Origin of the sequence: Paraniabella aurantiaca, assembly GCF_050309965.1 — a bacterium.
In the GTDB taxonomy this organism is placed as follows: domain Bacteria; phylum Bacteroidota; class Bacteroidia; order Chitinophagales; family Chitinophagaceae; genus Niabella.
The window spans coordinates 2,076,176-2,133,846 of sequence record NZ_JBLOSY010000002.1 but is presented as its reverse complement, the minus strand read 5'-3'; the positions used below and the strand labels follow the sequence as shown (position 1 = coordinate 2,133,846).

Below are 57,671 nucleotides of genomic sequence, written 5' to 3'. Positions count from 1 at the left end.
GACTCCCTTTAAATAATGCGAAAAACTATTGCTTTGCCTGTTCCAGAAATTCAGTCCGCCACCCTCCGTGCCGATCCATATATTACCCTGCCTGTCTTCAGCGAAACTGCTTACAATAGGATGATTCAATGATTCCGGGCCTGGTTTGAAATATCTTACCGTTTTATCATATAGTGAGCTATACACCAATTTACCACCATAGGTTCCCAGCCAAACACCCTGATCAGGATCGGCATAAATCGTCCATATTGAATTATTAGGTAAGGAATACGCATCACTCAGGTTCATGGTTAACGTGGTGTGACTGTCATGAGCAGGATCATACAAAAAAAGTCCGGTTTGCGTAGCCACCCACATAATACCCAATGGATCCAGATATAACTTTTTGGCAATAACTAACCTGTTTCCATTGGCCAATATCGGCACATTACGTTGTATATGACCGGTGCCATCTACGGCGAAGATCCCGCCTCTACCTGTTAAAAAATAAAACAGATCGCCATACACCGCGACATCATTTGCAAGGTTGTCACTACCTACCCATGCAAAGTCTCTGAATGCCTTTGCATGGGTATCAAACCTCATCAAATTCCCTGCCTGTGACAAAAACACCAATCCTTTTGAAATCAAAACATGCTCAAAGTAGCCGCCTTTGGGTAGCAAAAAGCTTTGCAATTTTTTGGTGCGGGGGTGGTACATCAACAGGCTATCATCGCGGAGCATGACCAGGTTGCCATCATCGTTTAAACGAATAGATCTTATCCTGCCCGGCACATTCATTTCGAAAGAGAAACGGCTGTAATTGAATTGCAGCAAACCATGATTCGTGGTTAAGAACAAGCGTCCCTCTTTATCCTGCAGCAGCATTCCAAACCGCCATTTTGTGCCCGGTTCGGATGCTGACGCCAGTTCATTTAATTGATAAAAGCTACTACCATCATAAACAAAAACGGCATCGGGTCCTGTATACCATATACGACCCAGGCTATCTTTTGCAATACTTTGTATGCCGCCATAATAGGATGTTTCAGGCATTACATGAAAGCGGTAGCGCGTGGTATCAATAGCATTGGCCTTTTGAAAAAAGACCAATACCAAAATACTCCATAAATATACAATCCGAAGTCTGCCCATGAATCCAATTTGTTTCATCGTTATATCTGCTACTCAAAGCAGGGTCTCCAATATAATACAATTTGGTTACATGCGATTATGGATGCTCATTAAATAAAGTAACTGCCTCATACTTTATCGATAGCGGAGATTTTGTTTCCCTTTTTAATTTATTTGTATGTTTATTCTTTTTATCAATCTCTGAAGATATTCAACTATTATTCTTGTTTCATCACTCCAGTGCAAATGTCTCCCAGCCGGCAATAGTGGCGCGATTGCATTTCATTACTGATTGCCCGTCCTCAGAAGAAATATATTTACCATTATTTCCTCTAAAGGATACTTTTCCATTTGCATTCACAATCCAATCAAATTTTTCCCAATCGCTGATAGTTGTCCGGCTACAAGTGATGCCGGAAGTGGCGCCATTTTCTGAGGAGACATATTTATTCATGCTTCTCAGCGCGATTTTTCCACCGCCGGCGTCAACAATGGTAAAGGTTTCCCAGGTAGAAGCGGCCGGGCGATTGCATCGCATAGGAGCTTCGCCATTTTCGCCTGACACAAACAGGTTGTTGGAACCTTTTAATTTAATGGATTGACCTATTGGAGGTGCTGCCTGTACCTGTAAGCTGCCCAGCTTCAGCCATCCGTTGGCGAAGTTGCCGGTTACTGCAAGCGCAATACCCGGCTTGTCAGCATTGGTTTTATCAATGATCGCTATTCCCCATGTATAAGTTCCGGGTGGTAAGTTGATAGCTGTTGTTGTGAAATTGTAGGTGGTGGGATTATCTTTCAGCCATTGAGACGGATCGCTGTTATTATCTGTAAAAAGCTTTTTTACCGTACCTGCTGTATCCAGGATGGCAAAAGCAACTTTATATTTATAATTCCATTGAGGAATATTGTTAGGACAGTATCCCCAGCCCATATTTTTCCAGCGATGGCTCAATACAGCAACAGCCCCATTAGCAACCACATCCGGCAAAGATATTTCATCGGGGTAGAGCCGATACCCGCCCTCTGAGTTAAAACGTTGTACCAGTGGAAAGCTGGTGCCGAACCAGGAGGTTGTTTCCCCTACCCTGAAATCCATCATATTTACATGTGCCTGAGCTGATGCATTAAATTCGCTCAGCCGTACATCTTCAGGATGCCCTTGCCGGTATTGACCGCTGGGGTCGTTCCAATAGCTGTGTGAGCCTACGATCCATCCTCCTTCCATGATGATCGGGCGTTTGTGTTTCCAGGCGGTTGCAAAATTTCTTTCCCAGCTCTGGTAATAACCATTCATGCCAAAAGCGTCGTGTCGCAGGCTGTAGCCCTGGTTAATAGCCTTCACCAGCAATCTTTCACTATTGGCATTTACGGCGCCCCAACTGGTGGGATGGCCTATAAGCCGGTGATAATTTATTACCAATGGCACTTTTGTAAAAGTCCGGTTGTACAGCGCCATTATCCAGTCCAGCACTTCTTCCTTAGCTGTTTCTGTCTGCTCGGCCGTTAAAATACCAGGTTCGGCATATACAACGTTATGCGCCTCGCCCCACTTGCCCAACCCATATGCATCGATAAAAGAAGTACGGGCCGGGTCGTTAAAGTCCTTTGCCAGCTCTTCAATAAAAGTGGTATAATATTGCCTGAATACAGAGTCCTGCGGAAAAGGTGTTTTTTGCGTAGGCGCTGCAGGGTTCGATAACCAGTAGGCAGCTCCTGCATCAAAAACAAACTGCGGAGTGTTGGCTCCCTGGTCCCGTCCGTCTACAACAATACGGAATGCGATGGGCAACCCCCTGGTTTTAACACCATTGATCAGTTTACCGATCTGTGAGTTCAGGTCTCTCCAGGCATATACACCGGGGCTGGGGTTCAGCGATCTCCAGCTTGTGCGGATATAGCAGGCGGATGCATAATCAATTGCTTTTACATTCTGCCCTAATTCGGGTACGTAAAACTGCGTATCCCAATAAGTGTCGGTAGCAGTTCGCTGCCCGTACATTACCCAGCCGTTTAACGGGTTACGCAATACCGTTGTACTGTCGTAGGCTGGCCGGACCAGGATATTATTGTCAGCACCGGCAACAGCTCTTTTTTGCGTACTGGCACCATTAGTGCCCGGGAGATCTTCTCCCTGAATTTTAGTGCAGGAAAGCGAATGCAGCCCTAACAATGCCAGTAAAGCGATCTTTCCGCTGCTGGCGATACTTAGTTGTTTCATTGTGACAAGCATTAATTATTAATAAAAACTCTGAAGTTTCGATGGCAATACTCCAGAAAGGCATATATCAGCTCACTCACGAGTTCGGCACGCTTCAACAACTCAACAAGCATTTTTCAAATTCAAGCTCAATTTCAATTGTTATAAAAATGAACATCGGGCATTGAAAATTGCTTATTCCATATTCCTGTTTCTGCCTCCCGGGTCACTATATTAACCGGCACCCACTTATACATAACATAACATAACAGTAAAGTTATCTTTGTCCACTTGCCCGGAACACTTTTTAATATCCCGGGTTCTGTACCATTAACGGCATTTTTTGAATCTCGGATAATGGAATGGGCAACAGGTACATTGCTTTTCTGAAATTAAGAGGCCTGGGAGCCGAGGCAACTCTATAAGTAAATGTATTTTCGCCGGTGCGGTTAATGATCATTACCTTATTGAAGCCTTGCAATACCTGTTCTGCAATCATCCATCTGCGTAAATCATTGAAACGATGATCTTCAAACGCCAGCTCGATTCTCCTTTCATTCTGGATAAGGCTGCGCATTTCATCTATGGTCATACCGGCTTTCATGCCATACAAACCATCAGCTCCGGGCAAAATACCAGCCCGCTCCCTTATTTGTTGTAAGGGTGCATAGGCCTTAGCGGTAGCACCGGTTTCATTCAGGGCTTCTGCATAGTTCAATAAAATCTCGGCATATCGTATCAATGCCCATCCTCTGTCTGTTGTTCCCGCCGTATTACTCGCCAGGTTTTCATCCAGCATTTTTCTTGAAAAATACCCGGTAAAATAACCGCCTGCAACATAGCCGTCTGAAGTTGTATTAGGGATGGTGGATCCTGCTGACTGGTAAGTCCATATAGGTGTTTTGGGCCCTGTATTGCTGGTATAAGATAATCCATTATAAATAATCGAATAATCGAAACGGGGATCCCGGTTCTTATACGGATTAGCAGGATCATACAGAGGGCTTTCGGAAGTAGGCTTTCCGTCTCTCATAGGGAATGCTTCAACCAGGTTATGGGTAGGCTTCATCACCAGGCTGCCCGAACGGGAACCAGGAAGATAATAAGATTCCATTTCCCTTTGCGGTCCCCTGTTAAAGGCCAGAATATATTCACTGTTCACCCTTTTCAGGAACACGCTGTAAAAGCCGTTACCGGGTCTTGTAGCATTATCAATATTCAATTGATATTTTCCCGAATTGATCACCGCTTCTGCCGCATTGGCTGCCAGCTGCCACCTGCTTTTATCATAGCTGGTATATCCCACCAAACTGGCTTTATCACCCGCATTAGAGCTATTTCCGCCGTTAAACAAAGGACTTGCCGCATATAATAACACCCTCGATTTAAGTGCCATGCAGGCCCCGGCTGTAATGCGCCCGTAATCGATATCAGCGTATACTACGTTTGCCAATGCCTGCGAGCAATGATCCAGCTCGCTGGTAATATAATTGATACACTCGTCAAAACTATTGCGGGGTATATTGATAACATCATTGATGTCATAAACATTATCATCGATTATGGGCACACCACCAAATACAGCTACCATCTGGTAATAATACCATGCCCGCAAAAACCTTGCTTCTGCAGCCATTCTTTGTTTAGTAGACTCGTGGAACGGTGCTTCCGGTAATCGCTGTAGCAGCAGATTTACGCGGCGGATGTTCATATAAGGCGTATTCCAGAAATCCTTATCTGCCGCAAATCCGGTCAGTACGTTGTTAGGCCCAATGGATCCCAACGTATATGCGTTACCCCAAACAGAAGTATTATTATTCCCTTCAGCATTGTCTGAAGCCAGCTCGGTATTACCCGCGCCTCCTGCTGCAGAAAAACGGTAGATCGCAAATGTATAGCCGACATCTACATAGATGCGGTTCAGAAAACCAAGTGTTCTTATACTGTCTGTGAATATAGCTTTGTCATCCAGCAAATTGGTCTTATCATCCAGAAATTTTGATTTCTGACATGATGCCAAAAGGCCGGCTCCTATGATGAGTGCAATTAATCTTTTCATTATTTTCCTATTTAGAAAGTGATGTTCAAACCAAAATTGAAAGTGCGGGAAGGAGGATAAGGTAAATCTGTTACGGATTCCACCACTTCAGGATCCAGGTCATAAAGCCTGTCCAGCTTGGTCCAGGTTAACAGGTTATATCCGTTGGCATATACACGCATCTCCTTGATCCGGATACGTTTCAATGCCTCTGCGCTTATGGTATAACTGATCTCTGCGCTTTTCAACCGGATATAATCACCTGGAATGGCCCAGAAATCCGAGTAATAGTTGGCAGGACTTGAAGTAAGATCTTCGATATATAGCTGCGGGTATTTAGCAGAATTACCTAATTCCGGGGTCCAGTGCTGCTGGTGGATCGGCAATAATTTACTCACATTATGATGGATCACTGCTCCGGTTGCACTCGCTACAAAATCGCTGGCTCCCTGGAATAATACGCTTAACTGAAGGTTCTTATAACCGAAACCCAAATTTAAACCGTACACTTTGTTAGGCAGATTAGTTAATCCGAAATAGGACTGATCAGATGCGTCAATAATGCCATCGCCATTCAGATCTTTATATTTGATATCACCGGGACGACCGCCAACAGCAGGTTTGGGCACATCAGGATTAGCCAGATCTGCTGCGGTATAAAATTCACCTGTCCAGGAGTATTTTAACCGGGATCCTATGGGCTGACCTGTTTCCTGCTGGTAAGGATATAATGGGATCGGCTCGTCTTTAAACAGTATTTTGTTTTTTGCCGAAGAGTAAGTAGCTCTGAAGGAATAACGCCAGTCGTTGCCTATGCGGTTATTGTAACCCAGCTCAAACTCAAGTCCCTTATTATTGGTTTTTCCCAGGTTTACATTGGGAAGGCCCTGTCCGAAAACCGCTGATACCGTACCTCTCGTTGTAAGGATATCAAAACGGTTATTATTAAAGTAGGCAACGGTAGCCGTCAGCTTGCGGTTAAACATCGCCAGATCAAACCCAATATCCATTTTCTTCTCTTTCTCCCATGTCACTTCATTGTTAGCCAGGGTTCCTTCTGCCGCCGTAACATGTCCATTATTGTTAGCAATGCCAAACATACCGCTGCCACTTCCTAAAGTATAGTTTTGCAGGTAAGCATAAACGCCGCCGGTATTGTCAACACCCGTTAAGCCATAAGAGCCTCTTAATTTAAACAGGTTTAAGAAAGACAGATTTTCCTTTATGACCTTTTCCTCAGCTATATTCCAGCCTACTGAAGCTGCCGGGAAAAAACCATAGCGGCGATCTTTGGCAAAACGATCTGTTCCGTTATAAGCGCCGCTTACTTCTACCAGGTATTTGTTTTTATAATCATATCCTACCCGGGCAGTATATCCTTTAAAATTTTCAGGAATAAAATTGTATATACCTCCGTTAGAAGAGTTAGGTCCTACTTTACTATTCTGATTATATAAAAACAATCCTGTCACATTATGGTCTCGCCCAAACGTGCGGGCATAATTTAATATTGCCTGGACTGTAAGCGCACTGTTTGTAGAACCCACATCATAGCGAAGCGTAGGTGTGGTGATCCTGTAAGTATTATCGGACCTGCCGAAAGAATAAGTACCTGTTTTAGGATCATAGATATAGGATGGAAAGCCGCTTCCGCTGGAAGGACGATTCAAATATCTGGCATAGCTATAATGATTGCGATAAGCCAACGTTCCTTTAATTGAAAGGCCCGGCGTAATAAAATTCAGGCGCTGGGTTACATTCGTCCCCAGGTTAATATTGTTACTGAAAGGGCGATAGTACCCATTATACATTAAACGGCCTACTATATTATTATTGTTCCTGCCTGCAAAATTGCGTTGCCATAAACTATAACCCAGGCTCCCGTCGGGGTTATATACCGGGTAATTGTAGGGTGCCGTTTCATTATTGCGGCTCAGATCACTAAAAAGATTGGAATTGGCGCTGGCATTGTTATCATTGGTTTCATCCAGGTAGCCAAATATATTGAACTGAACATCCAAATCGGATGTTACCTTGAGGTCAATATTAGAGCGATAATTATATCTTTTATAATAATAAGAGCTATTGAGGTCTACGCCAAAATCCTTTAACTGCCCTCCCTGATTAACATAGCCTAAAGACACAAAGTATTTAGCCCTTGCTGTACCCCCGGTAACGTTCAGGTTATTCCGGAGCATCGGCGCGAAGTCTTTCAATAGTATATCATACCAATCGTTATCCGGGTGACCATAGGGGTCGCTGCCATTTCGATAAAGCTCCAGGTCTTCTGCAGAAAATCGGGGCACAAAATTGTCATTAGGCTTTAAAGCATTGCTGTTCATTTGAGCTTCCGTATACAGCTTGGCAGACTCATAAGCATTCAGGTAAGGTGGCAGCCGGGTTGGCTGGCTGAGACCATACTCACTTTGAAAGCTAATCGTAGGACGGCCGGCTCTTCCCCTTAAAGTAGTTACCAGTACAACGCCATTGGCGCCTTTGATACCATATATGGAAGTTGTTGCAGCATCTTTAAGTATAGAAATAGACTCGATTTCGTTAGCGTTCAAAGCAAAGAATTGCTGGTAAGTAAACTCAATATCGTCTACAATGATCAACGGCTGGTTGTTTCCTGTATAAGAACTGATACCGCGAACATAGAAAGCCGCAGCATCTGCGCCGGGCCTCCCGCTACGTTGCTGGCTGCTAAAACCTGTTACACGGCCGGCAAGATTATTCTGTAAGCTTGGGGAGGGACTTTGCCTGATCTCATCGCCCGAGACAGAACTCACCGAACCCGTCAAAGTCTTTTTACTGGTTTTACCGAATCCAACCACCACCACATTATCCATAATTTTGTTATCCTCAGAAAGTGTTATGTCCAATGTATTCTGATCTTGCACATCTATATCCTGCGGAATATAACCAGCGTAGCTCACCACGATAACGGATGTAGCGATCTCTATGCTAAACTGCCCCTTTTCATCGGTTTGTGTTGCATTAGTGGGAACGCCTTTTTCAGTAATAGTTACCCCGGGCAATAAACCGTCCCTGTTTCTCACCTCTCCTTTCAGGAGTCGCTTTTGCCCTTGCCCCGTCACGCTACCCGATAGCAACAACAGGCTAATAATAAAGTATGCTAATTTTTTCATATTAATTTGTTAGTTGGCAGGTTTAGAAATAGCCTTCATTTTGAATCAACTTGCTGTTTTTCTGTATCTCAGAAAAAGGAATCGGCATGTAGTAATTTTTAAGCTCAAATTTGAATGGAGTCACCTCCTTTTGATTGATAACGATACTTCCGGTACTATTATCCAGGATAAGCCCCGTTAGCTGAGCAGGCAAATTGGAGGCATCCTTCCATCTGCGGATATCCCAAAAACGATGCTCTTCAAAACTCAGTTCGATGCGACGTTCGTTTTTAATAATCTTCCGGAGATCAGCCTGGCTTACACCCGCAGGTATACCATAACGAGAATTAGTTCCCGCAGTGATGCCAGCCCTGGCCCGAATCAGGAAAATCTGTTTAGCCGCATCTTCTGTTCTCCCCCTTTCATTCAAAGCCTCCGCATAATTCAGCAGCACTTCGGCATAACGGAAATAAGGAAAATTGTGGCTTTGATTGGAATAAGTCGTTCCGGTTGTAAAATCTCCCAGGAACTTTCTCAGGTAATAAGAGGTTTTTGTTTGTACCTGGTAGGGACGGTTGGGCTTATCTTTTCCTCCTTCAAATGTTTCTACAGACCGGCCTAACCATTGCACTCCGTTATAAAAAATAATAGCATTCAAACGGGGATCACGGTTTTGATATTGGCTTAGTGTGGTAATGCTTCCTTCAAAAGGAGAACCATTTAAATTAGGAAAAGCATTTAAAAAATCCTGTGTAGGGCTGGTTCTGCCATTACTTGCTGCCGGTGCTACATAGCCGACAGGGGCGCTTGCGGCTTCCAGTCCTGTGGAGTTGGCCGATTGTTTGGAAAAAATAATGTCTGTATTAATTTTTGTGGTAAAAACATTCCGGTAGGTAGCCGTGCCGGTGCCGGCCGGGAGTTTATTATAGCCTATAGCAATAAGCTCTTCTGCGGCTGCTATTACTTTATCCCAGCGCGAAGGATCATTGTCAGTATACCCAGTCAATACTTTTTTCTGTGGATCGCTTGCCACGCCGCCGCCGTTAAAAAGCGGACTGGCAGCATATAGATATAACCTGCATTGTAACGCCAACGCGGCTTCCAGGTTGGCCCGACCAAAATCTGTTACAGTAATTTTTGAACCGGAAGCCAAATCAATTTTAATTGCATCCAGTTCCCCGGCTATATAATTGACACAGTCGGCATAGCTGGATCGTGCTATATTGATATCTGAATCCAGCTCCAGCACCTCATCGCCTATCAGAGGAATTCCGCCGTAGCGTTTCAATAATTCGAAATAAGAAAATGCCCTGAGGAAACGCGCTTCCGCTTTGTATCTTTTGATCAATGAATCCGAAACCGGAACTACAGCAATATTCTTAAGGAAGACATTGCACCTGCGTACAATTGAATAACTGTTAAACCAGTTATTGTCGGGGTAGTTTACGGCAGTAAGCTGACCATTAGTAAAGAAGCTCACATTGGATCTTTCGGAAGACGGCACCGCATCATCAGTAGCCGCATCCAGGAAGTCTCCGTCAATCCGGTTAAATCCGTTAGGCAAGAGAGAATAGATACCAAATAAGTAAGCCTTGGCCTGTACGGCTTCCTTATCCGTAGGGTCAAACACATCCGATATCAAAACACGATCTTTGGGTTCAGTCTCCCATTTTTTGCAGGAGGGCAAACCGATGATCAATAAGGCTGATAAATAAAGTATTATCTTTTTCATCCTTGTACTATTTATATTTTTTATGGCTGAATCCTTTTTTCCGTAAAGGGTTTGAAGGATCGCTGCATATCTGTTAGATTTTTTTAGGCATTGTTTCAAATCATGCTACAGCTTGATATGCACACCAAAGCTGATTACTTTCTGAATGGGATATAATCCACGGTAGTTTTCCGGATCTGCACCGTTAAAGGTTTTAGAAGATAAGCTGAACAGGTTATACCCATTTACAAATACACGGGTAGACTTCAGTCTGATCCTGTTTAGTATTGAAGCGGGTAATGAATAGCCTAACTCAATACTGCGTACACGCAAAAAATTACCATTTCTTAACCAGAAGCTATTAGTTGCCGCATTATTAAACTCCCCGTTATAAGGACCACCGTTGGTAGTTAACCTCGGATAACCGGCATTAGGATTAGCAGGTGTCCAACGGTCTAAATGCATTTCAAAGGCCTGGCCCACACCTTCCAGGAACTCACGATAACTGTTACCCGATGGATATACCTGCCTGTTCAATTCCGCTACCAACAGTGTGGAAAAATCAAACTGGCTCCATTTAAACCCTAAGCTGCTACCTAAAAGAATAAGGGGCTTTTCAGAGCCTATAATGGTCATATCATACTGGTTGATGACGCCATCATTATTAAGATCTTTAAATTTGATGTCGCCCAGCTGAGGTGTATAACCTTCTGTAGTTGCGCGATTATCCAGTTCTTCCTGTGTCTGGTACAGTCCTTCAGCAATATAGCCGTAAGTCAGTCCTACCGGGTGCCCTGTCCTTTGCATCCATTCATACATTTGCGCAGGTTCACCGTTGTAAATAAGCTTACTTTGCTGGATAGCTGCGTTCACAGATACCGAATAACCGAACTTCCCATTTGTTTCTCTCCAACCCAATACGGCTTCCACCCCACTATTGTTCTGTTTGCCTATATTTTCATTAGGATAAGCAATGCCCAATGTTCCACTGTTGGTTCCTCTTATAATGCTCAAATCTCTATACTTATTGAAGTAATAGTCTACGTCAAAAGATAACCTGTCATTCAAAAAGCGGGAATCCAACCCGATATTCAGCATATTGGCCTTTTCGTAAGTAATATTAGGATTGGCCAGGAAAGATTCAGCAATAGTAGTAGTTGAAGTGGCAGTAGACCCAAAATATGTAGTAGGCGCATTATTGTAGGACTGGATATAAGTGAAATAACTTCCATTATCCAGGCCCGACATGCCGTAAGAACTATGAATTTTCAGTTCGCTTAACCAGCTCTTGTCTTTCAGAAATGTTTCATTGTGCAAATTCCAACCCAGTCCCATAGAAGGAAACATCCCATATTTAAAGCCGCCATCTGAAGGATAACGATTCGCCCCATTATAAGCTGCAGCAAGCTCTGCAATAAAACGTTTATCATATACATAGGATGCATGTGCCGAAATACCCTGAACGGTTAATTTTAAATTAGAGCCGGCAATCAGGTTATCGCGGTTGGCGAGCAGAAGTATATCCAGATCATGACGATCTCTGTTTTTAGAATAGCCTAAAGAAAACTCCTGGAAATTAGAACGATTCTGATAAGCAACTGCATTATTGTTTACCTGCTCACTATTAGTGCCGTACTGGCCATACACCGGCGTATTAGCATCGTTATTCATAATCTGGAATACCGCAAATCCTTTGCTACGGGTATAATTCTCACGCATGTCGCTGAAAAAAGAAACGCGTGCTTTGGCCCATAATCCCGGCAATAGATCATCCAGTTCCCTGCGCAGGTAAAAATCAGTCAGGACAGTTCTCGTATGCCCAATAAAGTAACCGGAATACAAAGATTGTCCTAAAATATTATTCTGGAAGCGGGATGACCCACCGAAACTTCCATTAGGATTCCGGATAGGATAAGCACTATTAGGTGTGTTTAGAATAGACTGGAAAACATTGTTGGTGCCGTCACTTCCAGGTGCATTAAGATCCATGATCCTGCCCATAATGTACACACCCGCATCTACCCGGTCGGTTATTTTCACATCTACATTAGAACGCACGAAATATCCTTTGGCCCCGGCATTCGTACTATAGTTATTACCATCGTCTGTTTTTAATAACCCATCCTGGTTAAAGTGTTCGAGATTGACAAAATATTTAAAAAATTCGTTCCCGCCACGGGCGTTCACATTATAACGTGCCATAGGCGCCGATTTCTTCATCACCTGGTCCGTCCAGTTAACATTGGGATACAAATAAGGGTCAGAACCATCTTTATACGCCTGTATAGCGGCATCACTGAAACCATTGTTCTCAACAGACAGACCATCATTTTTCAGGGCTTCATTATACAACTGTGCATATTGATATGCGTCCAGGGGTTTCCCTATCAGGTTCCGGGTAGCTTGTTGGGTACCCCATTGCCCCGAGAAGGTGATCTCCGATTTCATAGCTGCCCCTTTTTTGGTAACGACAGACAGGGCGCCTCCGGCACCTCTAACCCCCAGCATTGCCAATGCAACTGCATCTTTCAACACGGTAACCGACTCAATTTCCTCTATCCCAATTTCCGTTAGCGACCTAGGTATACCATCTATTAATACCAATGGTGTTCTGCCCCGCAACAGCATCGACATGCCTTCGTTTAATGGCTGGCCATTGGTCTGGTTGATTTTTAAACCGGGTAGCTGGCCGGCGAGCCCCATGGGAAATGATGCTACAGGGGTATAATGAATAGCAGTTCCGTTTACTACAGATGCAGATGCCGTAGAACGGGATTTTTTGATATTGTAATAAATAAGCGGATAGATGGTTTGTACAGAATCATTCTCACTCATAGTATCAACGGCAGTTGTGTCTGACTGTGCCAGCAAGCTGATAGGAAGACAGCAAATCATCACAACAACGGCTTTTAATGCCAGCGTTTGTCTAAATGATGTCATAGTTTAAAAAAATTAACATTGCGTTATTGTTATATAATTTTCGTTGCAGATGAGGGGACTACTTTCATCAAAATAAATTATCCCGGTAGCGAAGCAGCATGCGTTTACGTTTCATATTGGCTTTAAAGTGATTGAATTGAACCGTTAGATCTGTTAACAAATTTATCTGTTGATACAGCGGCTGAGAAGCAAACTGTTCTGTTTTTTTTATTGGGATCGTTCCCATTTTTGGGACCGTTCCCAATACCGAAGGATGTATGTACAGCTGACATAAGCTTTACAATAAGCATTAACATGGTTTGATTGATTTTTGTTAGTTATTGGATATGCAACGATGCGTAGATCATTACAGGGATATCCTTTATGAACCGGGGGCACCGTATTCAACTTTGCTATAAGTGAAGGAAATGAGCTTACAATGACATTATCAAAGCCTACGAATAGCTGATGGATTTAAAAGAGTGTTTTCCTTACATTGTCCACTACTACTGAATCGCTGTTAGCAACATCAATAGCATCGCCTTTCCCAAGGTATAATATATCCCGGAAGCTGGCATCTCTGATGCCTTTTGCTTTCACCGGTTGGTACGTAACTATATTGTTTACAAATAAGCCTCTTATGTTGGCTGCATATTCCGCTACCAGGCCCTGGGCGGATAAGGCGTTGATGGTCATATTCTCTACAAATACGTTTTGTATCCTAAGCTTACCTACGGGCATGATACGAATGGCCCGATGCGAGATGGAATAAAAATCCTGCCAGTTCTGGAGGTAAATATTGGCAATATTATCTGTAGCACCTTTATAGACAGAACCACTTACCACATTTACATTTTCCACTCCAGCCGGCACACCGGTATCCGTTAAACCTATATTAATAAAATCATCTCCGCTATTACCCCGGCAACGCTCGATGATAATATTTCTGCAGCCAAATCGTACACCCAGTCCATCCTGGTTTAACACCTGTTTTTCAACACCCGCAATAGTAACCGCTTGCCGCACCTGGAAACTAATATCCTTTACCAGCCCATTGGTGCAGCGCTCCAGCACTATTCCATGGGCATGATAATCCTTTAATTGAATACCACTGATCTCAAATACATCTACCTGCGCCAGTATAATCGCATGGTTACGCCAGCCGCCTTTTTGATTCTCACCAGGCTTACCTGCATCAGTTCCATAAGATTGAGAAAATCCTTTCGGATCCATTGAGAGCGTTTTATTATGATCACCTGTAGCCCGCGGATTGGCAGCACCTTCCAATAACACATTTCCCTTACCAACAATGCGGATATTACTTAATGGTTTCACATCCGAAATCCCTAAACCTGCGTTTGCAGAGCGGATGAAATTATCCCGGCACTGGTCAGAAAGCTTAATAGTGCAGTTATCCAGCTCCAGTTCTGTATTGCCCGGTAATAAGATAGCTTTATCGATCAACCATACTGCGGATTTCTTTATCGCATCATATCCTGGTATTACTACTTTAGCCTTGTACTTCTGAGCTTCATCTATTGCCCGTTGGATTCTTTCAACCTGTGAGCCTTTTTTAAACATATTAGGCGTGAAGTATTCAACGGTTCCTCCGGATGCGGTTAACGCAGCTTTTGAAGGCAGTGTATTTATAGTTAATGCACAAATAACCATTACCGGTAACCATTGAAAACGTTCCATCTTCAACAATCTGTTTATCTTATTTAATACCGCTCCCATACATTTCCTATTCAAAGTGCTCAAAAACTTCTTTATTACTTTATGGTAACATTCGAAACAATCGTCCAGCCTTCCGCTGTAACATTGCCTTTGGTTGCCAGCAATATACCCGGCTGATTCTGATTAGATGTATCTACTATCGCAACGGCCCAAAGATAAGCACCGATGGCTACCTGGCTTAGGTCCGGCTTAAACAGATATGAAGTCGGAGCTCCTTTGATCCATTTCGATGGATCAGCCGCAGCATCAACAAATACTGAAACAGGTTTCTTTGAAGCCGGATCCAGTAAAGCAAAAGCTACTTTATACTTATAATTCCATTGATTTATATTGTTAGGGCAATAGCCCCAGCCCATATTATTCCATTTATGTTCGATGGTTGTTTTTGCTGATTTCAGCACATTTGCCGGGATGGAAATCTGATCAGGGTATAAACGATATCCACCTTCGCTGATAAACGATTTTACCAGGTCGAATGTCTCATTAAACCAGATATCAGTCTCACCAATCCTGAAATCCATCATATTAACGCCGGCCTGTTTAGAATCATCGTATTCGCCACGTCTAACGTCTCCCTTTGTAACATACTTCCGGGCATCGGTTTGAAAAGGATGCTGTGCAGTAACCCATCCGCCTTCCATAATATTGGGTAATTTATGTTTCCATTTTTCAGCAATCGCTTTTTCCCACGATTGGTAATAACCCGACATACCAAATGCATCATGTCTTAAGATGTATCCCTTCGAGAATGCATAATTCAAAAGGTTTTCGCTCATAGGGTCTGCAGCGCCCCAGTCTTTAGGCATAGCGATAAGCCGGTGATAGTTGATGGCCAGCGGAATTTTTGTAAACTCACTTGAATATAAGTCTACGGCCCATTTAAATACCTGCTCGCGATTATTAACATCAAGGTAATTCATAGAGTGCGCTTCACCCCATTTGCCCAGGCCAAAGCCATCAATAAATTCTACTAATTCAGGATCATTAAATTTTTGGGCAAAAGCTTTTATGAACTGCGTATATTTTTGTTGAAAGATAGGGTCATCAGGGTAAGGAGACCAAACCGTTTTGCTACCGGTTTGCGTATAATAGCCCTGGGCACCGGCTTCTCTTACGTATGCGGGTGTAAAATCTTCCGCCTTGTCACGGCTATCAATCACCACACGTAATGCTATTTTCATCTTACGCTGGCGTGCATTGCTGATCAGTGTTTTTAGTTTTTCATTGGCGTCCCATCCGTAAACATTTTCAGATGGATTCAACGATGTCCAGCTCGTCCTCACATACATCGTTCCGGCAAAATTCTCTATTTTAAAAGTACCTGTTTGACCCGGAACTGTAATGCGATCAAGTTTGGTCCAGAAATCAGCAGGCGTATTGAGGGATCCATACAATACCCATCCGTTTAAGGGATTACGAAGCATTGTTTCGGTATCAGTTGGTATACGAACTACTGTGTTGGCATTAACTGGATCCTCCTGCCCGTTTCCGTTTGAAGCAGCTACATTTTTAGAACAGTTGACAAAAGCAACCATCGCTACCAGGGCCAAGGCCATTGACTCTATTATTGTGTTTAATTTCATTTGTGAATACATTGAATGTTATAAGAGGTTTATTTGCTCACTTCTATTTTGATCTTTTTATCCTTTACTATTATGTAATAGTCGCCCTCCTCAATAAATTTCTCTCCCTTTGCGTTTACATAACCAAGGTCTTTTTTAATATCGATATCGAACCGGAAACTCCTGGTCTCTCCTTTTTTAACCAGTTGTTTATCAAAAAATTTCAGCTCTTTTACCGGGCGGGAAATAGTAGATACCGGATCATTAATAAACCAATGAACCGTTTCCAGTCCGTCCCTGTCGCCTGTATTGGTCACCGGTATTTCAACCGTAACTTTTCCTTCGGGCTTCACTTTTAAAGCCGAAGCTTTCAAATCGCCATACCGGAAACTCGTATAGCTTAAACCGTAACCAAAATCATATAAAGGAGTAGACGGAATATCCTGGTATTTACCCTGGTGAGGGCGGGCACTTTGCCGATGGTTATAATAAATGGGTATCTGACCGGTTGCATAGGGAAAAGTCATGGATAATTTGCCGGATGGATTCACTCTTCCGGATATAACGCCAGCTGCCGGCTGGCCACCCGGAACACCCGGATGCCAGATGGTCAAAATAGCATCGGATAAGGGTTCCAGTCGATTCAATTCCAGCGGGCGGCCGCTTGATAACAACAGGATGACCGGCTTACCCAACTTTTTGATCTCGGCTACCAGGTCTTCCTGGATCTTAGGTAAAGCAATGCTTGACCGGGACGCGTTCTCACCACTCCAGGTGGCTTTCTCACCCAGGCATATAATAACCGCATCAGCTTTGGCAGCGATCGATCTTGCTTCTTCAAAACCCGATTGATCAGCCCCATCAAAGTCGCAGCCCTTAGCCTGCAGTATTTCTGCTTTGTCGGCAAATTCTTTTTGTAACGCGTCCAATATGGTTGTAACATCTTCTGCATTACCCTGTGCCCTCCAGGAACCCAGCAAATGCCATTTATCTTTAGACAAGGGACCTAATACCGCAATTTTGGATACGTTGGACAACGGTAGTATCTTATTATTGTTCTTTAGCAATACCACAGACTCTTCAGCCAGTTTTTCTGCTACAGCTAAACTTTGTGGCAAAAGGAAACGATCTTTATCCTTAGTCTCCGGTGTATAAGGCTGATCAAAAAGCCCCAGGCGAAATTTTACTCTTAGCACCCGTTTTACCGCATCATCCAGTAATTGCCTGCTGATCTTTCCTTCTTTTACCAGGGCTCCCAGGTGATTGTCGTAGCTACGGTTCATCATATCCATTTCAACACCCGCGGTAAATGCCTTGAAGGTCGCCTCTTTTTTATCTTTTGCTACACCTTGTGGCCGCAATTGTTCGATAGCACCCCAATCTGATACTACAAACCCATCATGTTTCCATCTTCCCTTTAGTATATCTCTAAGTATATAACGATTGGCTGTACCCGGCGTACCGCTGATATCATTAAACGAACTCATTAAAGTGGCAGCGCCCGCTCTTACCCCCGCTTCATAAGGAGGCATATAGGTATCCCAAAGTGTTTGCTCCGAGATTTCAGTATATACATAATCGCGACCGGCTTCTGATGCGCCGTATCCCACATAATGTTTTAAACAGGCAGCCACCTTATCGGGCGCAGCTAAATTGTCACCCTGGTACCCCTTTACAGAAGCCACCGCAAAGACAGCATTGGTATAAGGGTCTTCCCCATAGCCCTCAGCCACACGGCCCCATCTCCCGTCACGGGCCACATCGATCATGGGTGAGAAGGTCCAGTCCACACCCGACATACGGGCCTCCTGTGCTGCCACAGCACAGGCTTGCTGCACCAGCTGCGGGTTCCAGGAGCAAGCCTGCGCCAGCGAAATAGGATATATCGTTTTGTACCCATGTATTACATCATACCCAAACAATATGGGTATGCCCAGGCGCGATTGCTCCATCGCTTTTTTCTGTACCCGGTTACGCAATTCAGGATTGCTGCCGAAATAAATAAGCGAACCGATTTGAGCAGGTATATCGTTAACAGGATCTGCCATATTATTGGCATTATCATTTCTTCCTAATGTATATTGATTAAGCTGCATTACCTTCTCTTCCAGGGTCATCCAGGACACCAGGTCCGCAACCCGCTCTTCTACTGGTTTCGCGGCATTCTTATAAACCGGAGTAGTCTTGCCCTGCTGGGCATTAGCTATCGCACCGGCCAGTATCAACAACAAGGTTCCGGATATCTTTTTAAGATGCATCATGTTATCTATCTATCTTTAATTTTATTTGAACACAGGTTTTTCGGTGAGTTTTATCGCCCCTTGACTATTGTTTTTCATTTCAAAAACTACCACTTCGTTTTTTCCCTTTTGAAGCAGGTCTGCAACTACCTGTATAGATTGCAACTTTTCCTTTTCCCAGTAAGCGCCGATATACTGGCCATTGATCCATACTTCGCCCATGCCCCACCCCGACATGTCCAGGTATTGGTCTTTAGGATTGGCAACATCGAATATCCCCTTATAAAAACCCGGAAGCTTTGCGGCTTTAGCACTTGAAAATTTTAACTGCTGTACATTAGCTTCCCTGATATTGAGTGGTGTTATGTTCCAGCCTTCTATTGCCACTCCATCAAGCTTAATATCACCAAACAATCCTTTGGAGTTATCCAGTATTTCAGGACCATAGGTAATTCTACCGATATTTTCAGCATAGATCCGTAAAGTGTGTTCGCCCGCAGCTATGTTCAACGGTAGTTTTTTATCATTGTCCGTAACCGTTCCCTGTAAAGTACTGTCGATATATATGGCTGCATAATCCCTAACATTCTCTAACTCCAAAACCTCTTTATTGAAATTCACTTTTATTGTTGCTTCATAAAGCACATAACCTGACTCTTTGCTCAACTCGTTAAACGGCAAAAGTTTTTCCGATTCAACAGGTGTTTCATATACCTGCTCCAATGTTGTATATTCCGTTATCTCTATTTCCTGTGCCTGTATCAACGTGGCACTTACAATAGCAGCCATGATAGCCAATCCTATTCTTTTCACCATGTATAGAATTATTTTAGCAGGAATGAACGGATAAAGGATTCTTCTACAGTTACCTGCGGTTCAAATTGTGTACTTTTTACATATTCATCCACACTGGCTAATAACTGGCGGGTAGCAGGTCGTTTACTCATATCTTTCTGTGTATCCACAGCCAGTACCAGTAGCTTGCCATTACCTATTTTTGCTTCAAAGCCAATACCCAGTTTCTCATTATTGTCATACGCATCTATAATCTGTATGAAAGGCCTCAGTTCCCTTGGCGCGTCTTTCATCTCTATAACTTTGGCATTATTTAATATATCCCACCATTGCCAATCGGTATGATACGAAGTAACAAACCGGTTGAAAACAGGATGATCCTCTTTGATCAGTGCGCCAATGGTCATGGGGGCCCACGCAAACATGATAGGATTCCAGAAATGATTATGAAAAGTGGATGCACGGCCTTTAACATTGGAGGGAAGCGGACATAATACTACCTTCTTACCCTGCAATAAAAACTGGTTTGCTTTATCATCATAAGTAGTGGTGTATAATATATCATCCGTTGATTGCATGATGGTTTCGTTCTTCGGAAACACCCATATATTCCAGCTGTTTTGAACCTGCTCATTTACCGATACATGAACCGTTAATTGCTGTGCCGCAGCAAACTCTTTCATATCGAAGGAAAAAGACCCGATAGGAAACACACCATCATTACCGATGTCCTGAGTCTTCAAGTTACCCTTCTTAACTATTTTACCATGGGCATTGGTTACCCACCATTTGATCCGGGCATTTTTTAAAGGGGCATTGCTAAAATTGTATACCTCCGCATTACCTGTGAAGATTTCATTATTGAAATAGGAACTCTGTGTATACCGTAACAATGCCACAGTGGGTGCGCAGGACTCCCTGAATTTCCCGGCAGTAACGAGTCCCTTAGAATCCCAGAAAGGATCCAAAAGTCCTACAGGTGCATAGCCCTGTCCGGGGAAATCGTTTAAAGACAATAGCTGGAAGCCCGCAGACTTAGCCGATCGCAGCAAAGCCTCCGTTACAGCTTTATATTCCAATACCGTCAAGGCCCCCGATGCACGGAAGAAATCTTGAGCCTGATCAAGCATCCCGTTTTTATCCAGAAGTTCCCTGAATACTTCAAAATTGCGTGCCTCCACAGGACTTTTATCGTATTTCTTTATTTCTCTAAAATCGGGATAAATGCAACGCTGTCCTGATTCATGGGAGATTACCGGTACATCTACATCCGACTCTTTGCTCCTGTCCCAGTTCGTATTAGGCAGTCCTTCATACACTTTTACCGCGCCTTTATTGGTTTGCTGGGAAACATAATACTGATCGGACTTCACCCTGGTACGGGCTGTAGAACCGCTAAATAAATGGCGGCTATCTAATGCTTTGGCATCGGCTGTCAGCTCTTCAATAAAGTCAAAATTACCCGTAATTTCGTTTCCATTGCAATACAATACAAAGGATGGATGATTGCCATATTCTTTCAGGATAGCGCGCATTTCCCGGCGAAAGAAATGATAACGGGCTTCATCTGGTTCGGCATCCTTACCCCACATCGGCATTTCCACCTCAAAATAAATCCCGTATTTATCAGCCATTCTGAAAGCTGCTTCAGGAGGACACCAGGAGTGAAAGCGCAGGTGATTCATGCCATACTCTTTCAGGATCTTTATAATACGTTCCCACTCCGCATCATCTACAGGAGCATGGCCCGTTTTGGGAAAAACAGCATTTTCTACGGTACCCCTTAAATGGATGGGGCGATTATTGAGCATCACATGATTTTTTCCCTGCGTTACTTCACGCATGCCAAACGTAGCAGCCTTCTCATGTTGATAGCTGGCCTTGTCTGACTTTGTGTTCAACGTACATTGAATCGTATATAAGTTAGGATTGAATTCATCCCATAACTTAACCTCCTTGCCTAATACAATTGTTTCCTCCACTAATGCGAGGGTATCTTTAATTTTAAAATCAAGTTTTTTATTGAGCTGATAATTAACGCCATTGATTGTAAAGCTGGCGATACCCTCAACAGGCTTGTTCGTTCTATTGCGGATCTGCATTTTCACTTTTACCGACTTTTCCGCGATATCAGGATAGACCTGCAGGTCATCGATATAAACGGGGTCAATAGCTACTAACTTGATCGTCCCCAAAATGCCGTTCCAGTTGATCTGCGTAAACTCAGTATGTGCATGATCCCACTTATGCGTATTATATTGGTAACGATTATCAATGCTTACCGTAATGCGATGCGTTTGACCAGGCGTTACAAACTCCGTCAACTCATGGTTATGCGGTACGCTGATATAATCGATCCTGCTTACTTCCTTTGTATCCACAAAGATGGAGCTGAGCCAGTGCGTACGCTCAAAGTACATGAAAATGCGTTTCCCCTTCCATTCTTTAGGAATAGCAATATCCCGCTGGTACCAGGCAGGTCCCATGTATTCATATTTCCGTGTTAGCCGGTCTATATAGCGATAAGGTACTTTGTAACCTATCTGGTAGTCGTCGGTTATACCGGGTAAAACAATCTTTTCCTGTAATGCATGCTTGTACCGTGGAGAGAGCGATCCCCTCCGGAAATCCATTACATCGGTTTGAAAACCCCAGGTCCCTGAAAGATCCATTTCCTGTGTCTGGGATCTGGAAGGCATCAATGATAATAACAATCCCGTTATCATTAACGCCTTCAAACATAGCTTTGCCTTCTTCATACTGTACGCTTAAACTGATTCCTTTTATTTTTTTTGATTTTAATGAAGCTGTAGTTATTTTTTGTTCTTTAAACGGGTTAGTGCTTCCAGGTAATAATAATCTGCATAAGTCAATGGCACATCCACTTCCGATTGCATAGGATAAGCTCCTGTACTATGCTTTAAAATAAAATCACCATTTTCACCAACAGCCGCAGTATACTCCGGTGATGCCAAAGTCCGGATCTGCGTTTCCACCACCATCCTATACTTTTTTGACTCTGCCCCGCCTACATAATCACTCAACTCCGTTAAAGCGGCCGCTATCAAAGCCGCTGCAGAAGCATCTCTTGGCGTATTGGGAATTTGAGGAGCATCAAAATCCCAGTAAGGAATATAGTCCTTCGGCATTCTAGGGTGATCAATGATAAATGTTGCTATTTTCTTCGCCTGTTCCAGGTAGCGTTGTTCCTTCGTTTCACGGTACAGGTAGGTATAGCCATATAAACCCCAGGCCTGGCCCCGGCTCCATGCTGATTCATTAGCAGCACCCTGGTGCGTTTGTTTCAAATGCGGTTGGCCGCTGAGTGTATCATAAGACACCAGATGGTAAGAGCTGGAGTTGGGGCGGAAATGATGTTGAATTGTTTTATCGGCGTGTGAGATAGAGATCCGTTTAAAAACCGGGTCACCCGAATACCGGCTTGCCCATAGCAACAATTCCAGGTTCATAATATTGTCAATAATAACCGGATATTGCCATAGCTTTTTATTATGATCCCAGGAACGGATCAAACCTACTTCCGGTTTGTAGCGGGTGGCTAAAGACTTTGCACCGGTCAATAATACTTCATTATACGAAGGGTCTCCGGTCAGCCTCAACCCATTACCAAAGCTGCAATACAACATAAAACCCACATCATGATTGTCGGTAGTATATTTTTCTCTTTCCACCCTGGCCGTGTAGAGCTTTGCATATTTTAAAAGTTCGGCGTTTCTGTTATTTTCATACAGGTACCACAAAACACCGGGGAAGAAACCGCTGCACCACCAGCGCGAATCAGAGGACACATCTTTATCCTTTTCAAATGTACGAGGCAGCCTTCCCTCCTGTTCTTCATACTTTTTTGCCATCAGCAGGGACTGCTTTTCGGCAGCGATCAACGCTTTATTCACGATAACTTTAAAGGGTATTTGTTTTTGGGCATTTGTATGATTACCCAGGACTATAGAAGCCATCAACATTATCGCTACTGCAACTTTACCATTCATCATTTCTAAAAGCATTATTGTTATTTAAAGAATTGATCTGCAAACTTTACAAACTGCTGCCAATCGTACAGGTTGATATCGTGGTCGCCGGTTCTTACATGATAGCCGATAGCACCTGCTCTTATCGGCTGATCAACCGGCGGCATTTCGCTGGTATTTAAACCATCCAACCCAAATAATTTGTAAACCGGTTCTGCATGTACGCCCGATAAAAACTCTCCCTTAGGGTCCGCCCATTTATCATCTACCGCACTGGCGATGTACACAGGACGCGGAGCCATTAAAGCGATCAGCTGGTGCTGATCTACAGGCAGCAACTCTTCTTTGTCATTATATTTTTTGAAATTGTGGCAAAACCAATGCGGGAAAAGATTATTCACAATACTAACCGTTTCTCCATAAGTACGTTTGGTAAGTGCCGCACCACCACAACCCGAGTCATTAGAAATAGCCATAGCAAAACGAGGATCAATAGCGGCCGTCCACAAAGCCGTTTTTCCGTGACGCGAATGGCCTACTACTGCTATCTTTTCACTATCAATATCCGCATCCGTTTTAAAATAATCCATTGCACAGCTTAAGCCCCAGGCCCATGCAGCCAGCGTACCCCATTCATCAGCTGCTGGTCTTGTTTGACCCTCTTTATAAAATAAAGGCTGCACGCCATTTTTATAGCCATCGTTATAGTCGGGATCAATATCGCCGCGATATACAGTAGCTACCGCATAGCCGTTGGCAATTAACATTTCAATAGGCCAGCGCGAAGATTCAGCCCCTCTTTTAAACACACCCGTGCGGCCTTCCACACCGTCAGGCCCGGGTTTCATACGAATAACAGACTGGGAAATACCCGGGTCTTCGCTCACCGAATGATTCCCTTTAAAATTCAAACCAAAGAACATAGGCACCGCGCCCCTGCGTTTATTAGGTATATACATTAATACGGTCATGAACTTTGTTTCGTCTTTGGTAAAATAAACAGCCACCTCTTTACGTGTAGCCATATTGCCCACCGCATACCGGTCTTCGTTCAACACTTTAAAATGAAGGTCTTCCGGATGAGCCGGCGCTTTACCGTATACATGGGTTTCAAACAACTGCAGGATCTCGGGCCGGCGTTTTTCATTCCACATCTTCGTGCTGGTAACGGCTTGTCCATTCTCCATTTTTAATGGGTCGGGCAAAGTATAGGGCGGCATTTTAGATTCGTCGTAATTAGGTTTTTGTGCATGAAGCATACCATATCCCAAAAGGAAAAGGGCGCCGGCAATAATTCTTTTCATATATGCAGTATTCTTTTATTTATTTAATGCTATCGTAATAGGCCTTCATCAGGTACCAGGCTTTTTTGCGAATGCCCTGGTCAGAAACCAATCCCTTGCGGTTCCAGCCATCCTGGTTGGTGGGATGAAAACGAAAGGGTGACCGGAAGTCGAATAATATCCATGGTGCTGTGCCACGCAGGTTCGGTATGTTTTTAAACATAGCCTGGTTATCACGATATAGCGTAGCCTGGTAATCTTCGCTCCAGGAGCTTACTATATCGGCATTGCCCGTTTGCCCCAGCAGCGCTTCCCCACCAAATTCAGAAATAATCAGGGGTTGTCCCTTGGCCACATTCCAGATGGCTTTATCAGGACTCACCGGCCATTGATGATACCAACCCATATATTTATTAACGGCAACCACATCCAGTTCTTTTATAAAAGGGTCGTCCATAACGAACTGTTGCTTCGCTTTATCAAACCGAACCAGATCGAATGCAGCGGTGATCAGCCTGGAAGTATCCATGCTTTTACAAGTCTGAACCAGGTATTTTAAAAAATCGTTACGCGATGCGGAAGGCTGGGTTTCATTGGCTACACCCCAGAAGGCAAGCGCACAGCGGTTTTTATCGCGGGTCACCATTTCCCTGATCATGTTACCGGCTTTCAAACGTGTTTCTTTATTTTCAAAATCAATGCCTTGCCAAACCGGTATTTCTTCCCAAAGCAGGAAACCCATTTTTTCAGCCAGGCGAACCGTATGTTCGTTTTGCGGATAATGTGCCAGGCGAATCATATTACATCCCAGCGCTTTTGCCTCCGATAATAACATCGCAGCATCTGCTTCAGAAAAAGCACGTCCCTGCCGCTGCGGTATTTCTTCATGAAAACTGGTTGCCTTGAGGAATATCGGTTGATCATTCAGGTAGATATCTTCGCCTTTAACATACAGGTTACGAAAGCCTATGGATTCTTCTACCTGGTCAGTTTCAGAACTGATGATCACTTTATATAATTTAGGTGCTGCAGGAGACCAGCGTTCCAGGTTCTTCACTTTAAACGAAACCGCTGCCATTCCATTTTGATCAGTAGTCAGGCGTTGTTTGATGTTCAGTTCGGGTATGGTCAGCTCTATGTTTTTACTGGCTGCTGTTTCTGAGAGTTGTACGCGGGCATCTACCTGGTCCGTCTTATATTTATTTAACTGTACAAAATAATCTTCAATAAAAACAGCCGGTGTTTTAACCAGGAAAACATCCCGGGTAATACCACCATAATTCCACCAATCAAAAGCCATTGCAGGCATTGCATCTTTAGTACGCGTATTATTAGCTTCCACTACCAGGAAGTTGCCAGCTGCCTTAACGGCATTTGTTACTTCTACGTCAAATGGCGTAAACCCTCCCTCATGCCGGCCAATCTCCTGCCCGTTTAAATAAATGCGGCAACGATAGCTCACCGCGCCAAAGTACAGGAACAGGCGTTCGCCCGGCATTTTAGCTGCATCAAAACGCCTGGCATACCATACGGTACCTTCATAATACTTTAGCTCCGGTAATTGGCTATTCCAGTCAGACGGTACATTAAGCCTCAACCCATTCTCAAAGGCATATTCATAAAAATCTGTTCTCCCTTCTGGTTTTTTGTTAAGGTAGATCTTGTTTTTACGCCCCTGATCGTATAAATCTACAATAGCGTCCCACTTCCCATTCAGCGATTGTATATTGCGTCCATACACATTTGCTATCAGTTGCTGTGCATTACTGCTGCCTATAGCAATGCAAATGACAACAACCGTTGTTATAAAAGTTCTGCTGATCATGCTCACTTATTTTTTTCCCTGTAAATTTTTAAAGCAAATCCGCCACCCTGCGCCATTTTCAGAATCATTTTCCGGCTAGACGGAATGCTGATCATTTCCTTTTTATAATCAGATGCAATACGGTTGGCATTAACGCCATCCCTGAAAACTTCAGCGGTAAAATCGCCGGCGCCCAAAAAAGACAAATCAATTTCCATGTTGCGCGCTTCCCAGTTCGTCAATCCTCCCACATACCACTGATCTCCTTTTTGCCGCGCAATGGCAATGTATTTCCCAATAGCTCCATCTAAGCTAATAGTTCGATCCCATACGGTAGGGATATGTGCAATAAAGGCAGTACACTCAGCTTCCTTTTCATAGTTATCAGGACTGTCGCACAACATATTTAAAGGAGATTCGAACACTACATATTCAGCGAGCTGGCGGCAACGGGTGCCCTGGCTCATGGGTTCGTCGTTAATACCCCTATGTGTTCTTTTGGTCGCATTGCGCATCGCACCCTGGGTATAATCTACGGGACCCGCCACCATCCGTATAAAAGGCATCGTAACATCATAAGTTACCATATCCATTTCAGGGCCGGTCCACTTCATTTGTTCCAGTCCGTTCACCGCTTCGTAATTGATCACATTAGGATAGGTGCGATTTAAACCGGTTGGCTTATACGTGCCATGAAAGTCTACAAGCAGTTTATATTGGGCTGCTGTTAGGGCCGCACGGTAATGAAAGTCTACCATGGGCTGATCATCGCGGTCCATAAAATCGATCTTAAAACCTTTTACCCCCATCTCAGAATAATGCTTACATACTTTTTCCATATCACGGTCAAAAGCATAATAACCCGCCCATAAAATGATCCCCACATTTTTTTGCTTTCCATAGGCAACCAGTTTCTCCAGGTCGATCTCGGGCACTACCTGCATCAGGTCTGCTTTCAGATTAACTGCCCAACCCTCATCCAGTATTACATACTCAATCCCGTTTTTAGCAGCAAAATCAATATAGGCCATATAGGTAGGTGTATTAACACCTGCTTCAAAGTCAACGCCCGAAATGCCCCAGTGATTCCACCACTCCCAGGCCACTTTGCCTGGTTTAATCCACGCCCCATCATTAATGCGTGAAGGAGCAGCCAGCTTATAGACCATATCATTATCCAGCAACTCCTTATCACTGGTTGATACGATCAATATCCTCCATGGAAAATTTGTTGCGCCTTTACATTGCGCGATATAAGGCGCCCTTGATGTAACCAGTTGCTGTAACTGGTTATGACCACCCTGTTCTGTTGTTAATGGATAAGAAGCAAAGTCGGACTGCAAAGAAGTAGTTCCATCGCGGTTAATCAGGTACATACCCGGGTAGCTCTCCAGGTCAGATTCTGCAATACAAACTTTTTTACCATTATCCAAAGCCAACAACAGTGGCGTAAATGCCAGCCTGCTCTGGCTCATTTTGCTTAAAGACGTGTAGGTATAAGTATTTTCAAAGGAATTAAAGTACTGCTCTTCTATATCTTTGGCTTTACTCTTAACATAAGGTACCCATACATCATAATCTTTGGCGAAGTTGAAAACCACCGGTTCATTTTTCACCTTAAAGCCAGCTTGCCGGGTTGATACAAAACGATATGCAGCCCCCTCGTTATAAGCCCTGAACACCAGGTTAAAGCCTTCTTTAAATTCCAATACCAATTCTTTACAATGATCGGTAATGGTACTTTTTTTATATAGGACCGTGCGGATCTCCTGGTTTAAAGTTGTAGTATGAGCTCTCTTGAAGGTTGAGCCCACCCCGAACGCTGATCCATCCCCCAGTTCCATAGCCACCGGTGAAGGGCTGAGCACTAAGTCTTTTTCATGAATCACCGAATACGTAATCTGCTTTCCCACCTGGATGTTTACAGACAGCTTGCCATCGGGTGATTGCAGCTTAAAATTTCGTTGAGCAACAAGCGGGGCGATGCTACTCAACAGGCAAAACGTTAGTAAAAAAAATCGCATGAATTTATCTTCTATTTTGAATGGCCGGATCCGGCTAATTGGTATTTATATAAAACGTAATCATTCTCCTTTTGTAGCTGCAGTTTCAATGTGCCGCCGGGACCGGTAACCTGGTTTATGTTCAGGCCACTCCCTAATATTTTTGTACAAATCAACCTCGTATTTTCCGGTAACCAGGTTTTTATTGTTGCGTGTTGTTGCGGATTTTTCTCCCGGAAAACAAGCAGGTAGCCATAACCCTTATGTATAGATTGAAAGCCCGTCCATGATCGGCCTGACGGTTCATCTCCAATGGGCAGAATGGTTCCTTTATGAAAATCGTGCTGAATATTTTTATAAGCTTTGATCACTTTAGCCAGATCCAACGCCTCCGTGGGCAAACCGGTCCCTTCAAACCAGGCCAGCGGTTGAGCAGCCATAGTGATAGCGAAGAGGTATTCAAAAGAATAATGAGCAGGTGCAAAAATATCTTTTCCGTATTTACCGGTATTACGCCATTTATTCAGGAATTCGATTTGTAATTTTTCTGCAGGCACATATTTAGACAATAACCAGAGATTACGCAAGGTCCAGTAGGGATAATAGTTCTGCCAGTCTGTGTAACGGTTTTCCAGGAAGATATTGCCATACTCGTTGAAAGAATGATAGCCACTCCTGCGCCCGGCAGTTGCGTCCAGGTTAAATACCACATTATTATTGCTTACCTCCAGCACGCGGTCAAACAATCTACGAAGGTTGATCTCTGCCTGTTTGGTAGGTATTGCTAATCCGTCTATTTTAAAAGTACGTATACCATAGCTTTGATACAATTTAATTAGGGCCTGCGCATCTTTTTCCCAGTCGGCATAATTATTTTGTACACTGGGGTTAAACCATAGACAGATCTCTACACCCAGCTTTTTTCCTTTTTCAACTACCGGTCCCAGGCCATTAGGATACTTCACCGGGTCTGGCGTCCAGTAATCAGGATTATTCCAGATATTTTCAAAAGAGCCTTTCGCTACTGCTGAGTTCGGGCTTTTTCCCTGTTGCCAGCCATCATCTATCTGGAAATGTGTAATGCCCAGCTGTGCCGCTCTCTCAACCTCCCATAAACTGAATTGTTCATTCACCCGGGAGTCCTGGCTCCTGTCGCCCCAGGTATTCATCATTACCATCTCATCACGGCCCGGAAGCAGCTTCCGCATATTTTTTTGATAACTACGCAGGGCAGTAAGCCGATTGAGTTCTCCTCCATTATATACGCCGGTCACAACACTGTATGCTTTACGCCATTCGTCTTCTTTAATGTCTTTAGGTGTTAAGCCTGGTCCGGTAACCATAAAGTGACCGAACTCCGTAGTAAAATCATTGCCGGGGTAAGCCAGTTGTGTTGTTGAAGAAGGCGCTTCCTTCAGTAAAAAAAATCCTGCATCCGCCTCCATATCCTGCGCGAACAAAAGATTACCCCTATATGAATTTTTCCGGTAAGGGATGATATTCGTTTCAAAAACCAGGTTATTGTTCCAATCTGTGATATCGTAAAATTCTACAACTCTTGTTTGCCAGTGAAAGCCGCCTGGCTTCAACTGATCCAATATACCCGATACCGGCCTGGATTGCATATCTGCGGCAAACTCTATATTTTTCTGATCTCCCTGGCTGGTGGCCGATCTATCTGAAGTTTGATTCATCTTTCCCCTGAGATAAGTATCGCAGGCTATAACCGGGCAGTCTTTATAAATGCGAAAAACTCTCTTTACTTCCAAAGTTCCAACTGCGAAGCCGACAGTAGCTTCCAGGTATCCCGTCCGGATAGAGTTTTCGGCCACTTCTGTGTAAGTAAATGAGCTATTGCGGGCCGGAACCTGGCTACCCGACACTGAAAAATCCGGTGATTTGGATTGATTCAACCAGGTATGTTTATTGCTTTTGTTGGTAAGACTATAGGTGATCAGGTTCCCTTTATTCCATGTGAACTTTCTTTCAACCAATCCATTACCTATTACCAGGGTATCCTTCTCTAAACGGCTATAGTAATCATTTTGAGATGAAGCTGCAAATGGCACCAGCACCAGTCCAATTATTTTCAGGAAAAGCCTCATTAAATCGCCTTTAATTTTTTATCATCAGAAAAATCCCGGTTATGTATATTGTTCATCTGGAATACTCCCGGATAAGAAGAAACATAGGATACCATTGGTTCTGGTTTAATGGTAGATTGCCTCACTACCAGTTCCCCATCAAGAATACGCGTGATCGGTTTCCAGGCAGCCGGCTCTTTATCCATTAAACTGAACAACAGCGACATCGCAGTTTTGCCTATTTCCCGGTTGGGTACTGCAATGGTAGTGAGTGAGGGGTCGGCAAAGCCTGATCCGTAATGATCGCCAAAACCCACTACCGCAATATCTTCCGGTACTCTTTTGTTCAATTTTTTAAGCACCTGTATCGCTTCAATAGCGATGGTGTCATTAGCCGCGAAAATGGCATCAACAGGCTGCTTTTGCTCCACCAGGTGTTTCACCTGCATTTTTACATTAGTCAGGTTGAGATCAGTATCAACTACCAGGTCTTCATCATACCCAAGACCATGCTTATTGAGCGCAGCGCGGTATCCATTCAACCTTTTCTGCGTGATCTGCATTTGGGCCGGTCCCGTCAGGTGCGCAATGCGTTTCCTGCCTGAAGCAATCAGGTGTGCCACTGCGTTAAATGAAGATTCATAATCGCTTACCACTACTTTGGGAACCATCATTTCTCCACATACCCGGTCGAAAAACACAATAGGAATACCCCTGCGATAAAAAGTCATCCAGTGATCATAGTTGATAGTTTCTTTAGTAATGGATACCAATACACCATCCACGCAATTGGCCAGCATCACCTTTGAGTTGGAAACCTCCGTTGCGTAAGTTTCATTACTGGAAGCCATCAGTAGGGAAAAGCCCTGCCTGGCAGCTTCTTCCTGTGCACCAGCCATCACCATTGGATAAAAAGATGAGATCAGCTCCGGCACTACAATCCCGATTGTTTTGGTTTTGTTCGTTCGTAATCCAATCGATAACATGTTAGGCTGATACGCCAGCTGGTCGGCCAATGCCAATACCTTCTGCCGTGTATCAGGATTAACATTAGGATTGTTGGTTAACGCACGGGAAACCGTTGACTTAGATATATTTAATTTTTTAGCAATATCTACAATCGTTATCGAATTACCTTTCATATACAATCGTTTTACGTTTATCAGCAATGGTTATGCTCCGCCAATTTGTCAAGAATCGTTCATCTATTTGTCGACGCCCATCTAAAATGGATCGTTTTCTGAACTTTTGTTTATTCACCACTTAGTGAATTATACCCGGACATACAGGCGGTGTATCGTTGACAACGAATGTAGCATGGACATGAACCGGGAACGGGTGGGTTTCATTCGAAAATGGTATAGTTTTGTACAGTACGCAGATTTTGGGTAGTTTTTGTACAAAAAAGGTAGTTCTTGCCCTCTTGCCCGGCCTTGGCTTTTATTTGAACCGGGGAGACCTGATTTTTTTCTTCTTCAGAAAAATGATCCCTGCAGGAGTTGCAACGAAACAATCAGCTCCTGAATGCTCGTATTGTTACCGGGAAGAAGAATCCCTTACCCGACAAAAAGTCAGAAACAGATAGCATATGCTTTGATTAATGGTAGCCAGTAGTGCTATCAGGATGGGGTTAGACCTCGGCTATTGTTAGGCGTTCCCGGCCTTCTTTTTTATAAGAAATGCTTTTAATCATGGTTTAGGAAATCGCCTGCGCCCGCTGAGTGTGGTTATCACAATGGTTAATGCACCTACTGCGAAGAAGAACCATGACTTTGTTCCCAGCATCCACATAGAAGATAACTGCAGAAGCCCTGATAAAAAATAGATCAGCAGATGAATTTTGAAGGGAATGATGCGCACGGGCTGGAATATTGTTCATAAATACCAGGCTGAAATAATACCCCCGATACCACCGACAAAAGGTAATTTTTATCAATCCTTACCCACACCAGGAGTAGAGGAAGGTATTCGAGAACGTATGAAAATAGAAAAGAAAAAAAGAAAGTCCTGCCACCTAGGTTAATCAACAGCCTTCATGCATGTATATGTATAATAAAAATGACGGGCGAAAAACCCGTCATTTCAAACAACTAAAAAAATCATGATTAAATAATTCCTTCGGCATCTAAAAAGCAAAAAATCAATAACTTAAATTACTAGACCCAATATACATATTTTCTTGTTTTCAGCAAAAAAAAAATTATTTTATTTCCGGTTGCACGCATATAAAATCCACTTTAAAGGACCAAACCTCATCAAACTTGTTTGAACAATCAATAATTGCCTTTATCGTAAAGATTCAACTGGTTGGGTACGCCGGCTAAAAACATCCGCATCTACATAGACATCATACAAAGAATCGCCCGTCAGCAACTGTTCTAATTTATATAAATGGCTTGCATTTTCCAGGTCAAATATAAAGGAATACTTCCCTTTTAAAGTATTGCTATGCGCACGTGCCGTTATTAGCGCATCATAATAATTAAGGGTTAATACGGTTTTGCCAGATTCATTGGTCTGGGCGATTGGATTTTGATTAGGGGCCAGGATAACAAATCTTCTTTTCTGATCTTTTAGCTGATGCAATAGCCTTACATCAGCCTTTTCCACTTCACTTCTCATCATTTGAATTTTACTGATATAACATATGCAAATGCCGCGCCAAAGCAAATTAAAAAGCACCCTTATTTTATTACGACCTGGAAGCCATGAAACAGGCTAGTCGGGGTATTTGACGGTCTGTTATGAGAAACCGGTAATTGGTTTGATACGGGCATCTTTTCATTTACTGCTGGGTTCCATATTTCCCGGTATGTTCTGAACCGGTATAGATATGGACGCCTTGAACTGATCTAAAAGAAATACCAGACATAATCGTTGCTTCCATGCCGATCTGGACGAGATTGTAAAAAAACTCAACGAAAAAACACAGGTAAATCCATCAACCAGACACCACCTACTGATCACTCATCACTACACCGTGTTTGATGTTGTTTTCCTTTTTTACAATCAACCACCAGCAAATAAATGCCACTATTGAAACAAAGGTCCAGAACAGGTCAATCAACAAAATATCTGTATATCCCCTGGAATAAGTTATCCATATCCAGTTGCCGGTTATAATACCATTTACAATCGGGATAGCCAAACCGATAATTGCCCCTAAAAGCATACAATCCCGATTGGTCTTATAATTATTCTTACGGATGCTTAGCAAAACTGCCACAGCCAGCCAGCTCCAAAAATAAAACGGGTAAATAAAGGCCATACCTCCACCGGGGTGGATTTTAACAGCGATAAAGGAGGCGGCAGTAACCGGGAACATGCCGAGGCTTACAGCTAGGTAAATATGCGTCAACCATTCATTAAACCGCTTTTTCTTTTCCGGGATATTCTTTTTATTACGGGCGGTGAGCCAGATCAATACGCCGGATATGATGACTACGCATCCGCATATGCCTAACAAAAAGTATAGAATCTTGACGAAGTATCCTCCATAATTGCCAAAATGCAGGTTATAGATCAGGTTTTGCACTACATCGGTATAGCCGGATGGACGACCCGGGTCTTTACTTTCCAACGCTTGCTTAGAAGTTGCACTGTATACGACCTCTCCACTACTTACAAACTTTTCATCGGCAGGTAATGCATTCTTTACGATAACTTCCATTGAGGCATCGCCATAGTTAACTAACTCCAGGCTCGACAGCCGCGTATGATCCCACCTGGCCGCTGTTTGTTGTAAAAAGTAATTGACATCCGCTTTTGCCTGTAAAGGTGTATGTACAAAATCTGGGTTTCGTTGGTTATAACCAAGTACCGTATTTAATGAATCTTCATTCCCTGCAAACCGTATCTGAGCGGTTGGCTGCGTAAACAAAGGATAGCTAACCAGGAAAAAACTACCGGTTACTGCAAAAATTAACAGGAATGGAAAGCTGATCACGCCCAGAGCCGTATGCAAGTCCGTCCACACTGTTTTCAGTTTTTCCCATGGGCGGAACACGTAAAAATTGGAAACAATCTTATTCCAATGCAATAACAGCCCGGTGATCAATGCAAACAGGAATATAAAGGCTACCAACCCTGCAATATAGTACCCCAGTGGGAAACCTACATCGGCAATGCTGTTGAGCTGCGCCAGGAAATGAAGCCGGTATAAAAATTCTCCCAGGTCGTATGATTGTTTATAATCGGCTTTTGTATGCTTCTGAATATCATAATAAAAAAATCCGCCTTTGATTTTGTTAGTCGTATCCTTTGACTCAGATATAGAAACACCCAAACGCGGGGTGTGAGGATAAACGTAGAAAGAAAGATTACGACCATAGAGCCCATATTCTTTATGTAATGAATCAGTAATAGTATTAAAATCCAGTTCATATCTCGAGGAAACCGGATTGGAAACATTTTTCTGCCAGTTGGATATTTCGCTTTTAAAAAATGCGAATGATCCTGCAAAGAAAATTACGAACAGGATCGCGCTGATAATAATTCCGCTGATGGTATGGGTATGAAAGTAAATATTATAATTGCGATTGTTCATTCACTGGAAACTTTAAGCTACTTATAAAAAAACAGGCAGGGCAAACAGAAGAGTCAGCAGGATATACCAAAGCCAGACCTTCCACCCGTTCTTTGAAAGGAAGGAAAGGATCATCAGGGCACACCATAAAAGATAAGTGGAAAAGAAAGCAGTGACGGCTATAGTTTTTGCATCAAATAGCTGCATTAATAATTGGTGAAAGCTCAGCGTAACCAGGTAGCCGCCTATAAATGCAGCTGTAATTTTCAGCACCCGCTGACCTGGTGCGCTCATGTATTTTTTATTTGCCGGCATTATTTCAATACAATTAATTCGATCAATAAACTCAGGACAGTAATAAGCAGTATGTGTTTTAGTTTGACATATCCAAGAGGAGCCAATGCTATAATATAACAGGCGCCTGCCATTAATAACAATATAAAAGTAAACAGGCCCAGCATCCAGCCATCAGCTATTATGAGTCCTAACAGGCTTAGCAACATCAACAAGAGTCCCGTGTACCTGGCTCTCCTCTTATTAGACTGAAGCCACTCCTGATAACCTCCTACATTAGAAAGTCTGGCTTTAGCAGAGGTATTATACTGCTGAAAGAACCCTAAAAAACAACAAATGGCCAGTAAAGTGTACATAGCTTTATTGATAAATTATCATCATCGCGTACAAAAGTAGCAGCGACTGCACCGCCGGTGTTTACTAAATGCGGAATTTCTTCACGCTTTTGCTGTTGCACCCTGAAAACGAGCCTGCCTGGCGACTGCCCCCAGTTCGTAGACGCTATAGCTAACAAGTTTAAAACCTTGCTTTTATTTACAAAATGCCATCTTCCGTTTCAATAATTGAGGTATTGCTTTTAGTTATTGTCATTTATCTAAACATTCATCTGCTGATCGTTGGAAATGATGTTTTTAGTATCTTTATAGAACACTGCCCCAACTGTCATATATGAGAAAGCAACTGAACTACGATGAGGTGCTACATACCATGCGTTTATCGAATAGCGATGAACTTGTACAACAGGGTACGCTTCTTTTAACGCTTGTTCATGAAGTAATGGAAGAAAAATCTTTAAATAAGCAGGATTTCATTTTTACTCAATATGACGAAGGCCATATTTTGATTACTCAGGTTAATTCGGCAGATAAACCCGTGGATTGATCGTTCACCTTAGCTTTAGCCATTCTATTACCATAAGAAATCATTCTTTCAACAGACTTCACTTCAGCCTGCCTTGGTGTTTGGCATACTTCTTTATTATACACTCCTGCCTTTTAAGCTATCAATATACATAGTCTTGCTTAGAAGGTTAATTGTATTATTAGCCCTAAATCTACCTGGCATGACAACATTATCAGCAGCGGCGCGTAAAAGAAAACCCATTACCCTGAAAGGTATATGGAAGGTGCTTAAAGAAACCTTCAGGGGCTTTTCCGAACACAAGATCACCAAACTAAGCGGATCTCTTGCCTATTATACCGTATTTTCAATGGGACCTCTGCTGGTGATGATCATTTCACTTTGTGGGCTTTTTCTGAAAAAGGAAGCGGTAGAAGGCGAAGTATTTGACGTTTTGAAAGGATTTGTAGGTCAGGATACAGCCATCCAGCTGCAGGAGATCATCAAAAATGCCTCACTGGCGGGTAAAAGCAGGATCGCAGCTATTATAGGTGGTGTTACACTTTTGATAGGGGCAACTACCGTATTCGGAGAGATACAGGATTCGATTAATTCTATCTGGGGGTTGAAGGCAAAACCCAAAAAAGGCTGGTTGAAAATGCTGCAAAACCGGATCCTTTCTTTCTCTGTTATTGTCAGCCTGGGTTTTCTGCTGCTGGTATCGCTCACGTTATCGGGAATAATCGAAGGCATTAGCAGTGCCCTGCAGGCAAGATACCCGGATGTTACAGTGGTGGTATTTTATGTTATCAACCTCGTTCTCACCCTGGTAATCAGTGCCGTTATATTCGCCGTTATATTTAAAGTATTGCCGGATGCAAAGATCCGCTGGCGCGATGTACTGGCAGGGGCAATAGTTACAGCCATTTTATTTATTCTGGGTAAATTTGGTATTTCTATTTATATATCTCAAACCCAGGTAGGCAGCACTTATGGCGCAGCGGGATCGCTGGTTGTGCTTATTGTATGGATCTACTATTCATCCATCATCCTCTACCTGGGCGCTGAGTTTACCAAAGCTTATGCGGTAGCATACGGCGACGATATACACCCTAATGATTACGCGGTTACCACCAAAGAAGTAGAAGTTGAAACCGGCAGAAAGACCATTCAACAGAAGGAGCAGGAAAAAGAATCTCCTGCCTGATAATGGCAAATTAAATAGTTTCATAAATATTATATCAACATTATGTTTGTGCATTTAATTTCTTCATAACTTTAGTAGGTTAACCCATTTATCATTCAACATAAAACTCTGATATGGCAACAAAAAAAGCGGCCGTGAAGAAGGCGGCAGCTAAAAAGTCCGCTCCGGCAAAAGCAGCCCCTAAGAAAGCGGCTCCAGCAAAAAAACAAGCGGCAGCAAAACCAGCAGCTGCTCCCAAAAAGGCAGCAGCTAAAAAAGCAGCTCCAAAGGCTGCTCCTAAAAAAGCGGCGGCTAAAAAGAAAAGAAAAATCAATCCTGCATTATTAGTGCCACTAACACCTAGTGCTGTACTGGCTGCTGTAATTGGGAACAAACCAGCATCAAGACCCGATATTATTAAAAAAGTATGGGCTTATATTAAAAAACAAGGGCTGCAGGATACGGTTAACAAACGTATGATCAATGCTGATGATAAGCTGAAAGCTTTATTTGGCGGGCAGTCCCAGGTTTCTATGTTCGACCTGGCTAAGATTGTAAGCAGCAACGTAAGCAAATAAGGTTCAATACTGATAGAAAATAACCAGTAAGGAGATCTCGGGTCTCCTTACTGATATTTATGTAGGCAAAGTACTATACAATATTGTTTTGCCCATCATCAACCACCGGTATCTATTTTTGCCAAGTACCGTTACACTTCAATATAATCCGGCTAACGCTACAAAATGGCTATTTTGCAGGCTAATCTACTTAGTATGAGCCTGGAAGAAAAGATAGCACAGTCTGAAACCCACGTTTTTAAAACCGTTTTTCCCGATAGTACCAACCACCATAACACGATGTTTGGTGGCAAGATACTGCTGCTGATGACGGAAACTGCTTTTATGACGGCCACGCGTTTTGCCAGGAAAAGCTTTGTTATTAAAAGCTGTGACCAGGTAACGTTCATCCGCCCTATTCCCGCTGCATCTTTAATTGAAGTGATAGGCCATGTAGAACAGGTTGGTAATACAAGCCTGCGTATCCGGGTAGACATCTTTCTTGAAAAAATGCTGGAAGCAGGCAGGGAGAAGGCTGTAACTGGCCTTTTTACTTTGGTGGCTATTAACGACCACCATAAACCCATAAAGATCATTTAGATATCTTTCCCGGATCGCAACCGGCATCAATAATTCGTTGCTGTCAAAATGCTGTTGATTACAGCGTCATTCCACCGTCAACAACCATTTCGGAACCGGTAATAAAAACAGCTTCAGGTCCGGAAAGGTAGGCAACCAGCTTTGCTATATCTGCAGGATCACCCATTTTTTTCAATGGAATTTTATTTACCAGTTGTGCATTGATCTGCTCCAGCGTTGCTACGTCTAATCCTGCTTTTTTCATCACTTCTGTTGTATGGGGGCCAGGACTTATAATATTCACCCGGATGTTTTTATGAGCCAATTCTGCAGCCGCTGTTTTAGCTATGGAGTTGAGTGCCGCTTTGCTGGCCTGGTAAACCGAACTATTAGGGCTGTGGGTGGATGCTACAATGGAGGACAGGATCACTACCGAAGCCCCCTCATTCAGCAGTGGTATTAATTTACTCAATGTAAAGTAGGCGCCTCTGAAATTGATATTCATTACCAGGTCAAAATTTTCTACAGAAGCATCTGCTATCGATGCGAAACCGCCGGTGATGCCCGCATTAATAAAGAGTATATCGATTTTGCCAAATCGTACCTGCAATTCCTCCTTCAATTTTTCAATATCCTCCAAGCTAGCCTGATCGGCTACAAAAGGAATGGTGCCTGTTTCAGCGGCTGCTTTTTCGATTGCCTCCTTTCGCCTTCCGGTAATCAATACGGTTGCTTCCTGAGCAACCAATTCTTTAGCCGCAGCCAGGCCGATACCGCTGTTGCCACCTGTAATTACCGCTACTTTGTTTTTTAATGCTTTATTCATTATATAATTTTTACAAAGCTATCGGCTATATGGTATACTTTTGTAACCAGTATCACAGAGTATACCAGTTATATTATGGCAATTACCAGGAACCAGGAAGAAGAATTAAAAGCGTTGCAAGACACCCTTTATTTTATCGGGGGTAAATGGCGCATACCCGTTATTAATTCGCTGTGCAATGGCAATAGGCGCTTTCGTGAAATAGAACGCAGTATACCAGGTATTACAACGCGCATGCTATCGAAGGAGCTGAAAGACATGGAGCTGAACAAGCTGGTAAAAAGAACGGTTTACGCCGACACCCCGGTGCTGGTAGCATATGAACCCACAGCTTACTGCCGTACTTTTGGAGAGATCATCCAGTCTATGATCAATTGGGGCAGAAAGCATCGTAAAACAATTTTGCGGAAATCCTGATGAGGTTAAATATGCTTACCGGATATACTGGCTGGTTAGAGATCCCTCTGCCTTTAACAAAGCTCCCGGTGTTCCTTCAAATATTACCCGTCCGCCTTTATGCCCGCCTTCAGGTCCCATATCAATAATCCAATCGGCATTTCTAATAACGCTTACATTATGTTCGATAACAATCACCGTATTACCTGCATCTACCAACCGGTTCATAATCGCCAGCAGGTGTTCAATATCTGACATGTGCAGGCCTGTTGTGGGTTCATCCATCACATAAACGCTTCCTTTTTTATGTAGCTCACTGGCCAGCTTGATGCGCTGGCATTCCCCACCCGACAACGTACTTAAAGGCTGGCCAAGACTCAGGTACTCCAAGCCTACATCCAACAGCGCCTTTAGCTTTTTTTGGATTTCTTTTTGCTGAAAGAAGCCCGATGCTTCTCTTATAGTCATATCCAGCACATCGGCTATCGATTTACCATCAACCGTATAGGCTAACACCGCCTCCTTAAAACGGCGACCCTGGCAGATTTCGCAAGGTATCTTAATTCCGTCCAGGAAAGCAAGGTCGGTATAAACTACACCGGCACCCTGGCAATTATCGCAGGCTCCGTCCGAATTAAAGCTGAACAAAGAGGCGCTCACCTGGTTGGCTGAAGCAAATACTTTACGAACATCATCCATGATACCGGTATAAGTAGCGGGATTAGAACGGGTAGACGTGCCCACTGCCGATTGATTAATTACTATAGCATCGGGATATTGCTGCAGGAAAGCATGATGGATGAGAGAACTTTTTCCTGACCCCGCTACACCGGTAACCACCGTGAGCACGCCTGCCGGAATACTTACATTTACATGATGGAGATTATTGGCATGAGCGTTAATAACGGGTAAGGAGCCTGTAGCGGTGCGAACCTCTTTTTTGATAACAGCGTCCCGGGTCATATATTGACCTGTTAGTGTACCTGAGTTCAGCAATCCTTCAAAGCTACCTTCAAACATAATAATTCCGCCCCGTTTACCTGCATGTGGGCCTACATCTACAATATGATCAGCCACTTTTATAACATCAGGATCATGCTCTACCACTATTACCGTATTGCCCTTATCCCTTAACTTCTTCAGCAGATCGGTAAGCCGGTGCACATCCCTGGGATGCAATCCTACGCTGGGTTCATCAAAAATATACATTACATCTACCAGGCTACTACTCAGGTGCTTTACCATTTTAATACGCTGCGATTCTCCGCCCGAAAGTGTGCTGGTTTCCCGGTCAAGACTCAGGTAATCCAGTCCTATATCTACCAGGTGCTGTAACCTTTCCGTTAAAGTTTGCAGCATTGGGGCGGCAAGCGGCTCGTCAATATCTTTTAGAATACTGATCAACTCCATCACTTCCAAAGCAGCTAATTCGGCTATATTCTTTCCTCCAATTCTGCAGTTCAATACAGCCTGGTTCAACCGGGCGCCTTTACAAAGCGGGCATTCCTGCAACCCGATAAAGGGTGCAACTTTTTTCTGGGTGCGCTCCGACATTGTTTTAAGATCGCGCTTAATAAAAGCTTTGGTGAATTTTTCAATAACGCCCTGGTAAGTCACATTCATTTCACCGCCACCAAAAGCCATTTTAACTTTAAGGAGTTTGCTATACAACAACAAGTCCATTTCTTCAGCAGAATAATCACGCAGCTTCTTATCATTGTCAAACAAACCTGATCCCTGGTACATCGCATTTTCCCAGGCGGCAAACACGGGCACCTGCACTGCGCCTTCGTTCAAAGATTTGTCTTTATCCAAAAAGGAGTCTGCCTTTACGCCCATCTTTTTGCCGAGGCCGCTACATTCCGGGCACATTCCCTCCGGGTCATTAAAAGAAAATACATTTGAGTTACCAACGAAAGGCTTTCCCACCCTGGAGTACAATAACCGCAATACAGGAGCAATATCCGTAATAGTACCAACGGTTGAATGAGACCCTCCTCCTAACCGTTTCTGGTCTACTACAATCGGCATACTTAAATTCTCAATGGCATCTGCATGTGGTGGCGCATACCGCGGCAGGAAATTACGTACAAACATGGTGAAGTTCTCATATAGCTGGCGCTGTGCTTCTGACGCAATGGTATCAAAGACAATGGAGGACTTTCCAGAACCTGAAACTCCTGTAAAAATTGTAATCTTCTGTTTAGGTATACTTAGAGATATATTCCGGAGGTTATTTTCCCGGGCGCCTCTTATATGTATAAATCCTTTATCCATTTGTCAGCTTTTCGTTGATGATTCGTTTAGAGTAAAAAAAGGGGCATGCAAAATAGGGTATTTTATTGACCGGGGCGGAATTTTTGTTTTCAAAATAAAAGCAATATACCACCGTTGTGCAGCGTAGTTGCGGTGCGGTGTTTAGCCGAAGCAGAATCCCTGTAACTATACGGCTAATGGAACCATTTATTTTTCCTGATGGGAAAGATGAACAAAGCGGCATTCAGCGAGATCAATGGGTAGCCGATACGCGGCATAGACGTTAATTCCTTATGCAATACATCTATAAAGAGGTAGTGCCTACGGCATTATTTACTTTTTCTTAGGTCATTGATCTCATTTCCCATTAGTTTTCTCAAGAAAATTAGCTTCACTTATATAGCCATGCATCTCTCCAATTAAAAGCCTACCACCTAAATTAGGTATTCATCACATCTACCCGGCAACATGCAAATAACTAGCTTTATGGTAACTAAACCAATTCGACATGAGCTCCTTTAAATACGCAGCCAAAAATGCGGCGCCGATATATGAATCGGTGGTGAATAATAAAGGTAAAAAGATCATCAACAAAATATTGATGGGTACTTATGTAACCATACTGGAGCAGCAGGGCAACTGGTACCGGGTTGCCACGGCAGGTCCTGATGGCTGGATGCACTCAGACAATCTCACAGGTAATATGGGGCTTAAGATCTTCTTCCTCGATGTAGGCCAGGGAGATGGGGTGCTGATCGAAATAGGCAAATACAGGATACTGATTGACGCAGGCCCGGACAATAGTATGTATAGCTATTTAACGAAATGGCAGTTTAAGTATCTGCTGGACAATAATAAAAAAATCCATATAGATTATGTAATCATCAGCCATTTTGATACCGATCACTATAAGGGTGTTATCAGAATACTGGAAGATGTCAACTTCAGCTTTGGTACACTGATTCACCCGGGCATATTGAAATTTGCAACAAAAAACAATCCCTACAGCACAGGGCTGGGCGACACCATTAAACATTCGGGAAAAACAATACTCACCCACGTGTTCGACGACTTACTCAATACCACTGACCCGTAGCCTTTTAACAGGGATATTTCTAACTTTATGCAAGCTTTACAAAAAGCGCGTAGCGAAGGCAGAATCACCAACACCCAAAGATATGAGCAGGGTACTTTTATCCTGAACACAACAATCGAAGGACAACCCTTTAACATGGAGGTACTTGCACCTTTTATGGAAAGCGTACCTGGTGGAAAAGGCTTTATATATTGGAAAGATGACGGTAAAACCATTAACGGGCATAGCCTGGTGATTAAGCTTCGTTTTGGCGCCAGAACCGTTTTATTAGGGGGTGATCTCAATACTCTTTCGCAGGAATACCTGATAACCCAATACGGCAACAACAACCCGTTTGAAGTAGATGTGGCTAAATCATGCCACCATGGCGCGTCCGACTTTACTGAAAAATTCATGCAATTGATCAATCCTTATGCTACTGTCATTTCATCGGGCGATAATGAAGGATATAGTCATCCACGAGCTGACGCTATAGGCTGTGCCGGCAAATATTCCAAAAGTAAGCGGCCACTGGTATATTCCACCGAACTGGCCCGGTCTACCGACATCAGCAGTAACAAGATATTATTTGGTATGATCGACCTGCGATGCAACGGTTCGGATATTTTCATGAGCCAGATGAAGGAACGAAAAAACGATGCAGATCTTTGGGATGCCTATGAGATCATCTAGCCTTTTACCAGTTCCTTAAACCAATACCATTTTTTCAGGGCGGCGCCTGCGCCTGGGGATACTATTTCGGGGCATGCTATTTGTTTATTCATTTAGAAAACTATGGCAAGCTCTAAAACAAAAACCAACAAGTTAGGCGTTAAAAATTCGCTGGTGAATAATATTAACGCCCGCAAAGAAAAAGGTGTGAGCAGAAGTAAGGCAGATTCTACGATCAGCAAAAAGGCTTACGAAAATATGCAAACCAAGTGGAGCCATAAAAAGAAAGATTAAGCCATGCCTCTGTCAATACCTCCCTGTATACTTAAAGGGCTGATATGGACTGAGATTAAATGTAACATTCCCTTTGGAATCGGAGCCGCCGGCACCGGCAACATCTGCTACAAGGAAATAGCGTGCCCGGGGTTTGTATTGATCTACTTTCAAATGATATAAGAACATATTTTTTTTATAAGGGATACCCCTGAATTTATCTGCCAGTGATTCATGCCTATCTTCGGCAATTACCGTTTCATTCTCCAGCAGTTTTACATTCTTAACTTTAAGAAAAGAGGCTCCTTCGGTATAAAAAAAACCAGCTGTAACCCTGCCATTAGCATATACCCTGGGTGTCACTTCCCATTTCATCAACGTAAAACTGGTATCCAGCTGTTTTGGCGACCAGGTACCTGCTACATAACCGCCAGGTTTAAAGTAATCCATTTTTAAGGCGTCGAGTCGTGGCAAATGATCCTGCACTTTGTTCAGGAAAACAGCAAGCGATTTTGTTTCAGGCGCTACCCAGCCAATTTCTGACACGGCCAGCAAACGGGGAAAATTCTGCACGTTGATATCTTTTACTTCCTGTGGTACTGCTGGCCACATATTGGCCTGTACACCTAATATGTATTTTTTTTCCTGTTCTGTAAGACCCTTTGCAGGATCGTAATTATAAACGGCCTCAATGGTATTAGGTCCCTGGTAATTCAGATCAGCCATTGTACCGTCATGACGCGAGGATTGCTGTATATCAAAGTAAAGCGGCCCGGACGGAGTCGCAATCGTATAAAACTGGTTTTGTGCAGCTTTGGTTACTGCCTTGCTCCCCAGCCAGGACATGATAACAGTAGATTTGGGAAGACGGTCCGCGTCTGCCAATATATCATTCCATCCAATAGGGCGCTTGCCTTTTTTCACAATTATATCGCTTACCCGTTGTACAAAATAGCTTTGCAGCTCTTCTACTTTCTCCATGCCCTTATCTTTCATAAATGCCTTTACATGTGGTTCATTCTCCCAAAGCCGGTGCACCACTTCGTCACCTCCAAAATGAATATAGGAAGAAGGAAACAGCGCGGCCACTTCCTTAAAAACATTGTCCAGGAAAGTATAAACCTCTTCCCTGGTAGGGTCCAGGGGATTCGGTGTAAACTGGAAGCCCCAATAACTCCAGGAATCGAGAAAAGGAAATACGTAGTCGGGCTTTGTGGTTTTATTAACGCCGAGCTCAGGATGCGTGAGGATCACTGGCCAGCAATGCCCTGGTACATCTATTTCAGGCACGATGGTTATATGTCGCTTTGCTGCATAGTTCACCAGCTCTTTTATATCTGTCTGTGTATAATACCCGCTCCGTTCGGCCGGCTGGCCGTGCCTGGCATCAAATACAGTAGTTTTGGTAGAAGTTAGCTCAGGATATTTTTTTATTTCCATACGCCATCCCTGGTCATCTGTCAGATGCAAATGGAGGATGTTCATTTTATACAAAGCCATAACATCCATATACTTCTTCATAATCTCTACTCCATAAAATGTGCGGCTTACATCCTGCATATATCCCCGCCATTGATAAAAGGGCGCATCCCTGACAATTAATGCAGGCACTATCCATTGTGTATTGCCCTGAACCATATTATTTTCGATGGCCGGTGGTAGTAGCTGGCGCAGGGACTGAATAGCATAAAACAATCCGATATGATTCTTTGCCTGGACTATGATTGCTTTAGAAGTGACATCTAAACTGTAGGCCCCGGAAGTGCTGTCTTCAAACCGGCTATTGATGAGTAAATAAATTCCGTGCTTTCCATTATGTGAAGTAGTTAACTTTAAAGGCAATTGATAGCCGGTAGGTTTTCGCAGGAGCTCTGCTAACAAAGACGCGGTTTCCGTGGCTGCCTTATTGTAAAATATTGTGGTAGCCGGTCCTATCAGGAACCCGCCGGTACCTTTTTGTATGGAAGCAGGCTGAGGTATAATCGAAATGGTATTATCCTGTGCATACATAAGATTTACGCCGGCAAACATCATTGCCAATAAAACAACCGTTTTGGGGTATAGTAACATAAAGAGTCTGGCCATAATAAAAAGCTGTTGCCGCAAATTAGCCCTTCTCCTATTGTAAAAGATGTGCAACGGTTTGCACAAAAAAACATCACTGCTGCCATTGCTTCAAAAGCAAGCCGCAGAAATGACTGTACATAGCCTCCTTCACCCCATAATTTGTAAAGCTGCTTCTTCGCCGGTGTTAATAGCACCTTCCATGAACCCTTGCCAGTCGGCCAGGTGCTCCCCGGCAAAATGGACATGCCTGAACGGGCGACTTAAGACGGGACGTAAAGAAAACCATTGTCCAGGTCCGTACAAAGCATAGGCTCCCCTCGAAACCGCATCATTACCCCAGTAGTAATTCACCTGCTTCCGCATCAGGGAAGCTATATCTTTCGCAAGAGGTTGCATCGTTTCAGTAATCATACGCGCATTGACAAAATCACTTTGATTGGCTATCACCGCCGCTTTATCGCCAATACTATAAGAGATCAATACGCCTTCCTGGCAAGGCTGTTCTTTGGTGGCGTGATAAAAATAATGAGGTAACTGATCGGTTACCATGTCAAATCCCTCTTCCTTCCAGAACCGCCGCTCAAATAACACCGCATGCTTATTGATGCGCGCATATTGCAGGGCATTGATAGCCTGTAATTTTTCGGGCGGTAAACGCGGACTCCAGTTAATTTTTGACAATGCAAAAGTCGGTACTGCACAGATTAATTTATCAGCAGTAAATTGTTTTCCGTTTGTACAGGTAATTATAACTTTGTCCGTTTGCTGTATCTGGCTTACCGTGCAACCCAACAGGATATGCTCCCTGCCAATGGCATCTGCAAGACGGATTGCCAATTGCTGGTTACCTCCTTTTATTTTCAAATCCATTTCGTTCTTCTCGCTGCTTTCAGCATATTCAGCTAATGCAGCAAAAGCCGATACCTGCCGGATACTCTCGCCAAAATCAGTACTATCCAATAGTTCCCTGATCTCAAGATCTTTGCCGTCGCAGCCGTTGTTAACCAGGTAGCGCCACCAATCAAACTGATCGAGATGCTGCTTATCCTTATCAGTTAAGTCTGCATAGCCTTTCAACAACTGATTCCATTTTGTATTCCAGGCTTCACTGAAGCCCCAGCTTCCGGCAGGCGCGTAAACGTCTTTATAAATAAGATGCGTGTTCATTTGGTTATTGACCAAATCCAGCTTAAACATACCACATAGCTCCCTGATTCGGCTATGCGAATTACCGATCCATTCGCCCCCTAATTCAATAACGAGCTGGTCGGATACCGGATGTGAAAACACGCGCCCTCCGATCCTGTCCCTGGATTCCAATACAATAACCCCATATCCCTTTTGCTTCAACGCGTACGCTGCGGAAAGACCGGCAAGGCCTGCACCTATACATATAACTACCCGTTTCTTTGCAAGTGATGCAATAGCTCCTGCATGGTTTTGAACAATGATCCCGGCTGAAAGTAAAGCAGATTTTTTAATGAAGTTCCGGCGTGACTGCATGGTAAAAAGTTTCATTGCAAAAATGAAACAACTTAGACTGCCTTTTTATCCCTATTTCTAGGGATGGTTTCTGTTATTGCCAGGATAGCAGGATAAAAGTAGACTCAAAAAAGCCCTGACAGTCTTCGCCAGGCTTAGACTGACAGGGCTTTGAGACAGTTTCCTATTCGCTCGCTTAAAAACCTATTCTGAAGGCAGTGCGGATAGGTCAACAGTTGGAGCCGACTCAGCCGGCATTTGAAAACTGGTATTGCTGCCCGGTCCGTATCCATCGCTGAAGTACCCGTTATGTCTCATGAAGAATTTCCCGCTTTCAATACTTCCCTGATAATCCTGGCGCGTGCCTGCTTTGGCCATGCCGTCGGGAATAAAAGTAGCTGATGTAGCAGGAAACCACGATCCGGAAGTATCGGTGCTTTTAAACCAGCAGTTACTGTAATACGCTTTCCTTTGCAAAAAGCCTTGTTCCGGATTAAAATTCTCTAGAAAAGATCCGGGACTGCTTACATAGCTTACGGTCAAAGGTCTTTTGAAAGTTGCAATAAATTTCCATGACCCAGCTTCAGGAGCGTAAAACCATGCGGAATATAAAGTGTTCCCTGCCCCGTCGGGAACAATCTTAGTAAGAAATTCATATTTATTTCCCGCCAGCCACATCGCATTAAATTTTGCATTGGCACCAGTACCTTCTCCACTAAAACTCCCTCCGTCTACGCCGGCACCTTTACTCACCAGAACCACTCCCCCATTCGACATATCTGAGGGATTCCATATAGAAAAAAGAACCCTTCTCTCAGTAGCGCTGTTTACCTGCATTCCCATGTAGCCGCCCGAAAACCCGTTGGACATAAAATAAGATCCTATGGGATCAAAGCCAGCCGGTACTGTAACAGTATGATACATCCATTGAAAATTTCCCGAAGGCTTCGTATAGGAGAGATTAAGCGAGCAGCCCCTGCGTACCCAGTAGTAGCCGGCACCTGGCGTTGATGAAGGAGCAGAGGCATATACCAGTGAGCTTGCTGCGTTGCCTCCTATCATTACTGCAGTAACATCAGCAACAGTACTGCCAGACCTTGACGTACCCTGGATATCCAATTTTAAGTATCCGGTATCAGCAACGGTTACTGTTCCGAAATAGTAATCAACTTCCGTGTTGCCCGACACCGGCTTCGTAAATGACTGACCATTTATTGATAGTTTGATGGAGCTGGTACCGCTGGCTACCTTAGCCCTTATTCCCACATTGAGTGCTCCGGTTGCTTTAACCTTGAAATAGGTACTGATAACAGTGGACAGATAAACCCAGTTAGAAATACCATAGGGCGAATAATGATTGATCTTGGCACCATTGGTAGCACCGGCAGTGATATACGAATTCCCGCCGGTAGGTATGGCTGTGGGTATCCTTGAATCGGTAACACTCCGGCGAAGTGTACTTTCACTTTGTAATGGTTCTGCGGGGCTACTTGTTGACTTCTTGGAACAAGCACAAAAAGATAATAAAAAAAGTAGCAGGCATGCATTCGTTTTTCTCATTTTTGTTTGATTTAAGATTTATAGAATTAAAAACTATCAGAAAGAATTGAATAAAAATTCAGACCGGCAGCCAACCCGCATGGCACAGCCGGGTTGCGATCCGGAAAACCATTTTTACCCGGGTGAATATAACGATCACATGAAGGCGTTATATGGTGCTATCTTAAAACAAAAAGGGGGGATTTATAAACGGAAATGCAAGAATATGGTTTTCAATATTATTTTTTTTGAAAAATAGTGATATCGGTTTATGATATTTTATAGACGATTAGCAAAAGGAATTATACACTTTTTGCTTATAGCGGTTAAGTGTATGCGGACTGAGCGTTTGCAATACTTTCGCAGACAATAAGGGCTGGTTTATTTCTGCTAATACCAACCCCAGGAAAGCCCTTACAAATACAGGATACTTTCTCGTCAATTGTATAATTAGTTTTTTTTCTTCATAAGTCAGCCGGTTCACTAATGTCTTAAATTTTTCCAAAGTGATCCTGAACAGTGGTTCGGGTTGTCTTTGAAACAGCAGCACCATATCTGTAATTTGCAGGTATGGTATTACATCTTTAGAAATGAGATTAGGTTGCATTAAAAAAGTAACCAGATAGTCTTTGGTTTCTATTGGTGACAACTTCCGTGGACCTGATATATAAATATGCTTCTCGGAAATGATCGCCAGCTCCGCCATAATATCGCTATCGAGCAAATACCAGGACGATGCCTCGTATTCCGCAAGAATAGGTTTAACCAATGCTGCTGCTTCTTTATATTTCCAATTGCCCTCCAACTGGTTCAAGGTGCCTGCCAGTCTTCTCTTGAAGGCAATATCACGGTCGTCAGTTAGCATGTAAAACAATTTTAGATCATAAGATAAAAACAATCGGGTAAAAAATGAAGCGGCAGCAATATTCAGCCCGCCGGCTGTTTACTAATATGCCACTGCATAATCTTTCGGGAACGGTTTGCCCGACCAGGCTTTCAACTGTGTCCACTCAGCAAAAGGCGCCGACCAGAATTCATTTGTAGCAGGAAGCCCTAATGCCAAAAACACCAAAGAAGTTACATACATGCTGCCTGTATTGGAATAATAGTCGGCCAGATCTGCCTGTTTATCTCCCACCAACCCTAATGTAAGCCAACCCGACCTGGTAAAAGTAGTGGGTATAAACATGCGTTTCATCACTTTAGTAAGCGCACAACGGACCTGAGCAGGCTGAACTTCTTTGGGCAACTTTTGCTCCAATGCCAGTTTAACCAGCGGCTGAAAAGCCCCTACCCTGTAAGTAGAGGATCGACCCACCACCAGATAAGATCCCTCGGGTGATATATAACGCTCCTGGAACGACGCATAGCGCTGCATACGTTTATAAGCAATCTCATATTCTTTTGACGTGCGTCGGCCATGTGCTACATTTACCCGCAACACATCTACCAGCATGGGATGCATCACAAATCCATTGTAATGATCAAAATGAAACTGATCGCCGTCGCTATACCAGCCATCGCCTACATACCATTTATTTACCTGGTCAATAGCATTATCTATTCTTGACGCTTCGATATCTTCACCAATACTTAGCAGAAAACTCTCAATAATGGCAGCAAATAACAACCAGTTGCTTTTAAAAGGTTTTATCCGACGAATCGTTTTAAATTCATGGATATATTGCTGTTTCGTTTTCTCATTCAAAGGCTTCCATAACGCATCGGGCGCATATAAAAATGCCTGTGCTATATGAGCAGCATCTACCAGCGGCTGAGCGGTTTTTCCTTCCCCCCAAAATAAATAATCTGGGCTCTGCGGATCGACTGAATGAGCCAGGCTCTCCTGCGTTTGCTTTAACAAGCGTGCACGTACTCTACCTTCTGCTGTATTATCAACCGGCAGGGCCAGGAAAGGAGCAATACCGCCTATCAATCGCCCGAAAGCCTCCATATATGCCACCTGTTTATTACGCCCGTCCCATGTAGCGCTGTATTCCACAGGCATATTCTTTCGTAATTGTCCTTTACTCATGTTCAACAATACGGGTGTTGCTATTTTATCCAAAAGGGTAACCCAATAAGTTCTATCGCCTGCGGGCAATTCACTTATATCCTTTTGAGCAGCCTCAGTCCGTGTAAAAGGTAAAGAGCCGGCTAAACCCAACAATGATGATATTCTTAAAAAACTCCTGCGTTGCATACCCGATATTTATTTTTTAAAAGGATTAAAGTAATTGATCCTTTCTTTATTGTATAGCAAAAAATGTTGTTTTAAATTCCGAACAAAAGATGGATAGTTCTTTCTTTCGGCAGATGACCATGCTGTTTCTGCCAGTGCTGCTATGCGGGGGTAAAGCATGTAATCAAGCCGGTAACTATCGGCCATCGTTTCAGTCCATACGTTTGCCTGAACTCCCAGTATCTGGTTCCTGTTAGCAGCTTTGACGCCGGGCTGGTTGGCTGCATTAAAGTTGTAAACGTCTTCCAACGGGCTGTAAGCCTTGTTCCACTTGCGTCCTACCGAATGCGTGCTATCCTGCACAAAATCGAAATAAAAAGGAAGACGGGGACAAAGCACTGTTTGGTAACCATTATTCAGAGTGGTTTCCAACTGTTGAGGTTTATCGTGTCGCCACCAGAAAACAATGGTTTGCTTTTTGGGTAAATTCATATTTGCAACTTCATCCCATGCCAGCAGCTTTGCGCTCATGGCATACACCGAATCGGCCATCCGTTGCATAAAGTATTGCTCTACTTCCTGAACGGTCTTTAATTGCCTGCGGGCCATCAGTTGTTTTACATCCGGATCAGCCAGCCATTTATCATTGCCAAAACTTACTTCATCTCCTCCCAAGTGCAACATGCGTGAAGGGAACAGCGCATTTACCTCTCTTAATATATTGGTCAGGTAGTTATAAGTTTCCTCTTTACCCGGATGAAAAGTAAACTCCGGATGTTTTTCACTGCCACCGCCGCTAAACTGTGGATAAGCCTTGTTGGCTGCAGTAGCATGACCCGGCATATCTATTTCAGGGATCACTGTAATATGCCGTTCTCCTGCATATCGAATTATTTCAGCAATCTGGTCCTGTGTATAAAATTGCGCGGGAGCATTAGGATTTGTATAAGAGCCGATGCCGCCTACTAACGCAAGTTGTGGGTAATTTTTTATCTCAATACGCCAGGCCGGTTCGTCGGTGAGATGCCAGTGAAAGCGATTCAATTTATAAAACGCCATCCAGTTTAGTATGGATTTCACTTTATCAATACCAAAGAAATGCCTTGATTCGTCAAGCATCAGGCCACGCCAGCCATATGCCGGCCGGTCTTCTATGTTCCAGCATTGCAGCATCAGGTTTCCCGATTTGTTTTGGCTTGTAGCAGCTAATTGCAATAATGAAATGATACCGTAAAAAACAGAAGCTTCATCAGCACCCGAAATATGGATTTGCCGGGCATTCATGTTCAACTGATATGACTCCGCTACCATTTTCTTTGTTAAAGACAACCTGATATAAGCCCCGATACCGTTTGGTTGAATACTCAAAGGAATTGCATTTTGCAACAGCAGTTGCTTTTGCAGGTAATTGGCCGCAGGCAACAGAGATGCATCATCTACTATCAGTGCCGTGTTCTTATTCAAAACAAAACCGGCCGTTACTTCTCTTGCCAGAGCGGGCTGAGGTATAACCGGGCAGCCATTTTGTGCGTTCATTGTCGCTTGAGCGAGCATAAGCAACAGAACACAGAATAATCTAAATTTCATGAACTATTATTGATAAATCTATTCCAATATCAACTCAATAACCGGTACGAGGGTATTTGGTTTTTGTACAGGCAACTGCAGCATTACATCATTTTCACCCGAGGTTTCTGTTGTATGCCCGCCCGATTTAGTAATGGTAGAAAACCTGATCTCCGATCCGTCCTGTAATAACTGAGCATACTTAAAGCGGTCTTTATAACCTTCCAATAGCAAGGTTTTAAAAGGCCATTCCAATACATGAATGTATAAACGCTTTGTTGCGGCATTATATGTCAAAATAGAATTAGCAGGTTTTTTAAAATATTCCGGCGCTTCGGTACAACCATAAACAGAAGGGCTGTTGAACTTCATCCATTTCCCCAGAGCTGCCAGTCTTTCACTTGCCCTCTCGTCAAAATTACCACGTGCTGTTGGCCCTACATTTAATAATAGATTGCCGCCCTTGCTCACTGTTTCTGCTAACATTACTACCAGTTGCTCAGGGCTTTTCCAGGAATATTCATCCCTGAAATAACCCCATGATCCTGAAAAGGTCTGACAGGTTTCCCAGGGTACTTTTTGACCGTTTACTTTTACCCATTCTTTCGGCATAAATTGTTCAGGCGTCTTATAGTCCCAGCCCCAGGTAGTTTCGTTTAAATCGAGCCTGTCGTTAACTATAATATCCGGTTGCAGTTTACGAACCAATTTCAAAAGATTTTCCGAATCCCACTCCTTACGCCCCTTACCTGCATAAGAGAAATCAAAAAACAGCTGATCTATTTTGCCGTATTTTGTCAGCAGTTCGGTTATCTGGTTTCTCATATACTCCTGGTACCGTACCATATTCCTGCCTGCGTTTGCTTTTTCTCGGTCTTCTTTGGCTATGGGAGTAGGCGGATGGCCTCCGTCATAAACAAAATCGGGATGATGCCAGTCTATCAAAGAATAATAGAATCCTACACGTATGCCTTCTGCCCTAAACGCTTCTACAAAAGACCTGAGCAAATCCTTTTTATAGGGCGTATTGGTAACTTTATAGTCGGTAAACTTGCTATCCCACAAACAGAACCCTTCATGGTGCTTGGTCGTTAACACTACGTATTTCATTCCGGCTGCTTTGGCTTCTTTGGCCCATTGTGCAGGATCAAACATATCGGGATTGAAATAGTGAAAATATTTTTTATAATTCTCAGGAGTAATACGCTCCCTGTTTTGAACCCATTCGTGACGGGCGGGCAATGCATACAGCCCCCAATGTATAAACATACCAAAACGGTCGTGCGTCCACCATTGCATTCTTTTTTCTTTAGCAGCTGCGGTTTCTGCTGCCCAGGACGGCGCAGATGGCTGCTGTGCAGTACTGGTATATTGAATACAAAAGAATACAAAGGCCAGCGTCATCCTAATCAACACAACGGACAATTGCATTTTTTTCATTTTGGTCATTTTTAGAGCAGAGTAATAAAACGGTTTACTGTCTTGCATTACATATGGGCTTTTTCTAATTCTTTTGTATTTATTTTTCCAGTCTTCGTGTCAACTTTAATTACGAATGGATCTTTACTGATAAAATCTGCCGGGATTGAGATATCAAAATACACATTTTTATCAAGATCGATACCTATGTCTGTAAACTTCATTTTCAATGGCGTTTTACTGGCTAACAGGCTCGCTCCTGTTGGTATTTGAGTAGCTGCTCTTGGAATTTTCATCCTGATTTGATTATTGACAGGGCGATTAAAAACCGTAAGATATAAGGTATTTCCTTTTTGCGTATAATAACCGTATGGAGACGGTTCGAGCGGTGCATGGGTAACACCATATACAGCTTCACTGTTCCATTTCATCCAATCACCTATTTCTTTGGCCAACTTGTCTTCCCCTGTATGCATTTGCCCGTTGCCATCGGGTCCAAAATTTAATACAAAGTTGCCTCCCATCGATACAGATTGCATCAGCATATCAATCAGGTCGTAAGATGTTTTAGTATAAAATTGCGACCAGTCTTTAATGTATCCCCATCCGTTAGGTGGTATGGTCATCACACAATCCCAATCGTTACCATTCAACCATTCATATTTAGCAGGTAGCTTACGCTCCCACCCCTGTTCATAGTCGCCCAGCAGATCTCCATTTGAGTCAAAATGCCTTTTGCCATGTTCATCATTTCTAAAACGGCTGCCTATTATCAGGCCAGGATGGGCGCCCCTCAGATCTTTTTCTAATCGATAGGTATACTGATATGCTCCAATCCATGATTTATCCCAGGTACCGTCAAACCAGAATCCTTTCATCTTTGGATAGTTATTGATTAGCTCAAATAACTGGTTACGTGTAAAAGCTAAAAAACGATTATAAGATTCCTTTTCCTGTTCTGTTTGAGGTGCCGAAGTTCTGTAATCTTTATTATTCCAATCGATGATTGAAAAATAAAGATATACATCGATTCCTTCGGCCGTATACGCATCCACCAACTGTTTAACGATATCCTTTTTATAAGGCGTTTGTGCTATCGTATAACCGGTGTACTTACTGGGCCATAAGCAAAAACCATCATGATGTTTAGTAGTGATGATCATGTAGCGGGCTCCCATTTGCTTTGCCTGCCGGGCCCATCGTTTCGCATCAAAATTTTTAGGATCGAACTGTTTATATAGGTTATCGTAAGTCTGTTGCCAGTTGGGAGGTGCGGTATTACCCGACCATACTCTTATCCATTCCGAGGCCGTAGGAGCTTTCACACCATTCCATTCGCCACCTGCAATCGCGTATACTCCCCAATGTATAAATTGCCCGAGACCATATTCGCGAAACCGCTGCATATCGGCATCTGTTCGCTTACCGGGGTTGAGCGGTCCGTATTTTAAGTCAACCCTTTCCTTTGGTTTTTCTTTGGGCCCCGTCCATGATTGAGCATGCACATCTATACATAAGCTGATCAACAATAGTATAGCTGCTATGGTATTAACAGTTTTTTTCATCCTTATGATTTATGAGTTGAACTTTAAATAAATTACAAGTACCAGTCCTTATATCGTTTCAGTGCTTCAAGATAATAATAATCGGCATAAATCAATGGCACGTCTACCTCAGAATTAGATGGCAAAGCGCCAGTGCTATGCTTTAAAAGGAAACCACCATTCTCTCCCAGTTTGGCTTTATATTTTTCTCCCGACAAGGATATAATCATATCCTTTGCGTTACTGACATAGCTTTCTTTTTCTGCTCCTTTGGTGTATTGACCCAACTCCAATAAAGCGGAAGCAATTACAGCTCCGGCAGAAGCATCTCTTTTTGCATTGGGAATATAAGGTGCGTCAAAATCCCAGTAAGGTATTTTATCCTGGGGCAGGTTGGGATGACCTAGTATAAAGCTGGCTATTTTTCTTGCATGATCGAGGTACCGCTGGTCTTTTGAGAAACGATACATCATTACATAACCATATAAACCCCAGCCCTGCCCGCGCGACCAGGCCGAGCAATCGGCTGCGCCCTGCCAGGTGGCTTTGCGGATAACATCACCCGTTTGCATATTATAGTCTATCACATGATAGGAACTGAAATCAGGTCTGAAATGATGTTGAAGCGTGGTATTGGAATGCGTTACTGCGATATCCTTATACTTTGCGTCGCCGCCATTGAGACTGGTCCAGTACAGGAGCTCCAGGTTCATCATATTATCTATAATTACAGGACCTTTAAAATACTGGTTGGTATTCCAGGACTGGATCACTTTTGCCGACGGCCGGTACCGGCTCGCTAGTGCTGCCGCAGACTGAATAATAATATCTTTATAAGATTCATTCCTGGTTATACGGTAAGCATTGCCAAAACTGCAGTACATCATAAAACCCAGGTCGTGATTACCCGTGTAGGTTTTATTAGGTTCAATTACTTTTAAAGTCCTTTCTGCTTCGCTCTTAATGACCGGATCACCGGTTTGCTCATAAATATACCAGAGAGCCCCGGGATAAAAACCTGTACACCACCAGGTGCGCTGGTAAGCAACAAATTTTTTGTTTTTCTCTTCGTAAGACTGGGGCATTTTATCTTGTGGCACCTGCTTCATCATATACCTGTACTGTGAATCGGCGAAAGCAAAATTATCTTTAACCAACTTGGCCATATCAACATTGTCCTTCTTTTGAGCCACCACATCAGACTCACTCAACTGAGCAATCAACAACAACGCAAAAAAACATACTTTTTTCATAAACACTTATCTATTTGAATAATCCTACGCACATTTTATACTGTCTTTTTCGCGCCCGGATTTTTTTAAACTATATAATCAGAGCCTGTTTAACTGTAGTAACCTCTTACCAATATCACTGATCAATCTTCTCATTTACTTTTTTTAAACAGGCTCTATCGCTAAATTTTATTTTTTTGAAATGATGAGCGAACTTGTTTTATCATTGAAACTTGCCGAAAGACATGATATATTGACAGCGCCGGTTGCAGTATAAACAGCACCCCTGTAATTATCGTCATCATACAGCGTCACCTTAAGATCTGCCGGCACTTTCAGGCTTGAAATATCGTTATTAGTGATGCCCGCAGCCACCAGGTCTGCCGTGGTATAGCCGCCAATACCAAGCGCTATGTTATATCCGCCATAAGAACAATGCTTATAAAAATTCACCATAGATGAGGTTGAAGATCTGGCAGGCACAAATATCAATGACGAAAGTTTATCATTAAAGCCATTAGACTGAAGACAACTGGAGCTGCCGTCGGCAAGTGTAAC

41 protein-coding genes (2 of these 41 running past the window's edge) are annotated in these 57,671 nt (G+C 43.2%); 8 read left to right on the top strand and 33 right to left on the bottom strand.

Annotation, left to right across the window (positions count from 1 at the left end; genetic code table 11):
- The 21 genes from ACLOAU_RS23055 to ACLOAU_RS22955 all read right to left on the bottom strand — a co-directional run.
- Positions 1-1,134 carry the 5' end (the start) of a hybrid sensor histidine kinase/response regulator transcription factor gene (locus ACLOAU_RS23055; protein WP_427864267.1) on the bottom strand. Its footprint begins 2,949 nt before the window's first position, so only the first 1,134 of its 4,083 coding nucleotides appear in the window; its start codon is at positions 1,132-1,134; the stop codon falls past the left edge of the window.
- Positions 1,135-1,345: 211 nt separating this feature from the next.
- Positions 1,346-3,331 carry a hypothetical protein gene (locus tag ACLOAU_RS23050; RefSeq protein WP_427864266.1) on the bottom strand — a complete coding sequence of 662 codons (1,986 nt, stop codon included), beginning with the start codon at positions 3,329-3,331 and terminating at the stop codon, positions 1,346-1,348.
- A 286-nt stretch (positions 3,332-3,617) separates the two neighbouring features.
- Complete coding sequence (locus tag ACLOAU_RS23045; RefSeq protein WP_427864265.1) at positions 3,618-5,369, bottom strand: RagB/SusD family nutrient uptake outer membrane protein; 1,752 nt, start codon at positions 5,367-5,369, stop codon at positions 3,618-3,620.
- A gap of 11 nt (positions 5,370-5,380) precedes the next feature.
- A complete protein-coding gene (locus tag ACLOAU_RS23040) occupies positions 5,381-8,497 on the bottom strand; it encodes a SusC/RagA family TonB-linked outer membrane protein (protein ID WP_427864264.1) in 3,117 nt (1,038 codons plus the stop codon).
- 22 nt (positions 8,498-8,519) lie between these two features.
- On the bottom strand, positions 8,520-10,208 hold the full coding sequence (locus tag ACLOAU_RS23035) for a RagB/SusD family nutrient uptake outer membrane protein (RefSeq protein WP_427864263.1): 1,689 nt from the start codon (positions 10,206-10,208) through the stop codon (positions 8,520-8,522).
- A gap of 105 nt (positions 10,209-10,313) precedes the next feature.
- Positions 10,314-13,127, bottom strand: a complete 2,814-nt coding sequence (locus ACLOAU_RS23030; RefSeq protein ID WP_427864262.1) for a SusC/RagA family TonB-linked outer membrane protein — start codon at positions 13,125-13,127, stop codon at positions 10,314-10,316.
- 453 nt (positions 13,128-13,580) lie between these two features.
- Positions 13,581-14,804, bottom strand: coding sequence for a glycoside hydrolase family protein (locus ACLOAU_RS23025; protein ID WP_427864261.1), 1,224 nt, complete (start codon positions 14,802-14,804; stop codon positions 13,581-13,583).
- Positions 14,805-14,878: 74 nt separating this feature from the next.
- Entirely contained in the window at positions 14,879-16,426 is a 1,548-nt protein-coding gene (locus ACLOAU_RS23020; protein WP_427864260.1) for a hypothetical protein, read from the bottom strand.
- A gap of 29 nt (positions 16,427-16,455) precedes the next feature.
- A complete protein-coding gene (locus ACLOAU_RS23015; RefSeq protein WP_427864259.1) occupies positions 16,456-18,666 on the bottom strand; it encodes a glycoside hydrolase family 3 N-terminal domain-containing protein in 2,211 nt (736 codons plus the stop codon).
- Positions 18,667-18,687: 21 nt separating this feature from the next.
- Complete coding sequence (locus ACLOAU_RS23010) at positions 18,688-19,461, bottom strand: hypothetical protein (protein ID WP_427864258.1); 774 nt, start codon at positions 19,459-19,461, stop codon at positions 18,688-18,690.
- Positions 19,462-19,469: 8 nt separating this feature from the next.
- The gene (locus ACLOAU_RS23005; protein ID WP_427864257.1) at positions 19,470-22,199 is read right to left on the bottom strand and encodes a DUF8487 domain-containing protein; all 2,730 of its coding nucleotides are present in this window, start codon (positions 22,197-22,199) and stop codon (positions 19,470-19,472) included.
- Between the two features lie 54 nt (positions 22,200-22,253).
- Positions 22,254-23,465, bottom strand: a complete 1,212-nt coding sequence (locus tag ACLOAU_RS23000) for a glycoside hydrolase family 88 protein (protein WP_427864256.1) — start codon at positions 23,463-23,465, stop codon at positions 22,254-22,256.
- Between the two features lie 5 nt (positions 23,466-23,470).
- Positions 23,471-24,733 carry an alpha/beta hydrolase family protein gene (locus ACLOAU_RS22995; RefSeq protein WP_427864255.1) on the bottom strand — a complete coding sequence of 421 codons (1,263 nt, stop codon included), beginning with the start codon at positions 24,731-24,733 and terminating at the stop codon, positions 23,471-23,473.
- 19 nt (positions 24,734-24,752) lie between these two features.
- Positions 24,753-26,537: a glycoside hydrolase family 2 protein gene (locus ACLOAU_RS22990; protein WP_427864254.1), complete on the bottom strand. Its 1,785-nt coding sequence runs from the start codon at positions 26,535-26,537 to the stop codon at positions 24,753-24,755.
- A 2-nt stretch (positions 26,538-26,539) separates the two neighbouring features.
- Complete coding sequence (locus ACLOAU_RS22985; protein WP_427864253.1) at positions 26,540-28,540, bottom strand: retaining alpha-galactosidase; 2,001 nt, start codon at positions 28,538-28,540, stop codon at positions 26,540-26,542.
- 11 nt (positions 28,541-28,551) lie between these two features.
- The gene (locus tag ACLOAU_RS22980) at positions 28,552-30,624 is read right to left on the bottom strand and encodes an alpha-galactosidase (protein WP_427864252.1); all 2,073 of its coding nucleotides are present in this window, start codon (positions 30,622-30,624) and stop codon (positions 28,552-28,554) included.
- Entirely contained in the window at positions 30,624-31,745 is a 1,122-nt protein-coding gene (locus tag ACLOAU_RS22975) for a LacI family DNA-binding transcriptional regulator (RefSeq protein WP_427864251.1), read from the bottom strand. The genes ACLOAU_RS22980 and ACLOAU_RS22975 overlap by 1 nt, the downstream gene beginning before the upstream one ends.
- Before the next feature lie 1,144 nt (positions 31,746-32,889).
- A complete protein-coding gene (locus ACLOAU_RS22970) occupies positions 32,890-33,228 on the bottom strand; it encodes a hypothetical protein (RefSeq protein WP_427864250.1) in 339 nt (112 codons plus the stop codon).
- A gap of 331 nt (positions 33,229-33,559) precedes the next feature.
- A complete protein-coding gene (locus ACLOAU_RS22965) occupies positions 33,560-35,149 on the bottom strand; it encodes a PepSY-associated TM helix domain-containing protein (protein WP_427864249.1) in 1,590 nt (529 codons plus the stop codon).
- 21 nt (positions 35,150-35,170) lie between these two features.
- On the bottom strand, positions 35,171-35,422 hold the full coding sequence (locus ACLOAU_RS22960) for a hypothetical protein (protein ID WP_427864248.1): 252 nt from the start codon (positions 35,420-35,422) through the stop codon (positions 35,171-35,173).
- Positions 35,423-35,442: 20 nt separating this feature from the next.
- On the bottom strand, positions 35,443-35,778 hold the full coding sequence (locus tag ACLOAU_RS22955; protein ID WP_427864247.1) for a DUF3325 family protein: 336 nt from the start codon (positions 35,776-35,778) through the stop codon (positions 35,443-35,445).
- Between the two features lie 313 nt (positions 35,779-36,091).
- On the opposite strand from ACLOAU_RS22955, the gene ACLOAU_RS22950 reads away from it, so the two are divergent.
- The 4 genes from ACLOAU_RS22950 to ACLOAU_RS22935 all read left to right on the top strand — a co-directional run bounded on the left by ACLOAU_RS22950 (position 36,092) and on the right by ACLOAU_RS22935 (position 38,605).
- Positions 36,092-36,304, top strand: coding sequence for a hypothetical protein (locus tag ACLOAU_RS22950; protein ID WP_427864246.1), 213 nt, complete (start codon positions 36,092-36,094; stop codon positions 36,302-36,304).
- 181 nt (positions 36,305-36,485) lie between these two features.
- Positions 36,486-37,469 carry a YihY/virulence factor BrkB family protein gene (locus ACLOAU_RS22945; protein ID WP_427864245.1) on the top strand — a complete coding sequence of 328 codons (984 nt, stop codon included), beginning with the start codon at positions 36,486-36,488 and terminating at the stop codon, positions 37,467-37,469.
- 113 nt (positions 37,470-37,582) lie between these two features.
- Positions 37,583-38,026: an SWIB/MDM2 domain-containing protein gene (locus tag ACLOAU_RS22940; RefSeq protein WP_427864244.1), complete on the top strand. Its 444-nt coding sequence runs from the start codon at positions 37,583-37,585 to the stop codon at positions 38,024-38,026.
- 165 nt (positions 38,027-38,191) lie between these two features.
- Positions 38,192-38,605 carry an acyl-CoA thioesterase gene (locus tag ACLOAU_RS22935; protein WP_427864243.1) on the top strand — a complete coding sequence of 138 codons (414 nt, stop codon included), beginning with the start codon at positions 38,192-38,194 and terminating at the stop codon, positions 38,603-38,605.
- 58 nt (positions 38,606-38,663) lie between these two features.
- Here ACLOAU_RS22935 and ACLOAU_RS22930 read toward each other — a convergent pair whose 3' ends face one another.
- Entirely contained in the window at positions 38,664-39,410 is a 747-nt protein-coding gene (locus ACLOAU_RS22930; RefSeq protein ID WP_427864242.1) for an SDR family oxidoreductase, read from the bottom strand.
- A gap of 75 nt (positions 39,411-39,485) precedes the next feature.
- Between ACLOAU_RS22930 and ACLOAU_RS22925 the strand changes: the two genes are divergently transcribed.
- On the top strand, positions 39,486-39,827 hold the full coding sequence (locus ACLOAU_RS22925; protein ID WP_427864241.1) for a winged helix-turn-helix transcriptional regulator: 342 nt from the start codon (positions 39,486-39,488) through the stop codon (positions 39,825-39,827).
- Between the two features lie 15 nt (positions 39,828-39,842).
- Here the strand turns inward: ACLOAU_RS22925 and ACLOAU_RS22920 are convergent, their stop codons facing one another.
- Positions 39,843-42,083 carry an ATP-binding cassette domain-containing protein gene (locus ACLOAU_RS22920; RefSeq protein ID WP_427864240.1) on the bottom strand — a complete coding sequence of 747 codons (2,241 nt, stop codon included), beginning with the start codon at positions 42,081-42,083 and terminating at the stop codon, positions 39,843-39,845.
- A 487-nt stretch (positions 42,084-42,570) separates the two neighbouring features.
- Between ACLOAU_RS22920 and ACLOAU_RS22915 the strand changes: the two genes are divergently transcribed.
- The 3 genes from ACLOAU_RS22915 to ACLOAU_RS22905 all read left to right on the top strand — a co-directional run bounded on the left by ACLOAU_RS22915 (position 42,571) and on the right by ACLOAU_RS22905 (position 44,103).
- Positions 42,571-43,158: an SH3 domain-containing protein gene (locus ACLOAU_RS22915; protein ID WP_427864239.1), complete on the top strand. Its 588-nt coding sequence runs from the start codon at positions 42,571-42,573 to the stop codon at positions 43,156-43,158.
- A 27-nt stretch (positions 43,159-43,185) separates the two neighbouring features.
- A complete protein-coding gene (locus ACLOAU_RS22910) occupies positions 43,186-43,830 on the top strand; it encodes a ComEC/Rec2 family competence protein (protein ID WP_427864238.1) in 645 nt (214 codons plus the stop codon).
- 102 nt (positions 43,831-43,932) lie between these two features.
- The gene (locus tag ACLOAU_RS22905; RefSeq protein WP_427864237.1) at positions 43,933-44,103 is read left to right on the top strand and encodes a hypothetical protein; all 171 of its coding nucleotides are present in this window, start codon (positions 43,933-43,935) and stop codon (positions 44,101-44,103) included.
- Positions 44,104-44,115: 12 nt separating this feature from the next.
- Here ACLOAU_RS22905 and ACLOAU_RS22900 read toward each other — a convergent pair whose 3' ends face one another.
- From ACLOAU_RS22900 to ACLOAU_RS22855, 10 genes are all read right to left on the bottom strand, one after another.
- Positions 44,116-46,167: a beta-N-acetylhexosaminidase gene (locus ACLOAU_RS22900; protein WP_427864236.1), complete on the bottom strand. Its 2,052-nt coding sequence runs from the start codon at positions 46,165-46,167 to the stop codon at positions 44,116-44,118.
- Positions 46,168-46,296: 129 nt separating this feature from the next.
- Positions 46,297-47,667 carry a flavin monoamine oxidase family protein gene (locus tag ACLOAU_RS22895; RefSeq protein ID WP_427864235.1) on the bottom strand — a complete coding sequence of 457 codons (1,371 nt, stop codon included), beginning with the start codon at positions 47,665-47,667 and terminating at the stop codon, positions 46,297-46,299.
- Positions 47,668-47,835: 168 nt separating this feature from the next.
- Positions 47,836-49,191 carry a DUF3472 domain-containing protein gene (locus ACLOAU_RS22890; protein WP_427864234.1) on the bottom strand — a complete coding sequence of 452 codons (1,356 nt, stop codon included), beginning with the start codon at positions 49,189-49,191 and terminating at the stop codon, positions 47,836-47,838.
- A 268-nt stretch (positions 49,192-49,459) separates the two neighbouring features.
- Complete coding sequence (locus ACLOAU_RS22885; protein ID WP_427864233.1) at positions 49,460-50,035, bottom strand: hypothetical protein; 576 nt, start codon at positions 50,033-50,035, stop codon at positions 49,460-49,462.
- Positions 50,036-50,116: 81 nt separating this feature from the next.
- Complete coding sequence (locus ACLOAU_RS22880; RefSeq protein ID WP_427864232.1) at positions 50,117-51,373, bottom strand: DUF2264 domain-containing protein; 1,257 nt, start codon at positions 51,371-51,373, stop codon at positions 50,117-50,119.
- A gap of 9 nt (positions 51,374-51,382) precedes the next feature.
- Entirely contained in the window at positions 51,383-52,888 is a 1,506-nt protein-coding gene (locus tag ACLOAU_RS22875; protein WP_427864231.1) for a beta-N-acetylhexosaminidase, read from the bottom strand.
- Positions 52,889-52,957: 69 nt separating this feature from the next.
- On the bottom strand, positions 52,958-54,358 hold the full coding sequence (locus ACLOAU_RS22870) for an alpha-L-fucosidase (protein ID WP_427864230.1): 1,401 nt from the start codon (positions 54,356-54,358) through the stop codon (positions 52,958-52,960).
- A gap of 47 nt (positions 54,359-54,405) precedes the next feature.
- A complete protein-coding gene (locus ACLOAU_RS22865) occupies positions 54,406-55,902 on the bottom strand; it encodes an alpha-L-fucosidase (RefSeq protein ID WP_427864229.1) in 1,497 nt (498 codons plus the stop codon).
- A gap of 32 nt (positions 55,903-55,934) precedes the next feature.
- Entirely contained in the window at positions 55,935-57,134 is a 1,200-nt protein-coding gene (locus ACLOAU_RS22860; RefSeq protein ID WP_427864228.1) for a glycoside hydrolase family 88 protein, read from the bottom strand.
- Between the two features lie 168 nt (positions 57,135-57,302).
- A protein-coding gene (locus ACLOAU_RS22855) for a hypothetical protein (protein WP_427864227.1) crosses the window boundary here: on the bottom strand, positions 57,303-57,671 show its 3' end. It continues 1,326 nt past the right edge of the window; 369 of the gene's 1,695 nt are visible here — the last part of the coding sequence; its start codon lies beyond the right edge, outside the window; its stop codon occupies positions 57,303-57,305.

Bases quoted from the DNA above. Each gene is read 5' to 3' on its own strand.
- ACLOAU_RS22935 (WP_427864243.1), top strand. From the start codon at position 38,192: ATGGCTATTTTGCAGGCTAATCTACTTAGTATGAGCCTGGAAGAAAAG.
- ACLOAU_RS22930 (WP_427864242.1), bottom strand. From the start codon at position 39,410: ATGAATAAAGCATTAAAAAACAAAGTAGCGGTAATTACAGGTGGCAAC.
- ACLOAU_RS22975 (WP_427864251.1), bottom strand. From the start codon at position 31,745: ATGAAAGGTAATTCGATAACGATTGTAGATATTGCTAAAAAATTAAAT.
- ACLOAU_RS22980 (WP_427864252.1), bottom strand. From the start codon at position 30,624: ATGAGGCTTTTCCTGAAAATAATTGGACTGGTGCTGGTGCCATTTGCA.
- ACLOAU_RS22965 (WP_427864249.1), bottom strand. From the start codon at position 35,149: ATGAACAATCGCAATTATAATATTTACTTTCATACCCATACCATCAGC.
- ACLOAU_RS22915 (WP_427864239.1), top strand. From the start codon at position 42,571: ATGAGCTCCTTTAAATACGCAGCCAAAAATGCGGCGCCGATATATGAA.
- ACLOAU_RS23000 (WP_427864256.1), bottom strand. From the start codon at position 23,465: ATGCTTTTAGAAATGATGAATGGTAAAGTTGCAGTAGCGATAATGTTG.
- ACLOAU_RS22910 (WP_427864238.1), top strand. From the start codon at position 43,186: ATGCAAGCTTTACAAAAAGCGCGTAGCGAAGGCAGAATCACCAACACC.
- ACLOAU_RS23040 (WP_427864264.1), bottom strand. From the start codon at position 8,497: ATGAAAAAATTAGCATACTTTATTATTAGCCTGTTGTTGCTATCGGGT.
- ACLOAU_RS23020 (WP_427864260.1), bottom strand. From the start codon at position 16,426: ATGAAATTAAACACAATAATAGAGTCAATGGCCTTGGCCCTGGTAGCG.
- ACLOAU_RS22970 (WP_427864250.1), bottom strand. From the start codon at position 33,228: ATGATGAGAAGTGAAGTGGAAAAGGCTGATGTAAGGCTATTGCATCAG.
- ACLOAU_RS23045 (WP_427864265.1), bottom strand. From the start codon at position 5,369: ATGAAAAGATTAATTGCACTCATCATAGGAGCCGGCCTTTTGGCATCA.
- ACLOAU_RS23050 (WP_427864266.1), bottom strand. From the start codon at position 3,331: ATGAAACAACTAAGTATCGCCAGCAGCGGAAAGATCGCTTTACTGGCA.
- ACLOAU_RS22985 (WP_427864253.1), bottom strand. From the start codon at position 28,540: ATGCGATTTTTTTTACTAACGTTTTGCCTGTTGAGTAGCATCGCCCCG.
- ACLOAU_RS22990 (WP_427864254.1), bottom strand. From the start codon at position 26,537: ATGATCAGCAGAACTTTTATAACAACGGTTGTTGTCATTTGCATTGCT.
- ACLOAU_RS22925 (WP_427864241.1), top strand. From the start codon at position 39,486: ATGGCAATTACCAGGAACCAGGAAGAAGAATTAAAAGCGTTGCAAGAC.
- ACLOAU_RS22995 (WP_427864255.1), bottom strand. From the start codon at position 24,733: ATGAAAAGAATTATTGCCGGCGCCCTTTTCCTTTTGGGATATGGTATG.
- ACLOAU_RS22880 (WP_427864232.1), bottom strand. From the start codon at position 51,373: ATGCAACGCAGGAGTTTTTTAAGAATATCATCATTGTTGGGTTTAGCC.
- ACLOAU_RS22960 (WP_427864248.1), bottom strand. From the start codon at position 35,422: ATGAGCGCACCAGGTCAGCGGGTGCTGAAAATTACAGCTGCATTTATA.
- ACLOAU_RS23035 (WP_427864263.1), bottom strand. From the start codon at position 10,208: ATGAAAAAGATAATACTTTATTTATCAGCCTTATTGATCATCGGTTTG.
- ACLOAU_RS22885 (WP_427864233.1), bottom strand. From the start codon at position 50,035: ATGCTAACTGACGACCGTGATATTGCCTTCAAGAGAAGACTGGCAGGC.
- ACLOAU_RS22875 (WP_427864231.1), bottom strand. From the start codon at position 52,888: ATGAACGCACAAAATGGCTGCCCGGTTATACCTCAGCCCGCTCTGGCA.
- ACLOAU_RS22860 (WP_427864228.1), bottom strand. From the start codon at position 57,134: ATGAAAAAAGTATGTTTTTTTGCGTTGTTGTTGATTGCTCAGTTGAGT.
- ACLOAU_RS22940 (WP_427864244.1), top strand. From the start codon at position 37,583: ATGGCAACAAAAAAAGCGGCCGTGAAGAAGGCGGCAGCTAAAAAGTCC.
- ACLOAU_RS22920 (WP_427864240.1), bottom strand. From the start codon at position 42,083: ATGGATAAAGGATTTATACATATAAGAGGCGCCCGGGAAAATAACCTC.
- ACLOAU_RS23030 (WP_427864262.1), bottom strand. From the start codon at position 13,127: ATGACATCATTTAGACAAACGCTGGCATTAAAAGCCGTTGTTGTGATG.
- ACLOAU_RS22865 (WP_427864229.1), bottom strand. From the start codon at position 55,902: ATGAAAAAAACTGTTAATACCATAGCAGCTATACTATTGTTGATCAGC.
- ACLOAU_RS22900 (WP_427864236.1), bottom strand. From the start codon at position 46,167: ATGGCCAGACTCTTTATGTTACTATACCCCAAAACGGTTGTTTTATTG.
- ACLOAU_RS22955 (WP_427864247.1), bottom strand. From the start codon at position 35,778: ATGTACACTTTACTGGCCATTTGTTGTTTTTTAGGGTTCTTTCAGCAG.
- ACLOAU_RS22945 (WP_427864245.1), top strand. From the start codon at position 36,486: ATGACAACATTATCAGCAGCGGCGCGTAAAAGAAAACCCATTACCCTG.
- ACLOAU_RS22950 (WP_427864246.1), top strand. From the start codon at position 36,092: ATGAGAAAGCAACTGAACTACGATGAGGTGCTACATACCATGCGTTTA.
- ACLOAU_RS23010 (WP_427864258.1), bottom strand. From the start codon at position 19,461: ATGGTGAAAAGAATAGGATTGGCTATCATGGCTGCTATTGTAAGTGCC.
- ACLOAU_RS22905 (WP_427864237.1), top strand. From the start codon at position 43,933: ATGGCAAGCTCTAAAACAAAAACCAACAAGTTAGGCGTTAAAAATTCG.
- ACLOAU_RS22870 (WP_427864230.1), bottom strand. From the start codon at position 54,358: ATGAAAAAAATGCAATTGTCCGTTGTGTTGATTAGGATGACGCTGGCC.
- ACLOAU_RS23005 (WP_427864257.1), bottom strand. From the start codon at position 22,199: ATGAAGAAGGCAAAGCTATGTTTGAAGGCGTTAATGATAACGGGATTG.
- ACLOAU_RS22895 (WP_427864235.1), bottom strand. From the start codon at position 47,667: ATGAAACTTTTTACCATGCAGTCACGCCGGAACTTCATTAAAAAATCT.
- ACLOAU_RS22890 (WP_427864234.1), bottom strand. From the start codon at position 49,191: ATGAGAAAAACGAATGCATGCCTGCTACTTTTTTTATTATCTTTTTGT.
- ACLOAU_RS23025 (WP_427864261.1), bottom strand. From the start codon at position 14,804: ATGGAACGTTTTCAATGGTTACCGGTAATGGTTATTTGTGCATTAACT.
- ACLOAU_RS23015 (WP_427864259.1), bottom strand. From the start codon at position 18,666: ATGATGCATCTTAAAAAGATATCCGGAACCTTGTTGTTGATACTGGCC.